Annotated in this window: 68 protein-coding genes (1 of these 68 cut by a window edge); 53 read left to right on the top strand and 15 right to left on the bottom strand. The window is 34.9% G+C overall.

Annotated elements, in window-relative coordinates; genetic code table 11:
- The 26 genes from rplN to CBP76_RS10610 all read left to right on the top strand — a co-directional run.
- Window positions 1-105 carry the 3' end of a 50S ribosomal protein L14 gene (gene rplN / locus CBP76_RS10735; protein WP_025084417.1) on the top strand. 264 nt of this gene lie to the left of the window's left edge, so 105 of the gene's 369 nt are visible here — the last part of the coding sequence; the start codon falls outside the window, past its left edge; the stop codon is at window positions 103-105.
- Between the two features lie 32 nt (window positions 106-137).
- Entirely contained in the window at window positions 138-380 is a 243-nt protein-coding gene (gene rplX, locus CBP76_RS10730; RefSeq protein WP_102196867.1) for a 50S ribosomal protein L24, read from the top strand.
- 16 nt (window positions 381-396) lie between these two features.
- Window positions 397-939 carry a 50S ribosomal protein L5 gene (gene rplE, locus CBP76_RS10725; RefSeq protein ID WP_102196866.1) on the top strand — a complete coding sequence of 181 codons (543 nt, stop codon included), beginning with the start codon at window positions 397-399 and terminating at the stop codon, window positions 937-939.
- Between the two features lie 17 nt (window positions 940-956).
- Window positions 957-1,142: a type Z 30S ribosomal protein S14 gene (locus tag CBP76_RS10720; RefSeq protein ID WP_057881438.1), complete on the top strand. Its 186-nt coding sequence runs from the start codon at window positions 957-959 to the stop codon at window positions 1,140-1,142.
- 30 nt (window positions 1,143-1,172) lie between these two features.
- Complete coding sequence (gene rpsH / locus CBP76_RS10715; protein ID WP_102196865.1) at window positions 1,173-1,571, top strand: 30S ribosomal protein S8; 399 nt, start codon at window positions 1,173-1,175, stop codon at window positions 1,569-1,571.
- Between the two features lie 30 nt (window positions 1,572-1,601).
- Entirely contained in the window at window positions 1,602-2,132 is a 531-nt protein-coding gene (gene rplF, locus CBP76_RS10710) for a 50S ribosomal protein L6 (RefSeq protein ID WP_102196864.1), read from the top strand.
- 19 nt (window positions 2,133-2,151) lie between these two features.
- Window positions 2,152-2,517 (top strand): 50S ribosomal protein L18, encoded by a 366-nt coding sequence (gene rplR / locus CBP76_RS10705; protein ID WP_281258479.1) that lies wholly within the window; start codon window positions 2,152-2,154, stop codon window positions 2,515-2,517.
- A gap of 18 nt (window positions 2,518-2,535) precedes the next feature.
- The gene (gene rpsE, locus CBP76_RS10700; RefSeq protein WP_102196862.1) at window positions 2,536-3,036 is read left to right on the top strand and encodes a 30S ribosomal protein S5; all 501 of its coding nucleotides are present in this window, start codon (window positions 2,536-2,538) and stop codon (window positions 3,034-3,036) included.
- A gap of 17 nt (window positions 3,037-3,053) precedes the next feature.
- Entirely contained in the window at window positions 3,054-3,239 is a 186-nt protein-coding gene (gene rpmD / locus CBP76_RS10695) for a 50S ribosomal protein L30 (RefSeq protein WP_102196861.1), read from the top strand.
- A gap of 30 nt (window positions 3,240-3,269) precedes the next feature.
- The gene (gene rplO / locus CBP76_RS10690; protein ID WP_102196860.1) at window positions 3,270-3,710 is read left to right on the top strand and encodes a 50S ribosomal protein L15; all 441 of its coding nucleotides are present in this window, start codon (window positions 3,270-3,272) and stop codon (window positions 3,708-3,710) included.
- On the top strand, window positions 3,710-5,005 hold the full coding sequence (gene secY / locus CBP76_RS10685; protein WP_102196859.1) for a preprotein translocase subunit SecY: 1,296 nt from the start codon (window positions 3,710-3,712) through the stop codon (window positions 5,003-5,005). The genes rplO and secY overlap by 1 nt, the downstream gene beginning before the upstream one ends.
- A 14-nt stretch (window positions 5,006-5,019) precedes the next feature.
- Window positions 5,020-5,673, top strand: coding sequence for an adenylate kinase (locus CBP76_RS10680; RefSeq protein WP_102196858.1), 654 nt, complete (start codon window positions 5,020-5,022; stop codon window positions 5,671-5,673).
- Window positions 5,674-5,768: 95 nt separating this feature from the next.
- Window positions 5,769-5,987: a translation initiation factor IF-1 gene (gene infA / locus CBP76_RS10675; RefSeq protein ID WP_010018544.1), complete on the top strand. Its 219-nt coding sequence runs from the start codon at window positions 5,769-5,771 to the stop codon at window positions 5,985-5,987.
- 32 nt (window positions 5,988-6,019) lie between these two features.
- Window positions 6,020-6,136: a 50S ribosomal protein L36 gene (gene rpmJ / locus CBP76_RS10670; RefSeq protein ID WP_010018546.1), complete on the top strand. Its 117-nt coding sequence runs from the start codon at window positions 6,020-6,022 to the stop codon at window positions 6,134-6,136.
- Window positions 6,137-6,158: 22 nt separating this feature from the next.
- Window positions 6,159-6,524 (top strand): 30S ribosomal protein S13, encoded by a 366-nt coding sequence (rpsM, locus tag CBP76_RS10665; RefSeq protein ID WP_057891234.1) that lies wholly within the window; start codon window positions 6,159-6,161, stop codon window positions 6,522-6,524.
- Between the two features lie 21 nt (window positions 6,525-6,545).
- Entirely contained in the window at window positions 6,546-6,932 is a 387-nt protein-coding gene (gene rpsK, locus CBP76_RS10660; protein ID WP_041501351.1) for a 30S ribosomal protein S11, read from the top strand.
- Window positions 6,933-6,995: 63 nt separating this feature from the next.
- Window positions 6,996-7,934, top strand: coding sequence for a DNA-directed RNA polymerase subunit alpha (locus CBP76_RS10655; protein ID WP_102196857.1), 939 nt, complete (start codon window positions 6,996-6,998; stop codon window positions 7,932-7,934).
- Window positions 7,935-7,964: 30 nt separating this feature from the next.
- The gene (gene rplQ, locus CBP76_RS10650; RefSeq protein ID WP_102196856.1) at window positions 7,965-8,345 is read left to right on the top strand and encodes a 50S ribosomal protein L17; all 381 of its coding nucleotides are present in this window, start codon (window positions 7,965-7,967) and stop codon (window positions 8,343-8,345) included.
- Between the two features lie 190 nt (window positions 8,346-8,535).
- Window positions 8,536-9,369: an energy-coupling factor ABC transporter ATP-binding protein gene (locus CBP76_RS10645; protein ID WP_102196855.1), complete on the top strand. Its 834-nt coding sequence runs from the start codon at window positions 8,536-8,538 to the stop codon at window positions 9,367-9,369.
- Window positions 9,345-10,199 carry an energy-coupling factor ABC transporter ATP-binding protein gene (locus CBP76_RS10640; protein ID WP_102196854.1) on the top strand — a complete coding sequence of 285 codons (855 nt, stop codon included), beginning with the start codon at window positions 9,345-9,347 and terminating at the stop codon, window positions 10,197-10,199. Before CBP76_RS10645 ends, CBP76_RS10640 begins: the two co-directional genes overlap by 25 nt.
- Complete coding sequence (locus CBP76_RS10635; RefSeq protein WP_102196853.1) at window positions 10,200-10,997, top strand: energy-coupling factor transporter transmembrane component T family protein; 798 nt, start codon at window positions 10,200-10,202, stop codon at window positions 10,995-10,997.
- Between the two features lie 3 nt (window positions 10,998-11,000).
- Entirely contained in the window at window positions 11,001-11,747 is a 747-nt protein-coding gene (gene truA / locus CBP76_RS10630; RefSeq protein WP_102196852.1) for a tRNA pseudouridine(38-40) synthase TruA, read from the top strand.
- Window positions 11,748-11,873: 126 nt separating this feature from the next.
- Entirely contained in the window at window positions 11,874-12,317 is a 444-nt protein-coding gene (gene rplM / locus CBP76_RS10625) for a 50S ribosomal protein L13 (RefSeq protein WP_102196851.1), read from the top strand.
- A 13-nt stretch (window positions 12,318-12,330) separates the two neighbouring features.
- On the top strand, window positions 12,331-12,723 hold the full coding sequence (gene rpsI / locus CBP76_RS10620) for a 30S ribosomal protein S9 (RefSeq protein ID WP_102196850.1): 393 nt from the start codon (window positions 12,331-12,333) through the stop codon (window positions 12,721-12,723).
- Between the two features lie 91 nt (window positions 12,724-12,814).
- Window positions 12,815-13,318, top strand: coding sequence for a GNAT family N-acetyltransferase (locus tag CBP76_RS10615; RefSeq protein WP_102196849.1), 504 nt, complete (start codon window positions 12,815-12,817; stop codon window positions 13,316-13,318).
- 60 nt (window positions 13,319-13,378) lie between these two features.
- A complete protein-coding gene (locus tag CBP76_RS10610) occupies window positions 13,379-13,840 on the top strand; it encodes a phage tail protein (protein WP_102196848.1) in 462 nt (153 codons plus the stop codon).
- A gap of 47 nt (window positions 13,841-13,887) precedes the next feature.
- On the opposite strand, the gene CBP76_RS10605 is transcribed toward CBP76_RS10610, so the two are convergent.
- Window positions 13,888-14,991 carry a YdcF family protein gene (locus CBP76_RS10605; protein ID WP_102196847.1) on the bottom strand — a complete coding sequence of 368 codons (1,104 nt, stop codon included), beginning with the start codon at window positions 14,989-14,991 and terminating at the stop codon, window positions 13,888-13,890.
- Window positions 14,992-15,172: 181 nt separating this feature from the next.
- Here CBP76_RS10605 and CBP76_RS10600 point away from each other — a divergent pair, with 181 nt between their 5' ends.
- The 6 genes from CBP76_RS10600 to lplA all read left to right on the top strand — a co-directional run bounded on the left by CBP76_RS10600 (window position 15,173) and on the right by lplA (window position 20,090).
- On the top strand, window positions 15,173-15,928 hold the full coding sequence (locus tag CBP76_RS10600; RefSeq protein WP_102196846.1) for a DeoR/GlpR family DNA-binding transcription regulator: 756 nt from the start codon (window positions 15,173-15,175) through the stop codon (window positions 15,926-15,928).
- Window positions 15,912-16,733: a Cof-type HAD-IIB family hydrolase gene (locus CBP76_RS10595; protein WP_102196845.1), complete on the top strand. Its 822-nt coding sequence runs from the start codon at window positions 15,912-15,914 to the stop codon at window positions 16,731-16,733. Before CBP76_RS10600 ends, CBP76_RS10595 begins: the two co-directional genes overlap by 17 nt.
- Window positions 16,734-16,744: 11 nt before the next feature.
- Window positions 16,745-17,236, top strand: a complete 492-nt coding sequence (locus tag CBP76_RS10590; protein WP_102196844.1) for a macro domain-containing protein — start codon at window positions 16,745-16,747, stop codon at window positions 17,234-17,236.
- A 98-nt stretch (window positions 17,237-17,334) separates the two neighbouring features.
- Window positions 17,335-18,174: an aldo/keto reductase gene (locus CBP76_RS10585; RefSeq protein WP_102196843.1), complete on the top strand. Its 840-nt coding sequence runs from the start codon at window positions 17,335-17,337 to the stop codon at window positions 18,172-18,174.
- Window positions 18,175-18,186: 12 nt separating this feature from the next.
- Window positions 18,187-18,981 (top strand): SDR family NAD(P)-dependent oxidoreductase, encoded by a 795-nt coding sequence (locus tag CBP76_RS10580; RefSeq protein ID WP_102196842.1) that lies wholly within the window; start codon window positions 18,187-18,189, stop codon window positions 18,979-18,981.
- Window positions 18,982-19,061: 80 nt separating this feature from the next.
- Complete coding sequence (gene lplA, locus CBP76_RS10575) at window positions 19,062-20,090, top strand: lipoate--protein ligase (protein WP_102196841.1); 1,029 nt, start codon at window positions 19,062-19,064, stop codon at window positions 20,088-20,090.
- A gap of 65 nt (window positions 20,091-20,155) precedes the next feature.
- On the opposite strand, the gene CBP76_RS10570 is transcribed toward lplA, so the two are convergent.
- Both CBP76_RS10570 and CBP76_RS10565 read right to left on the bottom strand, forming a co-directional pair.
- Complete coding sequence (locus CBP76_RS10570; RefSeq protein WP_102196840.1) at window positions 20,156-21,922, bottom strand: ABC transporter ATP-binding protein; 1,767 nt, start codon at window positions 21,920-21,922, stop codon at window positions 20,156-20,158.
- 22 nt (window positions 21,923-21,944) lie between these two features.
- On the bottom strand, window positions 21,945-22,619 hold the full coding sequence (locus CBP76_RS10565; protein ID WP_102196839.1) for a MarR family winged helix-turn-helix transcriptional regulator: 675 nt from the start codon (window positions 22,617-22,619) through the stop codon (window positions 21,945-21,947).
- 340 nt (window positions 22,620-22,959) lie between these two features.
- Here CBP76_RS10565 and rpsN point away from each other — a divergent pair, with 340 nt between their 5' ends.
- The 8 genes from rpsN (at window position 22,960) to CBP76_RS10530 (ending at window position 30,463) form a co-directional block, all read left to right on the top strand.
- On the top strand, window positions 22,960-23,229 hold the full coding sequence (rpsN, locus tag CBP76_RS10560) for a 30S ribosomal protein S14 (protein ID WP_102196838.1): 270 nt from the start codon (window positions 22,960-22,962) through the stop codon (window positions 23,227-23,229).
- A gap of 10 nt (window positions 23,230-23,239) precedes the next feature.
- A complete protein-coding gene (locus tag CBP76_RS13240; protein WP_166667257.1) occupies window positions 23,240-23,353 on the top strand; it encodes a putative metal homeostasis protein in 114 nt (37 codons plus the stop codon).
- A gap of 83 nt (window positions 23,354-23,436) precedes the next feature.
- Window positions 23,437-24,966, top strand: a complete 1,530-nt coding sequence (locus CBP76_RS10555; RefSeq protein ID WP_102196837.1) for a YfcC family protein — start codon at window positions 23,437-23,439, stop codon at window positions 24,964-24,966.
- A gap of 103 nt (window positions 24,967-25,069) precedes the next feature.
- Window positions 25,070-26,455, top strand: a complete 1,386-nt coding sequence (locus tag CBP76_RS10550) for a class II fumarate hydratase (RefSeq protein WP_102196836.1) — start codon at window positions 25,070-25,072, stop codon at window positions 26,453-26,455.
- Between the two features lies 1 nt (window position 26,456).
- Window positions 26,457-27,845, top strand: coding sequence for a flavocytochrome c (locus tag CBP76_RS10545; RefSeq protein ID WP_102196835.1), 1,389 nt, complete (start codon window positions 26,457-26,459; stop codon window positions 27,843-27,845).
- A 79-nt stretch (window positions 27,846-27,924) separates the two neighbouring features.
- Window positions 27,925-28,503: a TetR/AcrR family transcriptional regulator gene (locus CBP76_RS10540; RefSeq protein ID WP_102196834.1), complete on the top strand. Its 579-nt coding sequence runs from the start codon at window positions 27,925-27,927 to the stop codon at window positions 28,501-28,503.
- A gap of 57 nt (window positions 28,504-28,560) precedes the next feature.
- Window positions 28,561-29,367 (top strand): SDR family NAD(P)-dependent oxidoreductase, encoded by an 807-nt coding sequence (locus CBP76_RS10535; RefSeq protein ID WP_102196833.1) that lies wholly within the window; start codon window positions 28,561-28,563, stop codon window positions 29,365-29,367.
- 130 nt (window positions 29,368-29,497) lie between these two features.
- Complete coding sequence (locus CBP76_RS10530) at window positions 29,498-30,463, top strand: agmatine deiminase family protein (RefSeq protein ID WP_102196832.1); 966 nt, start codon at window positions 29,498-29,500, stop codon at window positions 30,461-30,463.
- Window positions 30,464-30,976: 513 nt separating this feature from the next.
- Here the strand turns inward: CBP76_RS10530 and CBP76_RS10520 are convergent.
- From CBP76_RS10520 to CBP76_RS10505, 4 genes are all read right to left on the bottom strand, one after another.
- Window positions 30,977-31,177: a hypothetical protein gene (locus CBP76_RS10520; RefSeq protein WP_102196830.1), complete on the bottom strand. Its 201-nt coding sequence runs from the start codon at window positions 31,175-31,177 to the stop codon at window positions 30,977-30,979.
- Window positions 31,178-31,834: 657 nt separating this feature from the next.
- Window positions 31,835-32,461, bottom strand: coding sequence for an HAD family hydrolase (locus CBP76_RS10515; protein ID WP_102196829.1), 627 nt, complete (start codon window positions 32,459-32,461; stop codon window positions 31,835-31,837).
- Window positions 32,462-32,471: 10 nt separating this feature from the next.
- Window positions 32,472-33,224: a DeoR/GlpR family DNA-binding transcription regulator gene (locus CBP76_RS10510; protein ID WP_102196828.1), complete on the bottom strand. Its 753-nt coding sequence runs from the start codon at window positions 33,222-33,224 to the stop codon at window positions 32,472-32,474.
- Between the two features lie 126 nt (window positions 33,225-33,350).
- Window positions 33,351-34,226: an aldo/keto reductase gene (locus CBP76_RS10505; protein ID WP_102196827.1), complete on the bottom strand. Its 876-nt coding sequence runs from the start codon at window positions 34,224-34,226 to the stop codon at window positions 33,351-33,353.
- A gap of 175 nt (window positions 34,227-34,401) precedes the next feature.
- Here CBP76_RS10505 and CBP76_RS10500 point away from each other — a divergent pair, with 175 nt between their 5' ends.
- The 6 genes from CBP76_RS10500 to phnW are packed head-to-tail and all read left to right on the top strand — an operon-like array spanning window position 34,402 to window position 39,746.
- The gene (locus CBP76_RS10500) at window positions 34,402-35,445 is read left to right on the top strand and encodes a phosphate/phosphite/phosphonate ABC transporter substrate-binding protein (RefSeq protein ID WP_102196826.1); all 1,044 of its coding nucleotides are present in this window, start codon (window positions 34,402-34,404) and stop codon (window positions 35,443-35,445) included.
- Between the two features lie 12 nt (window positions 35,446-35,457).
- Window positions 35,458-36,213, top strand: coding sequence for a phosphonate ABC transporter ATP-binding protein (gene phnC / locus CBP76_RS10495; protein ID WP_102196825.1), 756 nt, complete (start codon window positions 35,458-35,460; stop codon window positions 36,211-36,213).
- Entirely contained in the window at window positions 36,213-37,004 is a 792-nt protein-coding gene (locus tag CBP76_RS10490; RefSeq protein WP_102196824.1) for an ABC transporter permease subunit, read from the top strand. Before phnC ends, CBP76_RS10490 begins: the two co-directional genes overlap by 1 nt.
- Window positions 37,001-37,852: a PhnE/PtxC family ABC transporter permease gene (locus CBP76_RS10485; RefSeq protein WP_102196823.1), complete on the top strand. Its 852-nt coding sequence runs from the start codon at window positions 37,001-37,003 to the stop codon at window positions 37,850-37,852. Before CBP76_RS10490 ends, CBP76_RS10485 begins: the two co-directional genes overlap by 4 nt.
- A gap of 17 nt (window positions 37,853-37,869) precedes the next feature.
- Complete coding sequence (gene phnX / locus CBP76_RS10480) at window positions 37,870-38,664, top strand: phosphonoacetaldehyde hydrolase (RefSeq protein ID WP_102196822.1); 795 nt, start codon at window positions 37,870-37,872, stop codon at window positions 38,662-38,664.
- On the top strand, window positions 38,658-39,746 hold the full coding sequence (phnW, locus tag CBP76_RS10475; protein ID WP_102196821.1) for a 2-aminoethylphosphonate--pyruvate transaminase: 1,089 nt from the start codon (window positions 38,658-38,660) through the stop codon (window positions 39,744-39,746). The genes phnX and phnW overlap by 7 nt, the downstream gene beginning before the upstream one ends.
- A gap of 34 nt (window positions 39,747-39,780) precedes the next feature.
- Here phnW and CBP76_RS10470 read toward each other — a convergent pair whose 3' ends face one another.
- Window positions 39,781-40,434 (bottom strand): phosphatase PAP2 family protein, encoded by a 654-nt coding sequence (locus CBP76_RS10470; RefSeq protein ID WP_102196820.1) that lies wholly within the window; start codon window positions 40,432-40,434, stop codon window positions 39,781-39,783.
- Window positions 40,435-40,604: 170 nt separating this feature from the next.
- Between CBP76_RS10470 and CBP76_RS10465 the strand changes: the two genes are divergently transcribed.
- From CBP76_RS10465 to CBP76_RS10450, 4 genes are all read left to right on the top strand, one after another.
- The gene (locus tag CBP76_RS10465; protein WP_102196819.1) at window positions 40,605-40,850 is read left to right on the top strand and encodes a hypothetical protein; all 246 of its coding nucleotides are present in this window, start codon (window positions 40,605-40,607) and stop codon (window positions 40,848-40,850) included.
- Window positions 40,851-41,033: 183 nt separating this feature from the next.
- Window positions 41,034-42,794, top strand: coding sequence for a thiamine pyrophosphate-binding protein (locus CBP76_RS10460; protein WP_102196818.1), 1,761 nt, complete (start codon window positions 41,034-41,036; stop codon window positions 42,792-42,794).
- Entirely contained in the window at window positions 42,794-43,009 is a 216-nt protein-coding gene (locus CBP76_RS10455) for a hypothetical protein (RefSeq protein WP_102196817.1), read from the top strand. The genes CBP76_RS10460 and CBP76_RS10455 overlap by 1 nt, the downstream gene beginning before the upstream one ends.
- Before the next feature lie 58 nt (window positions 43,010-43,067).
- Complete coding sequence (locus tag CBP76_RS10450; protein WP_102196816.1) at window positions 43,068-43,313, top strand: hypothetical protein; 246 nt, start codon at window positions 43,068-43,070, stop codon at window positions 43,311-43,313.
- 182 nt (window positions 43,314-43,495) lie between these two features.
- Here CBP76_RS10450 and pstB read toward each other — a convergent pair whose 3' ends face one another.
- The 4 genes from pstB to CBP76_RS10430 all read right to left on the bottom strand — a co-directional run bounded on the left by pstB (window position 43,496) and on the right by CBP76_RS10430 (window position 47,084).
- Entirely contained in the window at window positions 43,496-44,290 is a 795-nt protein-coding gene (gene pstB, locus CBP76_RS10445) for a phosphate ABC transporter ATP-binding protein PstB (RefSeq protein ID WP_102196815.1), read from the bottom strand.
- Between the two features lie 11 nt (window positions 44,291-44,301).
- On the bottom strand, window positions 44,302-45,189 hold the full coding sequence (gene pstA / locus CBP76_RS10440; protein WP_102196814.1) for a phosphate ABC transporter permease PstA: 888 nt from the start codon (window positions 45,187-45,189) through the stop codon (window positions 44,302-44,304).
- Entirely contained in the window at window positions 45,190-46,107 is a 918-nt protein-coding gene (pstC, locus tag CBP76_RS10435) for a phosphate ABC transporter permease subunit PstC (protein ID WP_102196813.1), read from the bottom strand.
- A gap of 71 nt (window positions 46,108-46,178) precedes the next feature.
- Window positions 46,179-47,084 carry a phosphate ABC transporter substrate-binding protein gene (locus CBP76_RS10430; protein ID WP_102196812.1) on the bottom strand — a complete coding sequence of 302 codons (906 nt, stop codon included), beginning with the start codon at window positions 47,082-47,084 and terminating at the stop codon, window positions 46,179-46,181.
- Window positions 47,085-47,464: 380 nt separating this feature from the next.
- Between CBP76_RS10430 and CBP76_RS10425 the strand changes: the two genes are divergently transcribed.
- Window positions 47,465-48,205, top strand: a complete 741-nt coding sequence (locus tag CBP76_RS10425) for a winged helix-turn-helix transcriptional regulator (RefSeq protein ID WP_102196811.1) — start codon at window positions 47,465-47,467, stop codon at window positions 48,203-48,205.
- Between the two features lie 110 nt (window positions 48,206-48,315).
- Here CBP76_RS10425 and CBP76_RS10420 read toward each other — a convergent pair whose 3' ends face one another.
- Complete coding sequence (locus CBP76_RS10420) at window positions 48,316-50,967, bottom strand: HAD-IC family P-type ATPase (protein ID WP_102196810.1); 2,652 nt, start codon at window positions 50,965-50,967, stop codon at window positions 48,316-48,318.
- 379 nt (window positions 50,968-51,346) lie between these two features.
- On the opposite strand from CBP76_RS10420, the gene nagE reads away from it, so the two are divergent.
- Window positions 51,347-53,323, top strand: a complete 1,977-nt coding sequence (nagE, locus tag CBP76_RS10415; protein WP_102196809.1) for an N-acetylglucosamine-specific PTS transporter subunit IIBC — start codon at window positions 51,347-51,349, stop codon at window positions 53,321-53,323.
- A gap of 140 nt (window positions 53,324-53,463) precedes the next feature.
- On the opposite strand, the gene CBP76_RS10410 is transcribed toward nagE, so the two are convergent.
- Window positions 53,464-54,501: a PTS sugar transporter subunit IIC gene (locus CBP76_RS10410; RefSeq protein WP_102196808.1), complete on the bottom strand. Its 1,038-nt coding sequence runs from the start codon at window positions 54,499-54,501 to the stop codon at window positions 53,464-53,466.
- Window positions 54,502-54,518: 17 nt separating this feature from the next.
- Entirely contained in the window at window positions 54,519-55,457 is a 939-nt protein-coding gene (locus CBP76_RS10405; RefSeq protein ID WP_102196807.1) for a 2-dehydropantoate 2-reductase, read from the bottom strand.
- 145 nt (window positions 55,458-55,602) lie between these two features.
- On the opposite strand from CBP76_RS10405, the gene CBP76_RS10400 reads away from it, so the two are divergent.
- Entirely contained in the window at window positions 55,603-56,283 is a 681-nt protein-coding gene (locus CBP76_RS10400) for a DUF4867 family protein (protein WP_102196806.1), read from the top strand.
- Window positions 56,284-56,464 lie beyond the last annotated feature (181 nt).

The following is a 56,464-nucleotide window of genomic DNA, read 5'->3' as shown; positions in this document are numbered from 1 at the left end:
GCTGATAAAACACCTAGAGGAACACGTATCTTCGGACCCGTTGCTCGTGAACTACGTGATAACGATTTTATGAAGATCGTATCCCTAGCACCAGAAGTGCTATAAAAAGAACAATTAAATTCAGGAGGTGCTGAATAGTGTTTGTAAAAACTGGAGACAATGTCAAAGTTATTGCTGGTGAAGCTAAAGGCAAGACAGGTGTAGTTAAAAAAGCTATTCCTTCTGCTAACAAAGTTATCGTCGAAGGCGTTAACGTTGTAAAGAAACACTCTAAGCCAAGCAATTCTCAACCCCAAGGTGGAATTGTTGATGTTGAAAGAGCTATTAGCGCAACTAACGTTAAAGTTGTAAGTAAGACAACTGATAAAGAAGATAAATAAGAAAGGAGAAAACTAAATGGTTAACGCATTAAAAGAAAAGTACGTTAGCGAAATTACACCATCAATGATGAAGAAATTTAACTATTCATCAATTATGGAAACACCTAAGGTCGACAAGATCGTTCTTAACATGGGTGTTGGTGATGCTATTGCTAACTCAAAGAATCTTGACGAAGCTGTTGAAGAATTAGGTTTGATTGCTGGTCAAAAACCTTTGATCACAAAAGCTAAGAAATCAATCGCTGGTTTCAGACTTCGTGAAGGTATGTCAATCGGTGCTAAGGTTACACTACGTGGTGATCGTATGTATGACTTCCTTGACAAACTAATCAACATTGCTCTACCACGTGTTCGTGATTTCCGTGGTGTAAGTACACGTTCATTCGATGGTCGTGGTAACTATACACTAGGTGTTAAAGAACAATTGGTTTTCCCAGAAATTGACTACGATAAGGTTAACAAAATTCGTGGATTGGACATCGTTATTGTTACAACAGCTAACTCAGATGAAGAATCACGTGAATTGTTATCACAAATCGGTATGCCATTCGCTAAATAAATTAGGAGGTAAATTCATTGGCTAAGAAATCTCAAATCGTACGTAATCATAGACCCGCAAAGTATTCTTCACAAGCTTATACACGTTGCGAACGCTGTGGTCGTCCACATTCTGTATATCGTAAATTCAAGCTTTGCCGACTTTGCCTTCGTCAATTGGCTCATGAAGGTCAAATCCCTGGTATGAAAAAAGCTAGCTGGTAAGATTTTTAATAAAAAAAGGAGGCAAATCAAATGGTCATGACAGATCCTATTGCAGATTACCTAACACGTATTCGTAATGCAAACATGGTTAAACATGAATCTCTAGAAATTCCTGCTTCAAACATCAAGAAGAGCATGACAGAGATTCTTAAGAATGAAGGATTTATCAAGGATTACGAAGTTATCGAAGATAACAAACAAAACGTGCTTCGTATTTTCTTAAAGTATGGTAAAGATCAACAACGCGTTATCTCAGGCTTGAAACGTATTTCAAGACCAGGTTTACGTAGTTATGTTGACTCAGATAACGTACCAAAGGTTCTTAACGGATTAGGTATCGCTATTTTATCAACTTCAAAAGGTGTTATTACTGACAAAGAAGCCCGCGCTCAACACGTAGGTGGAGAAGTAATCGCTTATATCTGGTAATAAACTTATAAAGTAAGGAGGTGCACTAATTTGAGTCGTATCGGTTATAAAGTAATTGAAATACCTGCAGGTGTTGAAGTTACTCAAAAAGATGAAAACATTACTGTTAAAGGCCCTAAGGGTGAATTAACAAGAGAATTCAATTCAAAAATCAAGTTGACTATCGAAGGTAACGAAGCTAAGTTCACACGTGAAAGTGATAACGACAAAGCTCTTCACGGAACAATGCGTTCAAACCTTAACAACATGATTATTGGTGTTACAGAAGGTTACGAAAAGAAACTTGAACTACGTGGTGTTGGTTACCGTGCACAAGTTAAAGGTGACACACTAACTCTTTCAGTTGGTTACTCACATCCAGTTGTTATGGACGCACCAGAAGGTATCAAGATCGAATCACCTTCAAATACAGAAATCAACGTTTTAGGTATTTCAAAGCAAAAAGTTGGTCAATTTGCTGCTGAAATCCGCGATGTACGTTCTCCAGAACCTTATAAAGGTAAAGGTATTCGTTATGTTGGCGAATATGTACGTCGTAAGGAAGGTAAGACTGGTAAATAGTTTTAAATAAATCTATGAGGTGAAAATTGTGATTACAAAACCAGACAAAAACAAAGCACGTCAAAAGCGTCAAAAACGTATCCGTGCCAAAATCTCTGGTACTGCTGAGCGCCCACGCTTAAACGTATTCCGTTCGAATAAAAACATTTACGCTCAAATTATTGATGACGTAAAGGGTGTAACGCTAGCAAGTGCCTCAACTCTTGATAAAGAAGTTAAAGACGGTTCAAAAGTTGAACAAGCTGAAGCTGTTGGTGCATTGATTGCACAAAGAGCTCAAGAAGCAAAAATTAGCAATGTAATCTTTGATCGTGGTGGTTATCTATATCACGGACGTATTCAAAGTCTTGCTGAAGCAGCTCGTGAAAATGGGCTACAATTCTAGAAGGAGGAAACCAAATTTATGACATATATCGATCCATCTCAATTAGAATTAGAAGATCGCGTTGTCTCAATCAACCGTGTTACTAAGGTTGTTAAAGGTGGACGCCGTCTACGTTTTGCTGCTATCGTAATCGTTGGTGACAAGAATGGTCACGTAGGTTTCGGTACTGGTAAAGCTCAAGAAGTTCCTGAAGCTATTCGTAAAGCTGTTGAAGATGCTAAGAAGAACCTTATTGCCGTTCCTATGGTTGGCTCAACAATTCCTCATGAAGTTATTGGTAACTTTGGTGCCGGTAAGATCATGTTGAAACCTGCTGAAGAAGGTTCTGGTATTGCTGCTGGTGGTGCTGTTCGTGCCGTTATTGAATTATCAGGTGTTGGTGATGTTACAAGTAAATCACTTGGAAGAAACACTCCAATCAACGTAATTCGTGCAACAATCGAAGGACTAAAACAACTTAAGACTGCCGAAAGCGTTTCTGAAATGCGCGGAATCTCAGCCCAAGAATTGCTTAACTAGAAGAAAGGTGTGTAATTATGGCTAAACTTAGAATTACCCTAACTAGAAGTGCAGCTCACCGCCTTCCTGCTCAACGTAAAGTCGTAAAAGAACTTGGTCTTGGAAGAGTTTCAAGTTCAGTTGTTAAGCCGGATGATCCTGCTATTCGTGGTGCTGTATTGAAAATCGCTCATTTAGTTAGCGTTGAAGAAGTTAAAGATTAATAAAATTATAAAAGATTAGGAGGTGCAATAATGGAACTAAACGAACTTAAGCCAAGTGCAGGCTCAAGACACTCAAGAAAGCGTCTAGGTCGTGGTACTTCAAGTGGTACAGGTAAAACTGCTGGTCGTGGTCAAAAAGGTCAATTGGCTAGATCAGGTGGTAAGACACGTATTGGTTTTGAAGGTGGACAAATGCCTTTGTTCCGTCGTATGCCAAAACGTGGATTCAATAACATCAACCGCAAGGAATATGCTATTGTAAACCTAAGTGATTTAAGTAAGTTTAATGACGGTGCTGAAGTTAATGTTGAAACATTGAAAGCAGCAGGCGTTATCAAGAAAGAATATAATGGTGTTAAGTTGCTTGCTAACGGTGAGGTTAGTGCTAAGTTAACTGTTAAAGTTGCTAAGAGTTCAGCTGCAGCTGTTAAAGCAATCGAAGCCGCTGGTGGCACTGTAGAGGTGATCTAATGCTTAGAACTATCAGAGATGCTCTAAAGGTAAAAGAAATTCGTAAGAAGATTCTATTTACCTTGATGTTACTTGTTATATATCGTTTGGGATCCCAAATTACCGTGCCCGGTGTTAATGCTGCGGCAATGGATAAGGTTGGTTCTACCGGCTTGGTTCCTTTATTGGATACTGTAACTGGTGGTGGTCTTTCAAACTACTCTATTTTCTCAATGGGTGTTTCACCATTCATCACGGCCCAAATTGTCGTTCAACTTCTACAAATGGACATTGTTCCTAAGTTTGTAGAGTGGAGTAAACAAGGTGAAGTTGGTCGTAGAAAGTTAAATCAAGTAACGAGATATTTGACGATTGTTTTAGGTTTTGTTCAGTCAATCGGTATTACTGCCGGTTTTAACCAATTAAGTGGTTTAGGATTAGTTAAATCTCCTAATATGCGAGCTTTCGTTACCATTGGTATCATTTTAACGGGTGGTACAATGCTTCTTACTTGGATCGGTGAACAAATCACTGATAAAGGTTTGGGTAATGGAGTTTCAGTAATTATTTTCGCTGGTATTATTGCTAGGTTCCCTAACGGACTACAACAAATTTACCGTGATTATATTACTAATGCTAGTTCTGCAGATCTTGCTAAGAATATTGGATTCCTTGTGGGTCTGGTAATTCTTGTTTTGATTGTTGTCCAGTTTGTTACATACGTTCAACAAGCCAATAGAAGGATTCCTATTCAATATACAAGACGTGCAGCTGGTAGTGGTAGTGAAAGTTTTCTACCATTGAAGGTTAACGTTGCTGGTGTTATTCCTGTTATCTTCGCAAGTTCATTTATTGTTACACCTCAAACTATTTTGATGGCGTTCCAAGCAAATCACAGTGGAGATCAATGGTATCAAGTATTAACAGAAATATTCAGTATGCAGACTACAACAGGTTCTATTATTTATACATTGTTGATTGTATTATTTACATTCTTCTATGCATTTGTTCAAGTAAATCCTGAGAAGCTTGCAGAAAACCTACAAAAACAAGGGGCTTATATCCCTGGAGTTTGGCCTGGTAATGAAACAATCAAGTTCATGTCAGGTGTGTTAATGAGACTATCAACCGTCGGAGCTGCGTTCCTAGGTTTGGTTTCATTACTTCCATTGTTGGCAGCTAACCTATTCAATTTACCTCAATCTATCGGATTAGGTGGTACGAGTTTATTGATTATCGTTGGTGTTGCTTTGGAAATGGATCGTCAATTACGTGGTCTTTTGATGAAGCGTGAATACGTTGGATTTATTAGATAATTGGAGATGTGACAATGAATATTGTATTGATGGGATTGCCTGGTGCTGGTAAAGGTACTCAAGCAGAAAAGATTGTTGAAGATTTTAAAGTTGTTCATATTTCAACTGGTGACATGTTTAGAGCAGCCATGGCTAACAAGACAGAAGTTGGTCTAAAGGCTAAAGGGTTCATTGATAAAGGTGAACTTGTTCCGGATGATGTTACCGAAGCTATCGTCGAAGAACGTTTAGCTGAAGATGATGTTCAAAAAGATGGATATATGTTAGATGGATTTCCGAGAACTCTTGAACAGGCTAACGCTTTACAGACAATTGCAAAGAATGTAAACAAACCGATAGATGCTGTCATCTATATCGATGTAAAGCCTGAAACATTAGTTGATCGTTTATCTGGAAGATATATTTGTTCTAATTGTGGAGCAACTTATCATAAAATTTACAATCCTACTAAGGTAGAAGGAACATGTGACGTCTGTGGCGGACATGAGTTCTATCAACGTGAGGACGATAAACCTGAAACTGTTAAGAATAGATTGAAAGTTAATATTGAAATGAATACACCACTAATTGACTTCTATGACAAGTTAAACTTGTTACATAAGATCAATGGTGAACAGGAAATAGATGAAGTTTATAACGAAGTAAAGAAAGTTTTACAAAGTCTGTAAGACTTTTTGCTTTGAATGTTTACATGTACGGAAAATTATTGTATAATTCGCCAGTATATGCAGAATAATTTCATCCCGTATGGAGGTTAATATCTTTGGCAAAAGAAGATGTCATTGAAGTAGAAGGTACAATTTCAGAAACATTGCCTAATGCGATGTTTAAGGTAAAGCTTGAAAATGGAGCTACAGTTCTAGCCCATGTATCAGGTAAAATCCGTATGCACTACATTAGAATTTTACCCGGTGACAAGGTTACCGTGGAATTATCCCCTTATGATTTAACCAAGGGAAGAATTACATATAGATATAGATAATAAGTTTTTTAATGGAATGGAGGTTCCACAATATGAAAGTAAGACCATCCGTTAAACCTATGTGCGAACACTGTAAGGTAATTAAGAGACGCGGTCGCGTCATGGTTATTTGCTCTGCAGATCCAAAGCACAAACAAAGACAAGGATAATTAATAGGAGGTGTATTGATTAATGGCTCGTATAGCAGGTGTAGATTTACCTCGTGATAAGAGAATCGTTATCGCCCTAACATACATTTTTGGTATTGGCGAAACAACAGCTCAAAAAGTACTTAAAGATGCTGGCGTATCAGAGGATATTCGTACAAGAGACTTAACTCCTGATCAAGAAGATAAAATTCGTGCAGAAGTTGATAAAGTTCGTGTCGAAGGTGACTTACGTCGTGAAGTAAGTATGAACATCAAGAGACTACAAGAAATTGGCTCATATCGTGGTATGAGACATCGTCGTGGGTTGCCAGTTCGTGGACAAAACACAAAGAATAACGCAAGAACTCGTAAGGGTAAGAAGACTACCATTGCAGGTAAGAAGAAGTAATAATAAGATAGGAGGTTAATCATGGCACAAAGTAAAGGTCGTAAGCGCCGTACTAAGAAGCATATTGAAGCTGGTGTTGCACATATCCACTCAACTTTCAATAACACACTTGTTATGATCACTGATGTTAACGGTAATGCCGTTTCATGGTCATCAGCAGGTGCACTAGGATTCAAGGGTAGTCGTAAATCAACACCATTTGCCGCACAAATGGCTGGAGAAGCAGCTGCTAAAGAATCAATGGAACATGGTATGAAAACAGTCGAAGTAGCTGTTAAAGGTCCAGGATCTGGTCGTGAAGCTGCAATCCGTTCACTACAAGCTACTGGTTTGGAAATTACTGCTATTCGTGATGTTACACCAGTTCCTCATAATGGTTCTCGTCCTCCAAAGCGTCGTCGTGTATAGAATGGTTGTATACCCATATGAACTAAGCTACACACATTTCGTTTTGAAAGGGGAACTAACCGAATGATCGAATTTGAAAAGCCAGCTATTACTTCTGTTGAAGAAAATAGTAGTTATGGTAAATATATTATCGAACCGCTTGAAAGAGGTTATGGTACAACTTTAGGTAATTCATTACGTAGAGTTTTATTAGCATCATTGCCAGGTACAGCGGTATCTGATATTCAAATAGACGGTGTATTGCATGAATTTTCAGCTGTTGATGGCGTAATTGAAGATGTTACACAAATTGTGCTTAACGTCAAAAAATTAAAGCTTAAGTCTTATGCTGAAGACAGTTTAAAAGCTGAGATCGATATTGTTGGTCCCGCAACTGTTACAGCTAAAGATATCAAGGCTGATGATGACTTGGAAATCCTCGATCCAGAACAATTTATTTGTACTGTTGCTGAGGGTGGACACTTCCACATGCAAATGACAATAAAAAATGGTCGTGGATATACTCCTGCAGAACAAAATAAGACGGACGAAACACCTATTGGTGTTCTTCCAGTTGACTCAATTTTTACACCTGTAGAAAAAGTTAACTATCAAGTTGAAAACACTCGTGTGGGTAAGAGAAACGACTTCGACAAATTAACAATCGATATCTGGACAAATGGTTCAATTGGACCACGCGAAGCTATTAGTTTGTCAGCTAAGATTCTTACAGAACATCTAAACAGTTTTGTAAATCTTACTGAAGAAGCTAAGAGTGCTGATATGATGATCGAAAAAGAGGAAACTCAAAAAGAAAAGAAACTTGAAATGACTATTGAAGAACTTGATTTGTCAGTTCGTTCATATAATTGTTTGAAGCGTGCCGGTATTAATACTGTGCAAGAGCTTACTGAAAAATCCGAAGCAGATATGATGCGTGTCCGTAATCTTGGACGTAAATCACTTGTTGAGGTAAAAGAAAAGCTTGCTGATCTTGGATTATCATTGAAGCAAGAAGACTAATAATATCAAATTCAAACAGGAGGTATAGACATGGGCTACCGCAAATTAGGACGTAACAGTTCACAAAGAAAAGCAATGTTACGCGATTTAACTACTGATTTACTCATTAATGAACATATTGTTACAACTGAAACTCGTGCTAAAGAAATCAGTCGTACAACAGAAAAAATGATAACCTTAGGTAAACGCGGAGATTTGCATGCTCGTCGCCAAGCTGCTGCTTATGTTAGAAACGAAGTTGCTAACATTACAGAAGAAGATGACGCAGTTGTTGTTCAATCAGCTCTTCAAAAACTTTTCAGTGATATTGCACCTCGTTACAAAGAACGTAATGGTGGATACACACGTATTTTGAAGACAACTCCACGCCGTGGAGATGCTGCTCCAATGGTTATTATTGAATTAGTTTAATAATAATTGTTTATTAATAAATAAAAAATCAGTCATTCTGATGAATTAGTGAGTGTTAAGATGATGGTTGTATTATACAGCTAAGTCTATCTCTGAGATTCCCATGATTTGGGAACACTAATTTGTCGAATGATTTTTTTTTGCTCAAATTTGTTATTATATAGATAACACAGTTTTGAGGAGACAACTTTTGGAAAAAATCATTTCAATCAAAAATTTAAATTACACTTATCCGGAAGCTAAAACTCCAGCAATAAATGACCTTTCGCTAGATATCTATAAAAATGAATGGTTGTCTATTGTTGGTAAGAATGGTAGTGGAAAATCTACTTTGACAAAGTTGATCGATGGGTTAATAGAAGCAAGCTCTGGAACCATTGCAGTTGATGGTCAGGAAATAAATGAAGATAATATTTGGGATGCACGGAAAAAAATTGGTATTATTTTCCAGAACCCGGATCATCAATTTGTTGGTGCCACTGTTGAGGACGATGTAGCCTTTGGGTTAGAGAATCAAGGCATGCCCCGAGAACAGATGATTATAGCAGTTGATCATGCGCTTGAATTAGTAAAAATGTCAGAATTTAAAAAGCGTGATCCACAGTCATTGTCAGGTGGTCAGAAACAGCGAGTGGCTATTGCAGGAGTTTTGGCAACTAGACCTCAAATTATCATTATGGATGAGTCAACCAGTATGTTAGACCCTGATGGCCGCAAGACGGTGTTGAATCTAGTTGAACAATTGCGAGAACAACAAGATTTAACCATTATCTCAATAACGCATGATATTGAAGAGACAGAATTATCACAAAGAATTGTTGTTTTGAATGATGGTCAGATTGTTAAAGATGGCAAACCAGAAGAGATATATGATTTGGGGCCTGAATTAACTAATTATGGGCTTGAGGAGCCATTTTCAAGTAAATTAATGTCAACACTAAGAGAGTCTGTAAAATTGCCTGAAGGCTATCTTAGTGGGAGAGAACTGAAGGAACAATTATGGAAATTACATTCGAACATGTAACACACTCATATAATGCCGATGGTCCTACTGCTAGTTTGGGATTAGATGATGTTTCCTTGACTATTAAGGATGGATTATTTACGGCTATTGTTGGTCAAACTGGATCTGGGAAGTCAACTTTAGTTCGCCACATCAATGCTTTATTAAAACCTACATCAGGAATCGTTAAAATTGGTAGTCGTGTTATTGACTCAGAGACCAGTAATAAGAATTTGAAATCATTGCGTAAACAAGTAGGGATGGTTTTTCAGTTTCCTGAGAGCCAGTTATTTGAAGAGACTGTGGAAAAAGATATTATGTTTGGACCAATTAATTTTGGCGCTACAGAAGATCAAGCTAAAGAGTCCGCTCAAAAGATGATTCAAATGGTCGGATTGGATGAATCCTATTTGAGCAAGTCACCATTTGACTTGTCAGGTGGTCAGATGCGTCGAGTAGCTATTGCAGGAGTTTTGGCTAGTGATCCGGAAACTATTATTTTAGATGAACCAACTGCAGGGTTAGATCCGGTGGGTCGTCAAGAAATTATGGATATGTTTAAAGGATTGCAGAAAAATGGAAAAACAATTGTCTTGATAACGCATAACATGGATGATGTAGCAAATTATGCGGATGATGTAGCAGTTATCCACAGTGGAAAACTAATTGCCAATGGTTTACCTAAAGACATTTTTAACAACAATGACTTATTAAAGAATGACTTGTTAACCTTGCCAAAGAGTGCAGAATTTGCTAAAAAGTTATCGCAAAAGGGATTTAGTTTTTCTAAATTACCGATTACAATTGATGAATTAGGAACTGAAATTAAACAACAGTTAAATGGTGATTAAATGGATAAAATAATTTTGGGAAGATATTTACCTGGGGATTCACTGATTTATCATTTGGACCCTCGTGGCAAATTCTTATTAACATTTTACTTTGTAGGAATAGTTTTCTTTGCTAATAATGTGGCTTCTTATGCGCTTTTGTTGGCTTTCGTTTTATTTGCGGTCTATCTATCAAAGATTAACTTTGGGTTCTTTATTAAGGGATTAAAGCCCGTCTTTTGGTTAATTTTATTTACAGTTATTTTACAGCTATTATTTACGCCTAGTAATAATCCTATTTGGCATTGGGGAATATTCACTTTGTCTAAAGAAGGAATGGTTATTTCAGCATATATCTTTATGAGATTCATTTTGATTATTTTTATTTCGACGTTATTAACGTTGACGACGACCCCAATTGAGATTTCCGATTCAATCGAGAGCATTTTGAAGCCGTTAAAAAGAATTAATTTCCCAGTTACACAGGTAGCTTTGATGTTGTCGATTGCGTTAAGATTTGTTCCTTTATTAGTTGATGAGACTACCAAAATTATGGATGCACAACGTGCTCGTGGGGTTGATTTTGGAGAAGGCGGATTGATTAAGCGAATTAAATCATTTGTACCAATTCTAATTCCCTTATTTGTTAGTAGCTTTTCGATTGCTTATGATCTGGCAATTGCGATGGAATCTCGTGGCTATAAAGATGGTGAAGGAAGAAGTAAATATCGTGTGTTGAGTTGGGCTAGACGAGATAATTTAACGATTATTTTTATGATAGGTTTGACGATTATTCTATTATTTTTACGGAGTTATTAATTTATGACAAGATACAAGTTAACCATCGCCTATGATGGAACAAAGTTTCACGGATTTCAGCGTCAAAATGAACTACGAACTGTTCAGGGGGTTTTAGAAAAGGCTCTTTCTAAAATGACCAAAGGGAAACAAATCGATGTAGTCGGTTCTGGAAGAACTGATGCGGGTGTACATGCTTTTGGTCAAGTTATCCACTTTGATTATCCCGGAGAAATGTCGGCCGAGAATATGTTAAGAGCTGTTAATTCATTAATGCCTTTGGATGTCATTGTGAAGGATTCTGTCATAGTTGATGAAGCTTTTCATGCTCGATTCGGTGTGAAGAAAAAAACTTATCAGTATCGGGTAGATTGTGGACATTATACTGATCCATTCAAAAGGTTTTACACAGGTCATTATCCTTATGCATTGGTTGTGGATAAAATTCAAATTGCTTTGAAGGATTTAGTAGGAGAGCATGATTTTACTAGTTTTGCTGCCTCAGGTGGTGTGATTGAAAATAAAGTTAGGACTATCTATTCTGCTACATGTGTGTATAATAAAAACAATGACGAATTAGTTTTCGAATTTACAGGCAATGGCTTCCTATATAATATGGTTAGAATTTTGGTTGCTACTCTGTTAGAGATTGGAAATGGGCGCAGGGATGTACATGATTTCTTGAGATTATTTGAGGTAAAAGACCGACAAGAGGCAAGAGGAACCGCTCCTGCAAGTGGGCTATATTTAAAAGAAGTTTTTTATGAATAATCTGTGGATAAATATTGACTTACAATGTAAATCACAGTATTATTGTAACTGGTATTGTTTGCCCCACGATAAGCCCCGGAAACTTATTAGGTTGTCAAACAGACGTAGAAACTGGAGGAAATTAAAGTGCGTACAACACCATTAGCAAAAGCAAGTGAAGTTGAACGTAAATGGTATGTTATAGATGGTGAAGATGTTGTCTTAGGTAGACTTTCATCAGTTGTTGCTTCTATTCTTAGAGGTAAGAACAAACCAACTTACACACCTAACGTTGATACAGGTGATAATGTTATTGTCATCAATGCAGATAAAGTTAGATTAACAGGTAAAAAAGCAAAGAATAAGATTTACTATTCTCATTCAGATCACCCAGGTGGGTTGAAGAGTATTAGTGCTGGCGAAAAACAAGCTACAAAGCCTGAAAGATTCGTTGAAGATTCTATTCGCGGTATGTTACCTAAGAACACTCTTGGTCGTCAAGAAATCAAAAAGTTGCATGTATATGCAGGTTCTGATCACAAACACCAAGCACAAAATCCAGAAATGTTGGATATCAACAAACTAATTTAAGGAGGAAAAGAATTTGGCACAAGTATCATACGCCGGAACAGGTCGTCGCAAGGACTCAGTTGCTCGTGTACGCCTAGTACCCGGAAACGGAAAGATTACTATCAACAAACGTGATGTCAAAGATTACATTCCTTTTGACAATTTGATTGCTGATATGAAACAACCTCTAGATGTTACTGAAACAGCAGAAAACTATGACGTTATTGCTAACGTTAACGGTGGTGGCTTCTCAGGACAAGCTGGAGCAATTAGACATGGTATTGCAAGAGCCCTACTTGATGTAGACCCTGATTTCAGACCTACACTTAAGTCAGCCGGCTTCTTAACACGTGACCCTCGTATGAAGGAACGTAAGAAACCAGGTCTTAAGAAAGCCCGTAAGGCTTCACAATTCTCAAAACGTTAATATTTATATTTCCAGTTTTGATTCAAAAACATCTCTCTGTGTGAGAGATGTTTTTTTGTTATCATATTTTATCAACAAAGGGTGTGTATAAATGTTAAAAATAAAAAACTTATCAACAAATTATCAAGTAAGAAAGTTAACAACTAGTGATGTTAATAGGGCTTTTGAGTTAGTTCAAAGCAATCCTACGTATTTTGCCTATTGTCCACCTCAAGCAACTAGACATTCGATTTTGGAAGATATGAAAGTTGTTCCCGCCAATAAGAGTTTGGATGATAAATATTATCTAGGTTTCTTTGATGATACTAAGTTAATTGCCATTTTAGATTTAATTATGGGATATCCAGATGATGAAAGTGCCTGGATTGGTTTCTTTATGGTGGATGCAACGTCTCAAGGCAAAGGAATCGGGTCTGATATTATTAATGATATTTCGGATGGAATTAAGGTTGCTGGATTTAAACGAATCGAATTGGCTTATGCTAAAGGAAATTCGCAGAGTGAACGCTTCTTATTGAAGAATGGTTTTATTAAAGATGGCCGCGAGGTTGCAGTGCCAGGTTATACTGTTGTTGTAATGGAAAAGAAACTTTAAAACTAAATGACATATGGTATATTAGAAATGAATCTTAAGGAGAGAGAATTTTTAATAAATATGGCATATAAAGTAGACTTTAAAAAGGTTTCAACGATTGGTTTGGAGAGTTCGCCAGTTGCTGATAAGTTAGCTGGATTGAGAGCTAATGAAGCACGTTATTTTCGTAATAAGTATCGGCATGAATTCGTAACTATGCCTGCAGATGAAAATCCAGAGATCTTGAATCGAATTGAAACAATACTAAAGGAACGTGATATGGAGTTTCCCTATAAACCATTAGAGGTTAGTGATTTTGTTGTGGAAAACACCCGTTGGTCACATGTATTTTATGAGAACGGTCTTGAGGTCAATATTCTATATAGTTTAGATCCTAATGGGAAAAGAGCAGTTGGTTTCAAGTTGACTGAAGGGATGGATGTTCCTGAAGAGTTTGAAGGCAAGTTTAAATTTGTTCGTCAACGATCAAGTTTAGCCGGTATAATTCGAGGTACTTATTTTGTTATTAAGGGTAATTACTAAAAAAATAACTTCACAGAGTGGAATTTCTTCCATTTGTGAAGTTATTTTTATTTTGCCATGATATCGGTATAAACCGTAACAGCAACTAATAATAAAGTCATTAGTATAATTAATCCGATGAAGATCATATGACGTTTTTTATTCATTAATAATACTGCTACAAATTCACGAATAAGTGCATTTGGTAGAAAGTACAATCTAGTAGATGCACCGATTCCGTTGGCAGTAATTCCGGCCATACGGGCATATAAACCAGCTCGAAAGATATGATAGTTATTACTAAAGAACTTAATGTAGGCACCTTTATTACCATAATCTGCTTGAATCATGTCTTTTGAAAATTGCATATTCTGTAAGGTGTTGCGAGATTTATCTTCTAAAATAACTAGATTCTTATCCCAACCATGTGCGATTGCATAGTCTGCCATTGCTTTGGCTTCCGAAAGTTTTTCGTCAGGTCCTTGACCACCAGAGAAAATAATTTTTGGCGCAGGACGTCCCTTTTTGATTTGTTTATTGGCAAATCTAAGGGCTGCTTCAATTCGATTACCTAGTAATTTTGAAACTGTATCACCATTGATTAAACCAGCGCCTAAAACTATTAAGTAATTAGCTTTGTATCGTTTTGGCACAAATTGATAAAGAAAAACGTTAACTAAAAAATTGTAAGAACAAATACCTAGGTATATTCCAATAAATGGTAATCCAGAGATCAGAGTATTAAACCAATTAGGTAAAAATTTGGCTTTATCTGCCATGAAGATATTGATAAACCATAAGGCAATTAAAAAGATAGCTAGAAATAATGTCAACATATTGGAAAGTGTATGACTTTCCCGTTTCCAAACTAAGAAGGCATTCCAGAGTAATAAAGCCCACATAAAGATCATTATTAAGGCAATAATGACCATAATTAATATAAATAGCATTCCCATTATAAAAATAAAGTGTGGATTGCCAGTACTGAAAATTAGAACAGCTAGTTCAGTCAAAAAGAAAATGAAGAAGATAGTAAAAGTAATACCATTTATTAATCTTCGAGGTTCTTTAAGCCAAGTAAATAAAAATATTCCTAACAGTGCGACAGTAATTAATCCCAAATAAAGTGAAACATGCTGTGCATCATGCATATAAGGAGTAATTTCATTCATAAAATCACCTCTCTTTAACAAAATATAATATTATTTCCCTCAAAAAATAATCATATTAATTTTATCATAGCCAAGGGGATCGTTTTACTAAAATGGTTATAAAAAATTAATGCATTACTAATACTTATGTTTACTTACAAAAGCTTAAAAAATGTTACAATCTTTCTAGGAGGTGGAAAGATTGTATCAAGAGCAAAGATTAGAGGAAATATTGAAGTTGTTGCAGGAGAACGAGGTTCTAACAACTGAAAAGATGATAGAACATTTCGGTGTCTCTAGAGATACAGTAAGACGTGATTTTAGTAAATTATCCAATGAAGGCAAAGTCAAACGAATTCACGGAGGAGTTATGCAATTGGAGACAGATAAAAAAATCTCGTCTTTCAATGATAGATTAGATTCCTTTACGATTTCTAAAAAACAAATTGCGGAAATTGCTAACAATTATATTCAAACTGATGGAACTTATTTTTTTGATGTTTCAACAATTGTCTTAAAATTAGCTCAAATATTGGATGCTAAAGCTACTATTTATACTCACTCTTTAGATAACTCTATTATGCTAAGTAGTAAAGATAATATTTCCTTACATTTGTTAGGTGGCAAGTTTTTTATAAAAAATCGTTTCTTTTATTCTTTAAATGAAGCTGAGATTTTGAATAATATTAAATTTGATGTTGCATTTATTGGGGCAGCAGGTTTGAAAAATGGACAAGTTAGTTTTGAAGATCAAACAGATGCATATCTTAAACAATTAGTTTTAAAGAACGCTAAAAGGAAAATCATTTTGGCTGAAGAATCTAAATTTTCAAAAGAAGCTACTTATACTATAGGGAATCTAAATGATTTTGATTTATTGATAACAGATCAAAAGCCTGGTTCAAGAATTCTTTCCATGATTGATGTTAAATACGGGAGTGATGATAATGGTTATTAAATTAATTTTGAGTGATATTGATGGAACAATTTTAAATGATAATAATGAAGTTGACAGTGATTTAAAACAGACTGTAAAGGAATTAAAAAATAAGGATATCCCTTTTGTCTTGGCTTCTGCAAGATCCCCTAAGGGCATGTTACCAATAGCTAAAGAATTAGGTGTATTGAATAATCCGATTGCATGTTATAACGGCGCTTTGGTTATTAAGGATCTACAAAATGATGAATATTCGAAAATCTTGAGTCATGAATTAAATGTAGAAGAGGTCAAACGTATTATAAAAACAGTTCATGATAAATATAATAATGTTTCGATAAATCTATATTCAGGTTCTGATTGGTATGCTGAAAATCTTGATAAATGGGTCAAAATTGAATCAGAGATAACTAATTTGACACCAATATTAACTGATTTTGATAAATTGATCGAAAATAATCCAGTCCACAAGATTCTTTTAGTAAGTGAACCAGACGAAATCTCGGTGTTGTTAAATGATTTAGAGAGATCAAACTATGATGATAGTTCATTTTATTTGTCGAAACCAAACTATTTAGAAATTACCAATAGTCAGGTTTCAAAAGAAAAGGCTTTGCGAGAATTGACTAGTACTTATAATTTATCACTCGACCAAACGATGACCTTGGGCGACAATTATAACGATATTCCAATGTTAAAAATTGCTGGACTGGGTGTTGCAATGGAGAATGCGCCTACTGATGTTAAAGACTTTGCGGATGCTATTACAGAGGATAATAATAAGAATGGTGTATCTAAAGCGATTAAAAAGTATGTTTTGAGATAAAGAAGGATAATATGAAAAAGATTTCCATTATTAAAGATGATATTTCAAATTTATCATTTCATGTTGATGTAATTGTAAATGCCGCTAACAGCAGTTTGATTCCTGGTGGTGGAGTTGATGGTGCTTTGAATCGACAAGCTGGTCCAAAGTTAAAACAAGCTATGCTCAAAATAGGCGGAACAAGAACCGGGACGGCAGTTTATACTTCGGCTTATAATCTTAATGCTGATTATGTTATCCATGCTGTTGGACCGAGATATAACGATGGAAAGCATGATGAAAAAGAGCTTTTACAATCAACTTATAAGAATAGTTTATTAATAGCTAAAAATTTAAATGTTAAATCAATTGCTATGCCTTTCATAAGCTCGGGAATTTATGGATATCCTTTGAAAGAGGCCATAGATATTGTAATTGATGTTATTAAAGAAATGAATTTAGATATGATCATCTACTTAGTAGTTTTGATTCTAATACTAAACAAATTGCTGAGGATGTTATAGGTACAAAAAAGTACCTATAACACTAAAAAGTACATACTATTCAAATCAATCAATTCGAATTATATTAGTTATACGAATTAATTAATAAGGAGAAAATAATGATTAACTCACTTAGTGATCGAATTGAATTGAATAATGGAACTAAGATTCCTGGTTTAGGTTTGGGAGTTTTCCAAATTCCTGATGAGAAGACAGCTGAGGTTGTAGCAAATGGTATTAAACAAGGATATCGTTTAATTGATACGGCCCAAGTTTATGGCAACGAAGCAGGGACAGGTGAAGGAATTCGCCGTGGATTGAAAGAAAATAATTTAAAACGTGAAGATTTATTTATTACTTCAAAAGTTTGGAATAATCATTTAACGTATGACGAAACAATTGCTGAATTCAACGACAGTCTTTATAAATTGGGCCTTGATTACCTAGATCTATATCTAATTCACTGGCCTGGCGATAACTCATTTAAGGATTCATATTTGGCTTTGGAGCATCTCTATGAAACTGGCAAAATAAAAGCTATTGGCGTATCCAATTTCCAAATTCACCATTTAGAAGAATTGGCTAGTTTTGCTAAAGTAATACCAGTTTTAAATCAGGTTGAATCACATCCAAAATTAAATCAAACACAATTACGCGACTATGGCGCTAAACACGGTATTAAAATTCAGGCGTGGTCTCCATTGATGCAAGGTAAGATTTTGAAAAATACTACGTTACAAAAAATTGCTGATAAGTATCATAAGTCAGTTGCACAAGTGATTTTGCGTTGGGATATTCAAAGAGACGTTTTATTAGTTGTTAAGTCTGTACATCCCGACCATATGCAAAGTAATGCTGATGTATTCGACTTTAATTTAGATCAGATTGATATGACTACAATCGATAATATGAATGAGGATTTACGTGTGGGACCAAACCCAGATGAATTTGATTTTTAGGAGGATTGTCTAATGGATCTACATTTAAAAAATAAGCTAGCCTTAATTACCGGATCAACTAAGGGAATTGGTAAGGCCATTGCGATTGAAATGGCTCGTGAAGGTACTAATGTAATTATTAATGGTAGAAAACAGGATGATGTTGACCGTGTGGTCGCAGAAATAAGCCAAAAGTTTCCTCAAACAAATCCTCAAGGCGTTGCTGCTGATTTAGCAAAAACAACTGATCGAAAAAGGTTGTTTGAAACAATTTCTAAGATAGATATTTTGGTTAACAATATGGGAATTTTTCAACCAATGGATTACTACGAAATTAGTGATGACATTTGGGAAAATTTCTTTAGAGTTAATGTCCTAGCTGGTAATGCATTAGCCAAATTTTATCTACCTAAAATGTTAGAACAAGATTTTGGAAGAATAATTTTTATTGCTAGTGAAGAGGCTGTGATGCCTTCTGGGGAAATGCCTCAATATAGCATGACTAAATCAATGAATTTATCATTGGCTAAGAGTTTATCCAAACTAACGGTGGCAAGTCACGTGACTGTTAATACGATCATGCCAGGTTCAACTTTGACCGAAGGCGTGCAAAAAATGTTGAATGATATGTATAGAGATAGTGAGTTACCTAAAGAAAAATGGGAAAGTGATTTCATGAAAAATCATCGGTCACGGTCACAAATCCAGCGTTTGATCAGACCTGAGGAGATTGGACGATTTACAGCTTTTGTAGCTAGTCCTGATTCATCATCTTTTTCTGGGGAAGCCTTAAGAGTTGATGGTGGTTTGGTACCAACAATTTTTTAGAAAAATCGTTAAATAATTGTTTTTAGATTTATTGAAAGAGCTTACAATGGAGACATAGTTGAGAAAAGGGAGTGGATTCTATGTTCTTTATTGATACATCTAAAAACAAAAAGCCAGTTTATAACGCAATCGTTAATCAATCATTGGATAATTATTTAGTTAATGATTTACGCCTGCCAGGTCATGGATTGATTCTGTATATTAACAATCCTTCAGTAATCGTAGGTGTCCACCAGAATGCTTACGCTGAAGTTAATTTTCCATATTTGAAAGAGAAGAATATTCACTTGGTTCGTAGAACCTCAGGTGGGGGTGCTGTCTACCATGATTATGGTAATTTGATCTTTGAAAATATTGTTATCGGTGACGATGGACATTTTGGTGACTATGCATATTTTGCCCAACCTATTATTGATGCATTGCATGATATGGGGGCTAAGGGTGTCGAGATGCGTGGTAGAAACGACATTGTTGTTGATGGTAAGAAATTCTCTGGTATGACGATGTTTAAAGTTGGTGATTCATACGCCGCTGGTGGAACATTGATGTTTGATTTGGATATGGATACTGCAAGTAAGGTTTTGACACCTGAAAAAGATAAATTGGAATCTAAGGGTGTTAAGTCGGTCAATAAACGAATTACTAATATTAAACCTTATTTGGATGAACCTTATAGAAGTATGAATGCCAATGAATTTAAAGATGAACTACTCAAAAGGATTTATCATGTAGAGAAACTTTCTGATATTGAGACATATACTTTAAATGATCATGATTGGGATGTTATTGAATCACGCCTGAAAGATAAATATGATACTGATGAATGGAATTATGGTAAGAATCCTGGCTTTACTAACTATGTTTCAAAGCATTTTGATATTGGAACAGTAGCCTTTAATTTTTCATTGAAGAATCAAAAGATTTCTGATATCCGAATTTATGGTGATTTTATTACTGGTGGAGATATTCATTTAATTGAACAGTCGCTCTTGGGAGCAGATTTTACTAAAGCTGGTTTGGAAGAAGCATTTTCAAAAGTTGACCTTGCTGCTAACTTGGGAAAAATTGATCCTAGTTTGTTAATTGAACTGTTATTGTCTAAAAAATAAAAGATACCCTATAATCGTTAGAATTTTGAGTTAACGGTTATAGGGTATCTTTTTAAATTTTATTATTAATTAACCATTTGTTCGTTGACATATTGGGCATATAATTCATGTTCTTTCATCAATTGTTTATGTGTACCATGTCCAGTTACAGATCCATGTTCAATAAAGTAAATTTGATCTGCGTCAACAATAGTTGAAAGACGGTGAGCGATAACTAAAGTTGTTCTACCAACCATCAGTTGATCTAGCGCACGTTGAACTTTTTCTTCAGATTCTGAATCGAGGCTGGCCGTGGCTTCATCAAGCATTAGAATTTTAGGATCACGCAAGAAAGCACGAGCAATAGCAATTCTTTGTTTTTGTCCACCAGATAATTTGACACCACGTTCACCAATTTGGGTATCTAATTGTTCTGGAAAAGCCTTAACAAATTCGTCAGCATAAGCTAGTTCTAGTCCATGCCATAATTGTTCATCAGTTAGTTTTGTGTCCAAACCATATTGCAAATTGTCACGAATACTACCAGCAAAAACAGCACTATCTTGGGATACATATCCAATTTGTGAGCGCCAGTTGGATAAATCAATATCTTTAATATTGTGATTGCCAATAAGTATAGAACCGTTATCAGGTTGATAAAATCTCTCTAAAAGTGAGAAGATCGTTGATTTACCACCACCAGAAGGACCAGCAAAAGCGATTACGGTGTTAGGCTTTGCTTCGAAGGAAACATCATGAAGAATCTGATTATCTGCATCATAACTAAAGTTCAAATGAGCGGCAGTTATGGTTTGGCCTTCGACATTAACTTCTTGATTAGAAGTGGTAGTTTCTGGCTCAGTATTCAAGATTTCTTGAATTCTTTCAGTTGATCCCATAGCCTTTTGAACTTGAGAAAAGAATGTGGCAAAACTAGCTATAGGTGTGATGATATTGAATAAATATAGTAGGAAAGCAACTAATGAACCACTAGAGAGAGTTCCTTGTTGAATTCTAACGGCACCGTATCCAAGAATTCCAACGAAGATTCCCAACATTGCTGTTGTCATGATAGGTTGAAGAACAGCTTCAATACGGGCGTCCTTGATACCAACATTAAAAATTTTGTTGATATAGTTTCCACCAGTTGTTTTTTCAAATTCCTCACCATTACTGGATTTGATTAAACGAACTTCTGACAGTTTTTCACTGGCATCAGCGTTGAAATCTGCAGTGGCAGCTTGTAGTCTTCTGCCAAGTTTTGACATTATTCGACCGATAGGTAAAAGAATCAAAACAAATACGGGTATGATGGCGAACATTAATGATGCCATCTTCCAATCCATGAAGAAAAGTATAAACATAGATCCAACTAATTGAATAGCACCAGTAACAAAATTAGGAAATTGGGATGTAATTAAATCCTTGATGACACTAGTGTCGTTAACTAATCGCGAACTGCTCTCACCAGATTTATGATCATCAAAATAATCTACTGGTAATTTTAACAAGTGGGCCCACAGTTTTTCACGCAAAGTTTTAACTGAACTCTCACCGACGTATCTTAAAATATAGCCACCAATCGTTCCAAAGCCTAATTGAATCAAGAAAGCTAGTACTAAAACAGCTACCATTTTTCCATCTATTTTGGAAAGACCACTAGTATCGACCAATCCTTTTGTCAATTGCGGTACTACCAAACTGGCCCCACTAGTTACTAGACTTAACAACATACTTAGAACAAAAAGTGATTTTTTAGGATTGACACTATTAATTAGATGCATAAAATCTTTAAATTTGAACGTACCATTACTCTTTGGTAACTCCCGTCCCATCATAGCTCCATCGCGCATTATAATTTATCCTCACTAAAAATTAATATTTTTCGCCATTCCAGAAATTATTATGAAAATCTGGTCGTTGTCCATGTCCCTCATGTCCTCTGCCAAATCCAGGCATGCAATTATTATCAAATGGCATATTACGCATATTTTTACGCATTTCGTGACGCATATGTTCGATATCTTTAGGAGTCATATCTTCACGCATACCCATCATTTGATCACGCATATTTAACATGGCCTTAAACTTATCGGTTGGATCAACAAATTTTGTAGAATTCTTTTTAAAATCTTCGTCCCAACCATCAGAAATTTTTTGAAGATAGGTGCTAAATTGTTGTTGATCTTCTTCGCTTAATCCGGCAAAGAAGGTGTCACTGTAATCGTTGTTCTTGAAAGCAGCATTTTCTTCAGCCTTTTTTCTACCTGCATCAGTTAAATAGATATGTTTGCTGCGTTTATCATTCTCGTCTTCCTTACGTGAGATATCACCGTTGGTTTCCATTTTCTTCATTAATTCGGCAATAGAGCTAGGACGTAAATCCAAAACTTGTGCAAGATAGTTTTGAGTCAAGCCGTCTTCTAACTTTAGAATTGCTAAAACACGCTGTTGACCAGTTAATTTTTGTTTCTTTTGACTCATGAAGTAGTTTCCAGCTTCACTGATAAATCTTAGTTGTTTCATTAAATCATCTGTAAGTGTACTCATATATAAATTCCTCATTTCGTTTAATTATTAAATTAATTCGGTACCGAACTTTATTATGGATTGAATTATAGTTCGGTGCCGAATTAATGTCAACCAATTAAAAGAAATAATTATTAACTGGAAAGATATGAAGTGATTTTTAAATAAAATGAAAAAGGTTACATTATTGGTAAATAAGGAAAATAATTATTGAAATTTTAAAAACTAATATTATAAAAATTTACAAATAATATTAAGCTTGATACTTGAAATTCCTAAAGAAGTTAAATTAATTGACACGTAGAAGAAAAGCAAGTATGATTACAAATGGTAAAAATTATCATTTATATTAGGAGAAATAATGGCAAAAAAATCAAAAATAGAAAAAAATAAAAAACAAATAGAATTAATAGAGCGTTACGCCCAAATTCGCAAAGAATTAAAGGCAAATGGTGACTACATTGCTTTATCAAAGTTGCCTAGAAACTCTAGTCCAGTAAGATTAAAAAATCGTGATAGCTTGGATGGTCGTCCACATGCGTATATGCGCAAATTTGGAATGTCACGTTTGAATTTTAGAAAGTTGACACATGAAGGTCAGATACCTGGTGTTAAGAAAGCCAGTTGGTGAGGAGAGTATTATGGAAAAAATGAATACAGCAACAGCATATAGAAACTTAAAAAGTCCTAACATTAAAACTAGAAAAAGAGCATTGCGAGCAATTAAGGATAGTAAAAGAAAAATTGTTAAATAATTAACTAACTAATGGAAACGTTCTCTATTCCTGCTATAATTAAATTGTGATTATTTAATTAATGTAGAAAGAGGAGAATAACTATGACTACTGCTAAAAAAAAGAAGCATAGCTTCCCGTCCGCGTATACTGTTATTATCATTGTTTTGATTTTAGTTCAGGCTTTAACATTTTTCATTCCATCGGGTAAATACAGTACGTTGGAATATGATTCAGGAATCAACAAATTTGTTATTACTGAATCGTCAGGAAAAAAGATTAAGGAAAGTGCTACTCAAAAAACACTTGATAAATATAAAATTAAAATCAAAGTTTCAAAATTTAAAGATGGAACTATTTACCGTCCAGCTGCTATTCCCAATACGTATCACGAAATTAAGAAACCAAAGCGTGGCGTTTTTGGAACAATAAATCAGTTTCTAACCTCTCAGGTTCAAGGAATTGTTGATAGTGTTGATATTATCGTCTTCATCCTTATTTTAGGTGGAGTTATTGGAGTGGTTAATGCCACTGGAGCAATGGATTCAGGTATGATGCGTTTATCTGAAAAATTAAAGGGTAAACAGAAGTGGTTGATTGTTATCGTTACATCATTAATCGCGCTTGGTGGAACAACTTTTGGATTAGCAGAAGAAACAATCGCCTTCTATCCGATCCTTATTCCAATTTTTCTTTTGGCTGGGTATGATACGCTAACCGCAGTCGCGGCAGTTTATTTAGGAACAGCAATTGGTTCGATGAGTTCAACTATTAATCCATTCTCAACTGTTATTGCATCTAATGCTGCAGGAATCAATTTTACTGATGGTTTACCAATGCGTGTATTGATGTGGTTTGCGGCAGTTGGGATTTCCATTATATACACGATTCGTTATGCGGAAAAAGTTCGTAAGAATCCGGCTAAATCACTCGTAGCTGATCAGGCACAAAGTGATAAAGATAAATTCTTAGGCAATATGGATCTAACGACTAAGAGTGATTTTACAATGAGACAAAAGATTTCATTAATTGTATTCGCCTTAGGCTTCGTGGTAATGATTTATGGGGTCCAACAATTAGGGTGGTATTTTACTGAGATTGCAGTTGTTTTCTTGGCTGTAACTTATATTTTGATTTTTACAGCAGGTCTAAAGGAATCCAAGTTCGTCAGCAGTTTTATTTCCGGGGCGGGAGATTTACTTGGAGTTGCTCTAACAGTTGGTTTAGCTAGATCCGTTGGTATCGTGATGGAAAAAAGTTTTGTCAGCGATACGATCATGAATTACTTTAGCAATAAAATCAGTGGAATGAATAGTGTTCTATTCATCTGCGTTTTGTTCTTTGTCTATATTATCTTAGGCTTCTTTATTCAATCATCATCAGGATTGGCCGTATTATCAATGCCTATTATGGCGCCATTGGCTGATGTTGTTGGGATTGATCGTTCAATGATTATCAATGCTTATAATTGGGGACAAGGTCTAATTGGCTTAATTGCCCCAACTGGTTTGATTCTAGTGTCGTTGTCGATGGTTAATGTTGGTTTTGATAAATGGATTAAATTCGTTATGAAACTACTGGTAATGATTGTTATATTAATTCTATTATTTTTGAGTATCGGTGTATTAATATAGAAAAATAAGAGTGATCTAAAACAGTTTTGTTTTGGATCACTCTTTTGTTGAGGGGAATATTTTCAGCTATAATTGAGATAATTATTTGTTTTGGAGGAAAATCATGTCAGATTATAGAATCGAAGAGGATACCCTAGGTGCGGTTAAGATCCCAATTAATGCGCTTTGGGGCGCACAAACTGAACGTAGTCGTAATAATTTTTCCACAGGTGCTAAGATGCCATTAGCAATTATTAAAGCTTTGTTGCAGATTAAAAGATCTGCTGCGATTGCTAATAAAAATGTAGGTGCTATTGAAGAATCAAAGGCTGATTTGATTGTTGAAGCAATTGATCAATTGCTGGGTTTAGATGATGAAGATTTGAGAAAAGATTTTCCGCTGGTGATTTATCAAACTGGTTCTGGAACTCAAACTAATATGAATGTTAATGAGGTCGTGTCTCATGTAGCCCAAAAAATCAATTCTAAAATTGAGATTTTACCTAATGATGATGTTAATCACGGTCAAAGTTCAAATGATATTTTTCCAACGGCAATGAACATAACGGCCGCGATCGCTGTTGATGAATTAGAAGAATCCGCTCAACATTTGATTGATGAGTTGAAAAAGAAACAGATTAGATATTGGAAAACAGTCAAAATTGGTCGGACTCACTTACAAGATGCTACACCATTGACTTTTGGACAGGAAGTTAGTGGCTGGATCAGTGCATTGGAACATGATTTATCCTATCTGAAACTTTTAAATACGACACTCGGTGAGTTAGCTATTGGTGGTACGGCAGTTGGAACGGGACTAAATGCCGCTGATGGATTTGCTAATGAAATTGCCGAGCAAATGAGCTTGGTTTATGAACATAAATTTACTGCAGATACTAATAAATTTTATGGCTTGGCTGCACACTCAGGATTAAATGTTGTTCATGGAGCTATTAAAACACTTGCTAGTGATTTAATGAAAATTGCTAATGACGTTCGTTTTTTGGCTAGTGGTCCACGATCAGGTTATGGTGAATTGAACATACCGGCTAATGAACCGGGATCATCAATTATGCCTGGAAAAGTTAATCCGACTCAAGCTGAGGCTATTACAATGGCTGCTGTCCGGGTGATGGGAAATGATGTGACGGTAAATGTCGCTGCTAGTCAAGGAAACTTTGAAATGAATGTTTATAAACCGGTATTGATAAGTGCTTTTTTAGAGTCAGCTGAATTATTAACTGGAACAGTATATGGCTTTGCAGATAAAATGATTGCTGGATTAACCGTAAATCAAACCCGAATGAAGGAACTGGTTGATAAGTCACTGATGACCGTTACCGCTCTTTCTCCACATATTGGCTATCATGAAAGTGCCCAAATCGCTCAACAGGCTCAAAAAGATGACACTACATTGAAGGTTGCGGCAATTAAATCGGGACTAGTAACTGAAGAACAATTTGATAAATGGGTTGTGCCAATAGATATGACGAATATTGAGGAGAAATAAGATGGCTGAAAAATTTATTTTTGAATCAACTAAAATTGAACAAATCAAAGATCATTATGATGTTGTTATCATAGGTTCTGGTGGAGCTGGTTTAACAAGTGCCATTCAAGCTTATGAATTAGGTTTAAAGCCAGTTATCTTAGAAAAAATGGATAAAATTGGTGGAAATACGACTAGAGCTTCCTCAGGAATGAACGCTGCTGAAACATCCATCCAATTAGATCATAAGATCGTAGACAGTTTTGAAGATTTTTATGATGAAACTTTTGTGGGTGGTGGAAAGAAAAATAATCCTGAACTATTAAAGTTTTTCACAGAGCATAGTGTTTTAGCGATAGATTGGTTAAGTCATCATGGTATTAAATTGGATGATTTAACAATTACTGGTGGCATGAAAACAATGAGAACGCACCGTCCTAGTTCTTTAGCGCCTATTGGTGGGTATCTAGTGACTGAATTGTTAAAATATATTGCTAAGTACCGAATTCCACTATTTTCTGGTATTAAAGTATCCGAATTGTTGACTGAAAAGGGACATATTATTGGAATCAAAGCTGACGCTCAAAAAGAATACGTTATTAAAACAAAGGCCGTGGTCCTAGCGACTGGAGGATTTGGAGCAGGAAAAGACTTATTAGCAAAATATCGTTCTGATTTGTTAAATTTGAGAACGACTAATCAACCTGGTGCAACTGGTGATGGAATTAGTTTAGCTCAAAGTGTTGGAGCTAAACTGGTTGATATGGATCAGGTACAAGTTCATCCAACCGTGCAACAAGATACTCCACATGCTTTCTTGATCGGTGAAGCAGTTCGTGGTGAGGGAGCTATTTTGGTTAATAATTCTGGTTTAAGGTTTGTTAATGAATTAGATACTAGAAAGAACGTAACTAAGGCGATTGATGATTTAGGTGGAACCGGGGCGTACTTGATTTTTGACAGTAATATTAGAAAACGAGTAAAGGCAATTGAGTTTTATGATCATGTTGGGCTAGTAGAAACTGGTCAAACAATTACAGAATTATCTGATAGGATCAACATTGATCCGAAGGTTTTGGATAATACGGTTAAAAATTGGAATATTATAGTGAGAAATCATGATGATAATGATTTTGGAAGAACGACTGGTATGGAAAGAGATGTTTCTAACGGACCATTTTATGCAATTCATATTGCTCCTGCAGTTCACTATACGATGGGAGGAGTAGTAATTAATCATAAAACTCAAGTGTTGAATAAAGATGAACAAATTATTAAGGGTCTGTTTGCTGCCGGAGAGGTAGCAGGAGGATTACATGGTAATAATAGAATTGGCGGTAATTCTATTGCAGAAACAATCGTCTTTGGACGTCAAGCGGGACAACAGGTATTTAAATATATTCAAGGTTAAAAAGTAAGTGCAAAAAATAAATTAATAATTTTTGCATTTTTTTATTGATTATAACTGAACGATGGTTTAGTATTAACTCATGCGAAAAATAGATGAAACAAAACGAGATGCAATAGTTAAAGCCGTTTTTCAAATTACTTTTGATGAGAGTATTACTAATCTATCGATTGCTAAGATAGCTAAAAAAGTTGGTGTTAGTAAGGCAACAATGTATGTCTATTACGATGATAAGACAGATATGTTGAGTAAAATATTTTTGAACGTTAAGCAATTAATGGATGATGGATTGGATAAAAAATTATCAGTTGATGCTACTTTTAAACAAAGAGTACGTTTGGCGGTGGAACATTTTGCTAATAAATTTATAGAATATCCTTACGAAGCTAATTTTATGTGGGCAATTCTTGCTAATCCTAAGTTAGTTAATGATGGAGTAGTTGAAAAATCGCAACAGATGGTTAAATCATTATATGATTTATTTGCTGAAGGTGTGGAAAATGATTATTGGATTACCAATGATATGGAAATATTAGTTTCAATTATGTTTTCGCCAATTAAACAAATTACTGAAACATATTTTAGAAAAGAACAATCGGTTCCTCAAGACAAAATGAAAGAATTAATTGATATTTTAATAAAAACAGATGTGGTCGAGTAAAATCGACTTTTTGTTTAAAAAATAACTGAACGATTGTTTTTTAAAAGGAGAAAAATTATGACAAAAGTAGCAATTATTACAGGAATTTCAGCAGGTATGGGACACGCAGCAGCTCTGTATTTTAAAGAAAAAGGATACGAGGTTTATGGTGGAGCTAGAAGGATGGATCGAATGCAGGATTTAGCTGAACAAGGTGTTCATGTTCAAGAATTAGATTTAACTGATAAGATATCTATTCGCCAGCTAGTTGATAGAACTATTAAAGAACAAGGAAAAATTGATGTATTGATCAATAATGCTGGTTATGGCGAATATGGTCCTTTGGAAGAAGTTCCTACTGAAACAGCCAAACGTCAATTTGAAGTTAATCTTTTTGGAGCTAATGAAATAACTCAGTTTGTTTTACCAACTATGAGAAATCAAGGTTATGGTCGAATCGTTAATGTCTCTTCAATTGGTGGGGACCTTTATACTCCACTTGGTGGTTGGTATCATGCTACCAAGGCTGGTGTCAATATGTGGAGTGATGTTTTGGATATGGAAGTTAAACCATTTGGTATTCGTTCAGTAGTCGTTCAACCTGGTGGTACTGCAACTGAGTGGCAAAAAGTTGCTTTAGAAAATGCTCATAAGAATTTACAAGATAATTCACCTTATGAAGCATTAGTTGATCGAGAAGAAGAAATATCAGGCAAGTTTAGTTTCAGTGCTACAGCGGAGGATTTAGCTAAGGTGTTCTATAAAGCTGCAACTGATGCAAAACCAAAGCGTAGATATTTCAATTCGATTGGAGATCATGCAGCAGTAATTTTTGCTAGAACAATGCCTAATGCTTATCGTGCAATTGTTTCAAAAATAGTATAAGAATAAAATATATATTTTATTAAACGAAAGCTGTCAAGAGGCAATTTTTCCTAGTAGATCGGCTTTATATATTATATATATTTAATAAGAAAAACTACTGGTATACTTTCCCTTAAAAGAAGGGACTAATATGAAAAAGATAATTATAGCAACGTTAATGTCACTTTTATCAATTGTAGAAACTAGTAATATTAATGTATATGCTGAAACTATTTATACAAGTATGCCAACTAAGGATGATAATTATTATCGATCATATCGAGATGATTTGGAAAAGTTTAATCTTGACCTTCAAACATTTTCCACGAGAAAAAATAGGTTTATTACTTTAGATACTGAAAATGAAAAATTTCAAACTGAAGGATTTAATTATCCTGACATTTGGATTCGAGATGTGGCTCCAGTCATTACGACTAAGATGGTAAAGTTTCGATATAGTCCCAATTATTTAAAAAAGTCTGATAGCAATTATTTGAATGCCAGATTCAATAAGTTTCTAAAAGAAAAGTATAAATATAGAAAATCTGAATTGATTTTGGATGGTGGTAACCTACAATGGAATGGTGCTAAAACTGTTGTTCTAACAGATCAAGTTTATAATGATAATCGCAATTGGAGTAAACAAGAAATAATATCTGAATTGAAATACCGATTAAAAATCGACAAAGTAATTATTATTTCCAAAGAGCCAGGTGACGTATTAGGTCACAGTGATGGTATGATTAAGTTTATTGAAAGAAATAAGATGTTCATTAATGATTTTAGTTATGAACCAGGATTTTTAAAGAAGATTGAAAATCAAATTTTAAGACAAGATCCACATATGAAATTTATCGTTTTACCATCTTCTTATACTAGTAGTGGTCAATATGATTCTAAAATAGCTTCAGCCAAAGGACTTTATATTAATATGTTGGAGACTGAAGATGCTGTATATTTTCCAATGTATGGATTGAAAAAAGATCATCAAGTTTTGAATCTTGTTAAAAAGGAATATGATAAGAAAGTAATTCCAATTTCAGTTGGAAGATTGTCTACTTTAGGTGGATCTATTCATTGTCTTACTTGGGATGTTCCTGATAGATTTAGAAAATAAACTAATTAAAAGTACGAAAAAAAAACTTCAACAGTTGAGCCTGTTGAGGTTTAATAAAAAAATATAATTTTTTACATTATGAAGCATTATCTAGTAGCCTGATCAGGCCATTAGATAATGCTTTTATAAATTTATCGAAGGTTTTATCTAATATGCTAGAATCGATATTTATATTTTCAACTAGACCATTAATAGTTATTATCAAACAATTAAGGGCTTCCGTTATATCAATATCTGGTAAGTCTTTACTATTAATCAAAGAAAGATATTTCCTAGAATTTTTTCGTTGATTCAGAACAAGAATATCATAGGCAAGTACAACGATGGCTAAATGACCACGTAGTCCATCATAACTTTGGATTTATTGTCTTAATTATACTGATGTGAGTAAAGTTATGTCTATTTTTGTACAATAAAACCCCGGCATGCCGGGGTTATTGTAAGATATTCAACTTTTAGTTAAGAACGTGTTTGGAATCTACAAGGTTCCAAGATATCCTGTCCCAATTCAAACTATTTTTTCAAGAAAGCAAGCACGTTTTTCTTATTGGGTTTCATGCTTCCTGCTAAGAATGCAATTATGACTGCAACAACAGCAAACAAAAATTCCCATACCGACCATTTAAAAATGAGTGTTAAAACCAACATAATAAAAACTGAAATCAACAAGATTCCATCTATAGGACCTAATTTCAAATACGGAAACATCATCAGATGTCACTCCTTCCACTATTTGATATATATATTGAATAAATTCAATCAGGATTCATTGTGGATGTATAATTTTTTAGGTAGCTTTTCGTTTCCTTCTCATCGCAGTTTTATTGGAGTATTGAGAATATTAAGACAATCTTTCAGAAGTTCTGTCGAAGCCAATCGAGACTTATACACCGAATTACTTACGAAATTAAGGATACCCTTCGAGAGGTAGCAAGTGGAACGGGCAGATTCCGTAAAATCTTGGCAACTGTGGATCTATCTCTGGTAGGAAGGAGTCTAAGAATAGTTCAAACATCCATTTAAATCCTAAGAATATTATAACACCGCTTTCATTCTTGTAAAAATTCTTTTATAAAGACGTTTAGTCAAGGTACAAGTTGAACCCGAACAAACCTAGAAACTTTCAATGACATTCTAGGAAACTGTTTGAGGTCTTTGAAAGACACTTGAATTTTAAGTAAAATTTTTGAAAAAAGGACTTACTGATGACTGATTATCCAAGCAATGTCGTCCGTGAATAATTTGAATTACTTTGCTGGTAGTTGTTGCTACGGAGGCAGTAGAGATGATGGTTAGGAAGTACCATGTGAAAAAGAGCATAACTAAAGGCTGTAAGATATTCAACTTTCAAAAATAAAATAAAAAACTAGTTTAAATTATTTTTACTAATTCAGAGGGCTGTTTAAGAAAATAATCAACTTTAGAAAATTCGGGATTATCTTTAGCTCCCCAACCTGCTAGGGCAAAATCTACTTTAGCATTACGAGCGCATTGAAAATCGTAAATAGAATCGCCAACGTATAGTGTATTTTGAGGAGAAATATTTAAGGTATCGATTGCTTTAAGAATAGGTTCAGGATTTGGTTTATGGAGTTTCGTTTTGGAGGCCGTGATGAAAGTATCAAAGTATTCTTGGATGGGAAAGTTATCTAGAACTAATTGCATTTCTTTATCAGTTCTAGATGTAACTATTCCTAGTTGAATATTCTTAGATTTTAATTTTTTTAATATTTGTTCAATATTTTTAAATAATTCTGAATAGTGAAACATTTCGTGATCATTTTCTTCCCAAAGATCCAAGAGAAGTTGATCCTGTTTAGAGCTAGTGGAGTATTTTTTTACCGCTTTAGTTCCAGGAATGCCTAGGACATAGAATAGATCCTCAGCTGGTGGAGTAATATTAAAAACCGTTTTGAGTGTTTTTTGCCATGATTTAATAATAGTTTTTTCAGTATCAATAAGCGTACCATCAACATCAAATAGAATTGTTTTTCCCATAATTCTCTCCTTAAATATAAATCATCTGTGTTTTTGATTTTAATAGTGTATTTTCTAATTTTTGGGGTAAATTGTCATTCGTGATAATGAAATCAATTTGATTCAAATCTAGTACTTTAAAATTATGCTTAACATTTACTTTGCTACTATCTAACAATAGAACCAGTTTTTTTGATTGTTTTCTAATCTTTGCTTTATAGTCAATATCATCCTCATAGGCATAATAGATACCGTCTTGATCGATACCGACACCACTTAAAAAAGCATAGTCAAAAGTATAATTCTCCAAATCTAAACAAGGTTTAGTGCCTACTACACAGCGCTTTTCAGCATCTAAGTTTCCACCGAGAATTCTAGTTTTCCCCGGAGAATGTCGAATCAGTTGATCGGCAATATCCAATGAATTCGTCACAGAAAATAGATTAGGATTGGTAAGATATTTAGGCATGAATTCGACAGTAGTAGAAACATCTAAATAGATCTGTGTCGCTTGGTTAGTAAAAGCAGCAGCTCGTTTAGCCAATTCTTTCTTGGCATTAACAAAATCATCACTACGTTGTAGATAATTGTCGAGCTTTTTGAATGTGTTAGGTAGACTGATGCCACCATAATTACGCTCTACCAAATTACTTTCTGCTAGTTTTACTACGTCACGCCGGGCGGTGTCACGAGAGGATTTGGTTAGATCAATGATTTCTTTTAATGTTAAGGTCTGTTTCTCTTGAAGAGTTTTTAAAATTAGATCTAAACGTTCTTTTTGCATGAACTTCATCTCTTTTTAAGTAATTTTAAGTCAATTTATATAGTAGCTTAATTAAGCTTAAAAAGCAATGATGATAATTCAAACAAAAAAAGTCTCCTAAAAAGGAGGCTTTTTTTATTCGAATCATTATTTCTCATTATTTTGATTTGTATAAGTTTTTGAATGTTCCAAGAAGGACTCGTCATCAGGATCAGGCCCGACACGTTTGTCGTTATCTAGTTTGGAGATACTTTGCATTTCTTCTGGTGTTAAGTCGAAATGATAATCGAAGATATCAATATTTTCCTTAATACGATTTTCGTGAGTTGATTTTGGAATAACTACCTCGCCACGTTGAACATGCCAACGAATAATCACTTGAGCAGGAGTTTTTCCATATTTTTCAGCAATTTTTGTAATGATTGGATCGTCAATTACTTTGTTAACTCCACCACCTAGGGGACTCCAAGCTTCATGAACAATATTCTTTTCTTGAAGATATTCATGTAAATCAGTTTCTTGAAGATATGGATGAGTTTCAATTTGATCGATCATTGGTGCGATGGTTGCTGTTTTCATTAATTGCTCAATATGATGTGCCTTGAAGTTGGATACACCGATTGCCCTAATTTTTCCTTCTTTATAAAGATCTTCCATGGCACGCCAGTTTTCTTCAAAACCAGCAGCGGGCCAGTGAATTAAATATAGATCCAAGTAATCCAAACTCAATTTTTGTAATGATGTATTGAATTGTTCAATTGTTTCATCATATCCACGAACGTTATTCCAAATCTTAGTTGTAATAAAAAGATATTTACGATCGATTCCAGATTCTTTGATAGCCTGTCCAACAGCTTCCTCATTATCGTAAAAACTAGCAGTGTCAATATGTCTGTAACCACTTTCGAGAGCCCATTTAACACTATTTAGAACCTCTTCATTACTCATTTGGAAAACGCCTAAACCGACTTGTGGAATCAATACGCCGTTTGATAACTCGATATAGGGAATATTTGTAGCCATAAATTTACCTCCTAAGTATTTTCAATTTCATTATAGCCCAGTTGAATGTATATAAAATGTATAAATAATGTAAAAATCGATAATTGATTATTTTACAGAAAATTAACTATTAATTTACATTGCTTTGTTAATCTAAGAATGTTCTAAAAAAGACAAAGAAAGTTGGGAATTATTTATGAAAAAAGGGCGATTATTAACCGCTTTTCTGGGGGTATTTTTATTATTAACTGGTGTGTTGGCAGGGTGTTCATCAAACAGCTCAGCCTCTGAAAAAAATGGTAGTAAAGATAATAAGGAAATTACTATGGTTTTCTACCCAAATGAATCGGCAAAGAATTTTACGGCTTCACGTAAAGCCTTACAAGAAGAATTACACAAAGTTACTGGTAAGAAAATCAATATTCAAACAACAACTGATTATAATGTGGCAATTGAGGCCATTTCATCAGGTAAGGCACAACTTGCTTTCATGGGTGCTGATGGATACATTCAAGCACATGCTCAAAATAAAAAAGTTGAACCATTACTTATTCAATCTGGTGAAGATGGTACAACAAAAGGTGCAAGTTATCGTTCATACCTAATGGTTCCAAAGGATAAGGCCGATGGATATAAGAAAGACGGTAAGTACAATATCGATAAGATCAAGGGCGAAAAGATCTCATTTGTTTCAGCTAGTTCAACATCAGGATTTGCAGTACCTACTGATGAGATTCAAAAGCATTTTAAATTGAAGAATAAGGATGATCTGTCAGAAGGTGGTAAATTCTTCAGTAAAGTTTTATATGGTAGTTCACATCCTGGCTCAGCAATCAACTTGCTAAAAGGCGATGTTGATGTTGCAGCATTTGATGATATTGATCTAGCTCCATTCTTGAAGGTTTCTGAAGGTGACTATGATAAGGAAGGTTCAACATTCCAAGTTAAGGAAGATGCCGATGCACCATTTACAGAATTTAAAGGCAAAGAGTTAGTTAACCTTTCAGTATTGCCAGTTCAAAATGGACCTTTTGTAGTTAACACTGAAGCATTAAGTGACAAAGATAAAGCAGCAATTACAAAACGCTTCACATCTAAAGAGTTTACTGAAAACAAAAACTTATTTGCTAAAGAAGGAAGTAAGAACCCAACACTATGGCAAAAGAAGAGTGATAAAACTATTCTTCTAAAAGTTAACGATGAATGGTACAAACCAACTCACGAATTAATTGGTAAATAAGAAAGGTAGCCTATGTTAGAGGTTAAAAAGTTACGAAAAAGTTATGAGAAAGATAGGCCAGCTCTGACCGATATTTCTTTTAATATTAAACCAGGTACTTTTGTTGCTATTATTGGTCCATCTGGTGCTGGTAAAACCACTATTTTGAGAAGTTTAAATCAATTGATTAAAGATGATGGTGGTCAAATTTTATTAGATGGTAACGATATTAGAACGGCTAATAAAATGGAATTGAGAAAATACCGTCGGCAAATTGGAATGGTTTTTCAAAATTATAATTTAGTAGAACGTTTGACTGTTATTGAGAATGTTTTACATGGAAGATTAGGCTATAAATCGACAATAGCTGGTGTTTTTGGAAGATATACGCAGCAAGAGAAGGAAGAAGCGGTCTCTTTGTTAAAAAAGGTTGGACTAGAGAACTTTGCCCTACAAAGATGTTCAGAACTTAGTGGTGGTCAAAAACAACGTGTGGGGATTGCTCGTTCTTTGATTCAACATCCCAAAGTTATTTTATGTGATGAACCAATTGCTTCTCTCGATCCGGCATCTGCTCAGAATGTGATGGAGTTATTAAAGGAATTGACTGAAGAGTACAACTTGATTTGTATTGCTAATTTACATCAGATAAATATGGCAAAGAAGTACGCTGACCAGATTATCGGTATTCGCAAAGGTCAATTGGTTTTTGATGAGGATGCTGATTCTTTGTCAGAAGATGTTTTGAGAACCCTTTATGATCAAGAAATTACAAAGGAGCTTAAATAATGCAATCTTCTGTAAAATTTTTGAAACATAAGGGATGGCATCAGACTGGAATAATTGCTTTAATCGGGGGAATTTATTTTATAGGAAGTATGATATTAAGCTTTGATAATGCGAAAGGTTTATTGTCTGTTCCTAAGGCTTTTAACTGGTTATTCGTTAACTTTCGACCAACGGCTAGTTCAGTAGAATATTTACCTAGAATTTGGCAAAAATTAATTCAAACGGTATTGTTAGCCATTTCATCAACTGTGGTGGCTGCAATTGTTTCTATGTTTGTCGCTTTGATAGGCTCCAAGGTTACTGGGGTTAATGGGTATGTACAAGTAATTGTTCGTGGAATAGCATCTTTCTTTAGAAATATTCCATTAGTTGCTTGGTCAATGATTTTATTGTTTTCGTTTAAACAAAGTGATTTCACAGGTTTCTTAGCACTTTTGTTGATGTCTATTGGATATTTAATTCGCGCATTTATGGAGATTATTGAGGATGAAGCAAGTGAAACAATGATGGCGCTTAAGGCAACTGGTGCTAGTTATTTTCAAGTTATCTTTCAAGCTGTTTTACCTCAGATTTTGCCAAGCGTTTTAAGTTGGATTCTTTATATGGTTGAAAATAATGTTCGTGATGCAACCTTAGTGGGTATTTTGACAGGTACAGGAATTGGATTCATTTTCGATGTATATTACAAAAGTTTTAGATTTGATGCTGCCGGGATGACAGTTTTAGCGATTATATTTGTGGTTATTGTTTTGGAAACAATTTCTAATCAGATCAGGAGGATAATCCTATGACCGACAGTGAAGAAAATATTATTCAAAAGCCAAAGATTCCTCGTTCTCCAGAGATAAAACTACATGAAACCAGCTTATCAAGGGTAATGGTAATTATAGTATTCTCAGCATTGATTTTGATTACGGGATATACCTTAACTCATCTTGATACAGCCGGAGTACAAATAAATACTGCATTTAAAGAATTGGCAATGACACTGAATCAAATGTTTTTACAACCTAATGCCGGCAGCGATGGGGTTGTATTACTGATACAGGCCTTGGGTGTAAGCATTCTACTTTCTATTATGACGACGGTTATTGGTGCAGTGTTTGGTTTTTTCTTTGCCGTATTAGCATCTAAGAATCTAACGAATGCATATTTAGGAGCAACCATTAGGATAATCATGGCAATTGTTAGAGCAATTCCTACTATTATCTGGGCTTTGATTTTTTCAATTGTCTGTGGATTGGGAACTACAGCCGCAATTTTGGGACTGAGTTTTCATAGTGTGGCCTATCTAACCAAGGCATATTCAGAAAGTATTGAAGGTATTGATAAGTCGACAATAGAATCTTTGAAAGTAACGGGAGCAAAGTTTTGGGTAATAGTATTTCAAGCTATCTGGCCAACGATTATTGCTTCGTTGGTATCTTGGACATTTATTCGATTGGAAATTAATTTTGCCAATGCGATTGCTGTTGGTGCTGCTGCTGGTGCCGGGGGAATTGGTTATCAATTGTTTGTAGCTAGTGGGATGAGCTTTGATTTTCACGAGACTGGATTTATTGTTTATTTAATTATTTTAGTAACGTTTATGCTTGAATTTATTGCAGTTAAGATTAGGCAATATTATTTAAGCCGTTAATTTTAGGAGAAGATTTTATGATTGAAGCAGTTATATTTGATTGGGCTGGTACAACTGTCGATTATGGTAGTTTAGCGCCAGTAATTGCATTTAAAAAAGCGTTTGAAAATGCCGGTATAGAGTTGAGTGATGGTGATATTCGTAGGGATATGGGCATGGCAAAATGGGACCATATTGGTAAGATATTAAAACTTGATGATGTTAAGCAACAATGGGAACAAAAATATTCGGCGTTACCTAATAATAATGATCGAAAAAAGCTTTATGAAGATTTTCAAATATCGCTATTGCATTATTTGAAAGAGTACACAGAATTAAAATCCGGGGTATTAAAAACTTTTAAATATCTTAATGATTATGAAATTAAAGTTGCTACAACTACTGGATATACTGCTGAAATGATGAAAATCGTTCAAGATAAAGCTGCTAAAGATGGATACGTTCCAGAACTTGTGGTCACATCAGAAGATGTAAATGGTCATGGTCGTCCATTTCCTGACATGATTCATTACATCATGGAAGAATTTAAAATTGATGATCCTAAAAATATTGTCAAAGTAGGAGATACTTTGGTTGATATTGAAGAGGGACAAAATGCAGGAGTTAGGACTGTTGGAATAGTTGAAGGTAGCAGTTTGATGGGATTGTCCAAGATTGAGTTCGACGAATTAAGTAGTGAAGAACAACTTGCTAAGCGTAACCAAGTGAAAAGAAAATTTGAATCAGTTAATACTGATTTTGTGATTGATAGTATTTTTGATCTAGTTCAAATTATTGAATATTTAAATGAATCGATGGATAAAAAATGGTAGAAGAATATTTACTTTTAACACCGGGACCTTTAACAACAAGCAAACAAGTTAAAGAAGCAATGAACTTTGATTATTGCACTTGGGATGATGATTATAAAAGAATAACTCAGTCCTTTCGTCAGTCTTTGTTAAATTTGGCTCAAGTTAATAAGGAAGAATATACAGCAGTTCCAATACAAGGTAGTGGAACTTATGGCGTAGAGTCAGTGATAAGTTCAACAATATCAAGCAATGAAAAATTGTTGATTGGAATTAATGGAGCTTATGGGCAGCGTATCAGCGAGATGGCCGATGTTTATGGGATTAATCACGTAGATTTAGTGGTGGATGAGAGAGAACCAATTACGTTAGAATTAGTAACTGAGTATTTAGATAAGAATCCTGATATTACTCATTTTGCAATGATCCATTGTGAAACTACGACGGGAATATTGAATCCTATTGAGGATATTATCCCTTACGTCAGTAGACGTGGCATTATTACAATTGTTGATGCGATGAGTAGTTTTGGGGGAATTCCAATTAATGTACAAGAAAATCAAATTGATTATTTGATTAGTAGTTCAAATAAATGTATTCAAGGTGTACCAGGATTTTCTTTTGTAATTGTTAAGAAGGATATCTTGGAAACAACTAAAGGATTAGCCAGAACATTATCACTTGACTTGTATGGTCAATATTACGAGATGGAACATAATGATGGCAAATGGAGATTCACATCTCCAACTCATGTAGTACATGCTTTTTATGAGGCATTAAAAGAGTTGGATGAAGAAGGCGGAGTAAAAGCTCGCCATCAACGATATAGTAATAGTCAAAAACATCTTGCAAAGGGAATGGAAGAATTGGGATTTAAAGTATTGATTAATGAAAAATATCAATCCCCAATCATTACATCCTTCATTTACCCAGAAGAAGATTTTGATTTCAATATATTTTATCAGGAACTTAAGAAACAAGGTTTTGTTATTTATCCGGGAAAGATTTCTCAAGTACCAACCTTTAGGATTGGTAATATTGGAGAGGTTTATATCGAAGATATTACTAAATTACTTTCAGTAATCAAAGATATTCGAGAATAAAAAAAATTCAACCGATTTTATCGGTTGAATTTTTTTACTTCATCAATTTCAAGCCCTTCAAATTATTATAGTACCTTAGATATAACAACTCGCTAAACTCCCACCAAGTACTTGCAAGTAATATACTACCCAAGACATCACTGGGGAAGTGACCATGAAGATATACTCGGGAAACTGCTACTAATATTAACCAGATTACCAAGATAATCTTCAATAAAGATCTAATTGTTTGATTCTTTAAGTAAGGTAGAACTAAGATGATCAGGGTTAAAATGACCAATGTTGTTCCAAAAACATGTCCGCTGGGAAAACTGTAACCTGAAGCAGGAATAATTTTCCCAATTGGGCGCTGACGTTTGACGGTTATTTTAACTAAAAAGGAAATTATATTTCCACCGATTAGAACAAGAGCAATCCAAAAACTAGTTATTCTTTTTTTCTTAAAAAATAGAATTAACATTATAACGATTAGGTAAAGTGAATCCATAATTGGGCTGCCCAAAAAAGTAATAGCGGAAAATATTTTGGTGTTAATTGGGGAAACCATTGTACCTAATATGTTCTGAATTGAATGATCTATGCCAATAGTTGAAGAATTATTGGTTACAATCATTATTTCTAACAAGAAGAAAAATACTAGAAATATGATGGCTAACCATTTTCTATGATTATTTTGTTTGAATATCAAAAGTAAGCTCCTTGATTTAAAAGTGATTTATTTAAGCCTCAATTGTAATAGTATTTTCATTTAATTTACAGTAAATATCATAGAAATTTAAAAGATATTTAATTATATAAAATAATGTCACTTGAGATTGCTTTAATGATATAATCTAAGCTACAAAAAGGAGGCTTAAAATGCTCACATTAATGGCAGCTAGTTCCAATAGCTCGGCGCCTTTGTTGATTGCTATTGGAGTGGCTATTCTCGTTATTATTTGGTTGTTCATTAAAACGGGAATCGCATTATTGCATCATCCAATTATCGGAATTATTTTAATTCTTTTGGGAGTCTTAGGACTTTGGAATTATTTGATTATTGGTATTGGGGTGATTGTAGGTGGAATAGTTTTCTTAGTTATATCACAATTTTTCAATAATTAATGAAAGTAAAAGTGAGGCATATGCCTTGCTTTTTTTAATTGGAAAATAAATAAATTATTAATGAAGTTATTAACAAGATTAATTATTTGATTTTTAGCTGATAATATCCGATGATAACGATTGCAAGTAACTCTTATAGTTATGCAGATTGTTAATTAATGTTTTCGGAAGGAAAGTGTAGATATGACAAAAATGATAGCTGGACAAGCATTGGTTAAAGTTCTTGAGGATTGGGGAGTGGACCATGTTTATGGTGTACCAGGTGGTTCCATCAACCATACTGTTGAGGGATTATATCTTGAAAAGGATAAGGTTAAATATATTCAAGTACGTCATGAAGAGGTAGGTGCTATCTCAGCTTCTGCTGATGCTAAGTTCACTGGTAAAATTGGGGTTGCCTTTGGATCAGCTGGTCCTGGAGCTACTCATTTATTTAATGGACTCTATGATGCCAAAATGGATCATGTTCCTGTGCTGGCTTTAGTTGGTCAAGTTCCACAAGAAAATATGAATACTAATTATTTCCAGGAAATGGATGAGGGTCCAATGTTTTCTGATGTTGCTGTTTATAATCGGACAGTTACAACAGCCGAACAGATTCCATATGTTATTAATCAAGCTATTCGCGAAGCTTATAGGCAGAGTGGTGTGGCGGTTGTTATTTTACCTGAAAACTTAACTTCAGATGAAATAGATTATGTTCCTGCTAAAACTCCAAAGATTGTAAAGAGTGATGTTTCTCAAACAGTTAATCCAGAAGATATTAAAAATACTTTGAAAATGTTAAAAGAGGCTAAACATCCACTGGTTTATGCTGGTCGTGGTTTGCTAGGTGCTAGAGATGTTTTAACCAAATTTTCTGAACAATTCAATATTCCAGTTATGAATACAGTTCCCGCTACTGGTGTTATTAGTACGGATCACCATAACTTTATTGGTACTTTTGGACGCTTAGGTAGTAAATCAGGTTTTGAGGCTTTACAACATACTGATTTGATTCTTTTTATTGGTTCTGAATTTCCATTTGCAAGATTTTGGCCTGAAGATGTCAAAATAATTGATGTTAATAATAATCCCTATGATATAGGTAAGACCGTTGATGTAGATTATGCGATTATTGCTGATGCTAAAAGTTATTTACAATCTTTAATCGATACTAAGGAAACCTTGCCAGCTGGTACTTGGTTGAAAGCTAATCAAGAAAACAAAGCTAATTGGGATAGATGGTTAGATGATCGAGCAAAGGATGATAGTAGTGGTTTGAATCCTGAAACTGTAATGGCGAAGATTGCCGAAATGGCAGGACCTAATGATACGTATGGCGTTGATACAGGAAATGTTTCAGAATTTGGTGTTAGAGGTTTGCCAATGAATAAGAATCAGAGGTTTGCCTTATCAGGATTATTTGCCACAATGGGCTTTGGTTTACCAGCCGGAATTGCTGGTGCTTTGAGCGTACCTGAAGGACAGGCTTGGACACTTTCTGGTGATGGGGGCTTTTCAATGGTTGCTCCAGATATTATTACTGAGGCTAGGTACGGATTGCCAGTTATTAATGTCGTTCTTTCAAATGAACGTTTAGGATTCATTTATTATGAACAAGTAGCCTCAAAGCAACATTTGTATGGTGTTGATTTGACTGGTGCTGATTGGGCCAAAGTTGCTGAAGGTCTTGGTGGTATTGGATTTACTGTACAATCAATTAAGGATGTTGATGAGGTCTTTAATAAGATTAAGGACTTGCAAGCTAATGGTAATAAGAAACCAATTGTAGTAAATGCGATTATTAAACAGGAAGACCCTATTGCAACAGCCTTTATGCCATTGGATGCTAAATTATATGGACAAGATGCAGTTGATGCTTATGCTAAAAAGTATCAAATTGATCCAAAGGATCAACCATCACTTGGGGAAATTTTGAGAGCTCAAGGAGATAATGATTAATGTTAAAAATTACTTATATTGGTGGCGGCATCGAAAAAGGTGTCAGAAAAGTTGCCGAGTACGATAACAGTGCCCAATTTGTTGCCAATCAACAATTAGAGGTACCTGATTTTGAAGATTATTTGAAAATTGTTGAAGTAACAGATGATGGGAAGAAAATAGATTTATCTGAATCGACTATGCATGGACTATATAATTACTTAATAAACAAGTAAAATAAAAGACGAGGCCAATTAGGTCCCGTCTTTTATTCTTTAATAATGAGGAAATCGTATGTTGATTAATAAGATTGAGGATTTGAAAAAAGCAAGTTCTGAAAGTAAACCAAACTTTGAGGTAATTGGCGAGGCTTTTGACTTTTGTCAGCAAGTATTGCAGGCACAAGTATCAGGTAGCGGAACTGATTGGTCGATTGCTGCAACAGGTGGGTGGCTGGCCTTGGTAACGGGTCTTAACCATAAAATCCATCGAATCTTTATGAGCAAAGAGAAAAGGACCAAGAAGACTTGCGACATATAATATTTAAAGATTATATAATTAAAAAAACTACAGTTAATAATAAATATGAATTGGTTTTAAAAAATTAAGAAAAATAGCATTAGTAATCGATTTGATTACTAATGCTATTTTTTATAAGAATTGATTTTTTGACTGTTTATATTATCTTCGAGCAATGTTTTAGATCAGTTTAATTTATATTTCTAACCAAAGTTTCCAGAAACGTAGTCTTCAGTTGGACGCATTTTGGGATGCGTAAAGACATTGACTGTCGAATTATATTCGATAATATGGCCCAAGTGTAAGAATGCAGTGTAATCACTGATTCGTGAAGCCTGCTGTAGATTATGTGTCACTATGATAATTGAGTAATCTTTTTTTAGAGTTTGTAAAGTTTCTTCAATTTTTGAAGTTGAAATTGGATCTAATGCACTTGCAGGTTCATCAAGTAGTAGAATATCGGGCTTCATAGCGATAGAACGAGCGATACAGAGACGTTGTTGCTGACCACCAGAAAGAGCCAAAGCACTTTTGTTTAAATTATCTTTGACCTCATCCCATAATGCTGCGCTCTTTAAGCTTTGCTCCAAGCGCTCTTCTAATTCGTCTTTTTGGTTGATACCGGCGTTTTTTAAAGCGAAAATAATATTCTCTTTAATTGATTTTGCAAAAGGATTAGGTCGTTGGAATACCATTCCAATATGCTTTCTAACTTCGTAAACATTAATTTTTGAGGAATTAATGTCAGTATTGCGATACATAATTTCTCCGTCAACTCGTGCCACTTTATCATTCATTCTATTAAGACATCTTAAGAAAGTTGATTTGCCACAGCCAGAGGCACCAATCAAAGCAGTTATCTTGTAACGAGGAAAGTTCAAATTAGCATCGAAGATAGCATGATTGTCACCATAATAAACTTGAAGATTATCAGTCGACAAGGCTTTTTTTTCGGTAATATCTGTTATGTAAGAATCTGTTAAATTGTATTCTTTCATTGGTAAGTTCCTCATTTCGATGCGGTAATTTTGTTGTATAGTTTGTTTCCTAGGAAACGAGCTCCTAGGTTAAAGATTAGAATAACGATAATCAATACAGCGGAAGAAGCACTAGAAATCAAATGAGCATCTGGAGTGACACTTTCTGTGTTAACCTTCCAGATATGAACAGCTAGAGTTTCAGCTGGACGCATTGGGTTCAGAAAACTGGTCGTTGAAAATATGTTCCAATTAGTATAATCGACGGTTGGTGCACTTTGACCAGCAGTGTAAATCAATGCCGCTGCTTCGCCAAAGATTCTACCGGCACTTAGAATTAAACCAGTTAAAATACCGGGCAATGCTGCGGGTAAAACAATCTTGGTAGTTGTTTTCCAGCTAGAGAGGCCCAGTGACATTCCGGCTTCTCGTTGTAAGTCAGGAACTCCACGAAGTGATTCTTCAATATTTCTTGTTAGAAGTGGGAGATTGAAAAAAGTTAAAGCAATCGCACCAGAAAGAATTGAAAAACCAAGATTTAATTTGATTACAAATAATAAATAACCAAAGAGTCCTACAACAACTGAAGGCAATGAACTCAAAACTTCGACGCTAGTTCTAATTAATTCAGTTGTCCAATTATTAGGTGCATATTCAGAAAGGTAAATTCCTGCCCCAAGGCCGATCGGAAGAGACACAATAATTGTTAGAATTAATAGATATAAAGAGTTGAATAGTTGATCACGGATACCACCTCCAGCACTAAATGATTGTGCAGCTGATGTTAGAAAGTGCCAGGAGATATCAGGAACACCATTAAAGAGAATATAGCCAAGGATGGCAATTAAAATAACGATAACTGAAATTACTAGTGTATAAATAACTCCAGTAGCTAAGTGGTCTATTTTTTTTGCATTCATTTAGAAACGACCTCGTTTTCCAATAAATTTAACAAGCATATTAAGAATTAAAGACATTAATAATAAGATTAAGGCCAATGACCAAAGCGCATTATTTGGTAAAGTTCCCATAACGGTATTACCAATATCAGTTGTTAATTTGCTAGTTAAAGTTGAAGCTGGAGAAATTAAGTTTTTAGGCATCAATGTGGCATTACCAATAACCATCTGAACGGCCAAAGCTTCTCCAAATGCACGAGCCATTCCAAAGATTATTGCAGTTAAAATTCCAGGGATAGCAGATCTTAAAACAACTTTGTATATAGTCTGCCATCTAGTTGCACCTAAGGCTAATGATGCCTGTCGGTAATACATTGGAACAGACTTTAAGCTGTCAACTGATAGGGAGGTAATTGTTGGTAAGATCATTACGAAAAGCACTAAAGTTCCGGATAGAATACCAAAACCAGTTCCACCAAAAACATTACGGATAAAAGGTACGATAACTGATAAACCGATAAACCCATAGACAACTGAAGGAATACCTACTAGTAATTCGATAACAGGCTGCAGGATCTTGGTACCTCGTTTACTAGAGAATTCAGCCATAAAAATTGCAACACCTAATGCAAAGGGAGTAGCTATGATAGCGGCTAGTAAGGTAACGCTGAATGAGGTTACAATCATTGGCAAGGCACCAATATCAGGATGTCCTTTTGCATCGATTGCTCCTGGATTCCAATTAGTTTTTGTTAAAAAGTCTAAGACTCTTACATGATTTTTTGTGAAGGTTGCGAGTCCTTTTGAGGCAATAAAGTAGAGGATACAAGTAACAAGGAGAATAATTAATCCAATACATAAGTAACAAATCCCTTTGCCAAAATAGTCTTGGAAAGTAGCTTTGGATTTTGTTTGTAATTTTTTTTGAATATCATCCATAGGAATACTCCTGAGTATTAAAAAAGAACCACAACCAAGATTGAACAAGGTTGAAGTTCTTTTCAAATTATTTATTTTGAACTAACTGTTCCTTTAGAATCTTTTTGAACTTTCATATTATGAATACTGATGTAACCCATATCTTTAACTAGTGAGTCTTGGACATCTTTAGAATTCATATAGTCAAGGAACTTAGCTGTAGCACCATCAGCCTTACCATTAGTGTACATATGTTCATATGACCAAATCTTCCATTTTCCACTTTCAACGTTTTCATCAGTAGGTTTGACGTCATCGATTGAAACGGCTTGAATCTTGTTATTAATGTATGAGAATGCTAGGTAACTAATAGCACCTGGTGTACTCTCTACAATTTTTTGAACAGTACCGTTTGAATCTTGTTCTTGTGATTTAACAGCTTTTTCGCCTTTAAGAACTGCTGCCTCGAAAGTTGCACGAGTACCGCTACCTTCGGCACGGTTAACAACAGTTATTTCTTCATCTTTACCACCAACATCTTTCCAGTTAGTAATTTTACCTGTAAAGATTTGTTTTACTTGATCCATAGTTAGGTTTTTAACGTTTACATCTTTGTTAATTACTGGAGCCATACCGACAACGGCAACTTTATGGTCAACCAATTTCTTAGAATCGATTCCATCTTTTTCTTCAGCAAAGATATCTGAGTTACCAATTGTTACCGACTTGTCTTGAACTTGGCTTAATCCTGTACCAGATCCACCACCTTGAACGGTAATATTAACTTTGCTATTTTCTTTTTGGAAATTAGCGGCTGCCTTTTCAACAAGTGGTTGTAAAGCAGTGGAACCAACGGCTGTGATTTTACCTGATGCTTCACCAGATGAACTCTTTGAAGAGCTACTATCCTTGCCGGAATCGCTATTTCCGCATCCAGTTAAAACAAGCATTAAAGCTGCAAAGCCTAGAACTAATGAAATAATAGTTTTCTTTTTCATTTTTTAAACCCCTATTCAATTTCAGATTGATAAGTTAAATTACCTAACACCTATAAAGATAAAGGGTACGTGTATAAATAATGTTTATTTAATGTAAAAGTTTTGTAAAGTTGTTAAAAAAATATACATTTGCTCTGTAGACTAAAAATGCAAGGGAATATCAGACAGCAAAATATTACAGGAATTGTATTTGTATATATTGAAATACAATGGTTGAATCAGGCAATGTAAATGACCACGTGTATTTACATTGCTATAATCAAAATGTGATGTGGCTGTGAGAGTTTTGTTTCAGGAAATCAATAAAATTTTCTTGAATTTTTAATATTGTAATAGTTTCAGCCCTTGCAATATTAGATGACTGGAAGGAAGTAGGATGCATGCAACCGCTAGTATTGCTTAGCAATAAGCTGCCATTATTTATTGAAATCAATGGGCACTTTAATAACCAAGGTTGGTTTATTCGTAATATAACTGATCCAAATGAGGTAGTTAAATTGGCTGAAAGAGAAGATATAGCTGGCTTACTTTGGGATTACTCCATAACAGATATGAATCAATCTCTAAAAATTCTAAAAACTTTACGTAGTAGTATTTCTGGTCCAATAATTGTATTAGCACCGGCCAAAGAAAAGAAGAAACGCTCACTTTTCTACAATATTAATATTGATAGCTTTATTACAAAGCCGTTTGATTATTCTGAACTTGTAGCTAAGGTAAAACAGCTATTTTGGGTTTATGATAAATTTTCTATTACAAAAGATTTGTCTAAAAAGACTCAAAAAGATTCGAAGCATGACACAGTTGAATTTAATGACATTGTGATAGATTTTAAACATTATCGTGTTACTCATAATGGTCATGATTTAGGATTAACGCCCAAGGAATTCAGTTTGTTCTGGTATTTGGTTCAACATCGGGGAAAGGTAATGAGTCGAGACCAATTGTTGGAAGGAGTTTGGGGATACGATTCCAATGGTTCCAGTCGAACAGTTGATATTCATATTAGTCATTTGCGAGATAAGTTGGCTGAGAGGTCCCAAGCTCAAGATTGTATTAAAACAGTTCGTGGTTTTGGTTATGTTTTAGATAATGATTATCCGTTAGTTTCAGAACAATGAGAGAAAAAGATATACTGCTTTTACGAACATAAAAAGACACTAGCAATCAAAATTAATTGCTAGTGTCTTTTTCCATATTTTTGCTACAAGTTATATTTCAAAAATCTTTATTATCTGGATTTTTTTAGGCGAATCAGTTTGTCAATTTCAGTTACTACCAATACTAATGCGCCGGCAATGATTGCCAGACCCCATTCGTGTAAACCGATGGCTCCAGTTGAGAAGACGTCCTGCATGAATGGAACATAAGTTAGGATCAATTGTAAAACAATCATCAGTCCAACGAAGATAAAGAGTTTTGAATTGGAGAATAACTCTTTTGATAAAGCTAATTTTGGTGTTCTGATATTGAATAAATAGAAGATTTTTCCAATAATCAAAGTATTAACCATAGTGGTGCTTGAAATAACTTCACCGACACCTTGATTATTCAGGTAAATATCAATGATTAAACTGACAGCAGCTATTAAAATCGCAACGTATGTCATTTGGAAAACATCATGACGATTCATTAATTTACTTCCGGTTTTTCTAGGCTTTCGGTCCATGATACCATCTTCGGCAGGTTCAAAAATCAAGGCAAATTGGATGGTTATGGCTGAAACCATGTTGATCCAGAGCAATTGGGTTGGTTGTAAAGGAATTTCTTGTTTAGTCAAAATAGCATAGGCTACAATCAGGCCTTCGGAGAAGGAAATTGGTAATAAATAAAGAATACTCTTTTTGATATTATCAAAAATTCTTCGACCTTCTCTAATAGCTGATGACATGGTTGCAAAATTATCATCCGTTAGAATCATGTCAGCCGAATCTTTAGCAACATCAGTTCCTTTAATACCCATGGCAACACCAATATCAGCTCGTTTTAAGGCTGGAGCATCATTGACACCATCACCAGTCATAGCGGTAACCTTATTATTTTTTTGTAGTGCTTTGATAATTTCTAGTTTATTGCTAGGAGTTGTTCTGGCGAAAACTTGGTTCTTGTCGGCAGCGATTATTTTTTCATCCTCAGATAATTCATCCCATTGAGCACCAGTGATTGCATGAATTTCATCAGCCAGACCAAGTTTTTCACCAATTGCTTTGGCAGTGATGGCATTATCACCAGTAATCATTTTCACTTCTACACCAGCATTACGCATAACACGTAGTGACTCGATGACCTCTTCTCTTGGAGGATCGATGATTGCCACCAATCCTAAGAAATTAAGACCATCGGTAATCATATCATGGGTCACTTCGGTGGCGTTTTGAGGGGCTTCTTCATAACCTAGGGCAATAACACGCTTACCCTCAGCTGAGAATTGTTGAACCTTTTCTAACCAATAATCATAATCGAAGTTTTTGTCTTGTTTTTGAGCTGTTTCTAATAATTTATCAGGTGATCCTTTAACAAACAAAAGACGATTATCTTGATCATCCTTGACTATTTTACCAATGTAACGATAGTCAGAGTCAAATGGTAGGATGTCGACTTCTTTATATTTGCTTTCATGTCCGTAAGGATAGACCTTATGGTAAAGTGTTAAAAAGGCACCATCAGTTGGTTCACCATTAATGATCCATTGATCGTTTTCTTTTAATAAAGTTGTATCGTTAGCTTGATAACCGGCTTCTAGCAACAATTTTAATTTAGAAGAAATTTCGGCAGGCTCTTTGCCATCCATGATTTTTCCGACAGGTTGGTAACCACTACCAGTCACTTGATATTCTTTATCATCCATTAAAATATCAGTGATTGTCATTTCGTTTTTAGTAAGGGTCCCGGTTTTATCAGTAGCTACAACGTCAACAGATCCAAGTGTTTCTACAGCAGGTAAAGTTTTAACGATAGTATGTTGCTTTTTGGCCATATCACTAACACCTTTAGCCAAAATAACTGATGTTGTAGCGGGCATACCTTCTGGAATAGCACCAACCATCATTGCTACTACAGCTAAGGAAAGAACGGGTAGAGAATAAGTATCAAAAATCAAACCAACAATAAAGATGACAATTGATGCAGCAACGATAAAGTAAGAAACATTTGTACCTAGACTATCAATAATTTGCATCAATGGAGTTTTACGTTGTTTTACTGAACTAACTTCATCAGAAATTTTACCAATTTCAGTGTCTGAAGCTGTAGCAACAACAATACCACTACCGCTACCATTAGTTACAGCCGTTGAAGCAAAGGCCATATTGATTTGTTCTGCCAAGGGAATATTTTCACCAAGTTGATCAGAGATCTTGGCAACAGAGTTGGATTCACCAGTAAGGGCCGATTCCTGAATACGAAGGTTGTCAGAGTCAATGATTCTTAAATCGGCCGGAACATTATCTCCGGCTTCCAAGAAGACCGTATCTCCAACTACTAGGTCTTCGGCAGGTATATCTTTTCTTTGTCCGTCACGATATACGGTAGCCTCAATCGATAACATCTGTTTGATCTTGTCCAAAGCATCTGAAGCATTAGATTCTTGGTAGTAACCGATGATCGCATTAATGATAACTACTAAGAAAATAATAATCGCATCAGAGTAATGACGCATCAATAGCGTTATGATAGTTGCCGCAATCAAAACGTAAATCACCATATTATTGAATTGACGGAAAAAGATTTTCCATTTTGGTGTTTTTTGAGTTTCTATTTTGTTAGGACCATTTTCACTCAAACGTTTTTGAGCTTCTTTAGTGGAAAGTCCCTCTTTAAAATTATTTGTATTATATGTTTCTTTTAAATTTTCAAATCCTATCTGATAAGGTTTAGGTTTCAAATTACATCTCCCATTTCGTTTTTAGAGTATAAAAAAAGCGCATCGCTAAAAAGTAATGTGCAAACTCAGCTCAAGATTCGATGTAAGAAATATATAAGATTCGTTTTCAGTTATATTTCACTCCTTCAAATATCTGTATAAATAAGATTATCAGGTATTTAATATTATGTCAATATTAATAAAATGATTAGTTTTTTATAATAAGTGACATTCTTTTGGAGTAGACCAGTTGTTGAAATGTCTAGCCCATTTCCAATTGTAAACGTTTAACTTGTTTCCATGATAATGCTTTTATAAAAATATATTGCAATTACTAATGTAGACCAGTATTCTTATTTTCGTTAGAGTTTTTTTTCATAGAGGGAAGGAAAATATAAAAATGAAAACCTATCTACAACGAATGGGTCGATCGCTTCAATTACCAGTTGCTGTTTTGCCAGCGGCTGCTCTTCTTGAGGGTATTGGTCATTGGTTACCGCAAAGTTGGGGATTGTCACAGTTTCTTCAAGTAGGTGGTACGGCAATTTTAAGTCAATTAGCATTATTATTTGCTATTGGACTATCAATAGGAATGTCAAAATCTAAAGACGGTGCAGCAGCTATGGCCGGAATTGTAGCCTATATTGTACCTACTTATGTTTTGGCACCTAAGCAAGTAGCATTGTTGTTGGGTATTAAAGTTAGTACTGTTAACCCGGCATTTAATGCTATTGCTGGAAATGTTTTTATTGGAATTATTGCAGGATTGATTGCGGCTGCTTTATTTGATCGTTTTCATGAAACAAAATTGCCTATGGCTTTGTCATTTTTTAGTGGTAAAAGATTAGTTCCTATTTTATCTACTATTGTTATGTTAGTAGTTTCAGTTATTTTATTATTCATTTGGCCAGTTTTATATGATGCTTTAATAAGCTTTGGTAAATTTATTGTCAATTTGGGATGGATTGGAGCTGGATTGTTTGGATTCTTCAATCGTCTTTTGATTCCAACTGGATTACATCAAGCTTTAAACCAGGTCTTTGAATTTAATATTGCTGGTATTAATGACATTGGTAATTTCTGGGCTAACAAAGGTACTAAAGGGGTAACTGGTATGTATTTAGCTGGCTATTTCCCAGTTATGATGTTTGGGTTGCCAGCCGGTGCTTTAGCTATTTATAGAAATGCTTTGCCAGAACGTAAGAAAACTACTGCTGGTTTGATGTTGGCTGGTGCCTTTGCTTCGTTCTTTACCGGTGTTACAGAACCCTTGGAGTTCTCATTTATGTTCGTAGCATGGCCATTATATGTTATTCATGCTATTTTTACTGGAATTTCAATGGCTTTTGCTGCCGCAATGCATTGGACTGCAGGTTTTACATTTAGTGCTGGATTAGTTGATTATATTTTGAGTTTTCATATGCCTATTGCTAATAAACCATATATGCTATTAGTGCAAGGATTAGTGATGGCGGTTATTTATTATTTTGGTTTTGATTTTGCTATTAAGAAGTTCAATTTGATGACTCCGGGACGTGAATCAATAGAAGAAAATTCATCCGCTCCAGTAGAAGAGGTAGCAACATCTGAATCAGATGATAAATATATGGTGATGGCTAAAAAAGTTTATGCAGGTATTGGTGGTCACGATAATATTAATGTGATCGATAATTGTACGACTCGTTTACGTCTACAGCTAAAGGATACTGGAAAAATTAATAAATCTCAGATCATGGATGCTGGAGTAGCTGGCGTCAACGTTTTAGATAAGGTAAATATTCATATTGTTGTTGGTACAGAAGTACAGTTTGTGGCTGATGCATTGAAAAAACTATATTCTGAAAATGCTGATGTAACGGTAAGTAAAACTACTCAAGTTGAAAAAGCAGCACCTAAGAGTGATGTGAGATCTGGTGAAACCGATATTTTTTATAGTGTAGCTAATGGACGCTTAGAAGATATCGAACAAGTATCTGATGCTACTTTTGCCCAGAAAATGTTAGGTGATGGTTACGCAGTTGTTCCTACAGATGGAAAGATAGTTTCACCTGTTGATGGTAAAATTGAAAGTATTTTCCCAACTAAACATGCTTTAGGCATTAAAACTCACAATGGCTTAGAAGTTTTGGTCCATATGGGAATTGATACCGTTCAATTAAAGGGTGAACCTTTTGAAATTAAAGTTGAATCTGGTCAAGAGGTACATCATGGTGATCAATTGGCACGGGTTGATTTGGATAAGATTAAGCAAGCTGGCAAACAAACCGACATGATGGTTATTGTTACAAATATGCCAAGCGTTTCTTATATGAAATACAATGTTTTAGATAAAGATGTTAAATTAGATACAAAAGTTGTTAAAGTTACTACTAAATAGATACACCCTTCATAATCAATTAGATCGTTATTATACGACAATAAAAAAACGTTCTAACAGCAACTAATTAATGAAATTCACTCCAATTATTGGGGTTCATTTCATAGTTGTTTTGTTAGAACGTTTTTTGTTTATGACTTTTAACCTAGAAATTCGAAGACATCTTTGCGGTTATATAAATGTAAAACTTTTTCGAGTAAGAATTGTAAAACGATAGCAACAACGGCTGGAATAACAAGCCAACTAAGTAGTAATAAAATAACGTTCAATCCTGCCTCTAAAGAAGCTAATGGTCCGACTAATCCAACCAAACCGAAACCAGCTGAAGCGGGTGTTCCAGAAATACTGAAAAGAGCAACTGGGATTGAAGAAATTGCCGCCGTAATTAAACAAGGTACTAAGATAATTGGTTTACGGAATAGATTAGGCATCATCATCTTCATAGCACCTAAAGCGATGGCAATTGTAACTCCTGGTTTATTTACTTTCCATGAATTGACTACTAATACCAATGTTGTAGCAGCCACACCCATGGCAGCGGCACCAGCGGAGATACCATTTAATTGAATGGCCATACCGATCGCAACTGTAGAGATTGGTGAAATTATCAAAGTTGCAAAGGCACAACTAATTAGAATGCACATGATAATTGGCTGCAAATTGGTAAATGAATTAATTCCATCGCCAATGGCCTTTGTAATATCGGTTACAAATGGATAGAGATAAAATCCAATTAATCCAGCACCAACACCAACAACAATTGGCGTCAATACAATAGCGACTGAACCAAATTTTTCACCTATCAAGAGAATCATAAAAACAGCGATTGAAGCTGTCAACATGGTATTGATGATATCTCCTGTACCAGCACCGATATAGGCTTGCGCTTTTTCGTTGAATTTAATAACTCCTGATCCAACAAAAGATGCTCCACCAACGACCATCATAGGCATTGGCTTAAATCCGAACTGTAATGCAATAAGTGCTCCAATTAATAAAGGTGTTCCTAGTTGAAAGATGATAGCCATCTGTCCAATGGCTATGGCAAAGGGATTGTTACCAAACAATTTTAAAATAGCAGCTAAAACAGCATTGGGAATTAATCCAATGATAATACCTGTGGCAGTTCCTGATAGTACTTTGTTGAGAAAAACTTTGGCTGTTAATTTTTTATTCATAATAATCCTCCTGTAATTTAACTAGCACCAAGAATATCTTCTTTACAGTGAATTAATTGGGTTAATAAATCACAGTATGGGGTAGGGATGTTATATTTTTTACCTTTGCGAGAAACGGCGCCATTAATATAATCAATTTCAGTGAGACGATGGTTAGTAATTAGATCCTGATGCATTGAAGGATAGTGTTTGCCAATTGTTTCAGGATCAAAACATGATTCAACATGTGAAACAACCTCTTCAATATCGAGATCAACGCCTTCGTGTTTTGCTACAGCCGCAAATTCATTAACGACAGTTACAACTATATCATGAGCTGGTTTAGTGGCACCAAATTCAGCCATATTAACATCAAGAATGGAACATAGACAATTCATCGTACCGTTGACGCAGGCCTTACGATAAATTGAGTAATGGATATTATCTGAATATTTGGCATTTAAACCTGACTCTGATAAGAAAGTGGCTAGTTCTTTAGCAGAATCTTCTTGATTCTCACCAAGGTTTTCTAATTCTACCGAACCATTACCAAACAACTTAACTTGACCAGGGCCAACTAGTCCGGCTGTCCACATTGTGTTTCCAATAAAGATATTTTTCATTGGAATGTATTTTTCGATTGTATCTTCGTGACCAATACCGTTAAGCAAACAAAGAATCTTTGTGTTCTTGGCAATTAATGGTTTGATATCTTGCAACATTTTATTTAGTTGCATAGATTTAGTGAACAAAATAATTAAGTCGGCCTTTTTGTCAGTATTTATTTCTGATTGAAGCATAACTGGGACGTTGACTGTGATGTCTTCACCGTTGAAGTTTGCCTTTAGACCATTCTCCTTGATAGCATTGACGTGATCTGGCCAACTATCGACTAGAGTAACATCATTGCCACCTTTATGAAGCATGATTCCAAAGCGACTGCCCATAGCACCCGCACCTGCGATAATAACTTTCATAGCTAATCTCCTTTATATGTTTGTTTCTACATTATACTAAGATTATTGTGAAAAAAGCTACAAAAATATAATAAGTATTGACTAAAACGTTTTCAAATGTTAGATTATGTTTGAAATGAACATAAATAAACACGGGGGGAAAAGCATGAGCTCATTAGAAGAATTCCAAAAGCTAAATCCAGAATATAAGATACTATCAATTGATGATCCAGATTTTAAGAAATACGGTAAGGTCTATACGAACTACAATATTAGTGAAGTTACTGATTATATGGATAAGAATGTTAAGATATCTAGTCCGGCTAACTTTTATACACCTTCAAATAAGGGATTAGAGTCAATCCCTGTTATTCAAGAAATGGGTAAAGATATTTATGCTAATATGCCAATTGAGGCTGGTGAATGTACAGGTCAATCGACCAACTTCTCAGCAATCGAATATCACCAAGGCAGTGAAACAAACATTATGTTGACAGACGTTATTATGGTACTCGGTCAACGTTCAACACTTGATACAAAGGGTGAATATAGCCCAAGAGATGACGGTCAAACATTCTTTGTACCAGCGGGAACAGTGGTTGAATTTTACAGTTCAACTTTACATTATGCACCTATTAAAGTACACGATTCAGGATTCTCAATTATTGTAATGTTGATCAAGGGAACAAATGAAGAGTTACCAGCTGATTTTAAGAGTACAAACAAGAGAATTGTTAAACAGAATAAATTTCAATTAGTTGATCCTAGTCGGAAGGATAAAATTGCGATTGGAGTTCAAGTCGGTTTGACAGGTAAAATGATAGAAATGAAGCCTTTGGCAGAATAAAAGAATATTTATTTTTAAGTACCAATCTAATGACCATTTTTCAATGGTCATTAGATTGGTACTTTTTTTATCCACATAACGTTAAAGTACTTTTGTTTTCAAATGACTTCCTATAATAAGAAGTTAAAAATTAATTATCATACAAGATTAATAAACAAATTTTCAAGTCAAGTATATTAAC

The sequence above is a fragment of the Companilactobacillus nuruki genome (assembly GCF_002872255.1).
In the GTDB taxonomy this organism is placed as follows: Bacteria; Bacillota; Bacilli; order Lactobacillales; family Lactobacillaceae; genus Companilactobacillus; species Companilactobacillus nuruki.
Note: the sequence above shows the minus strand (reverse complement) of the source record. Positions and strands in the feature narration are given on the sequence as shown.

Bases quoted from the DNA above. Each gene is read 5' to 3' on its own strand.
- rplE (WP_102196866.1), top strand. From the start codon at position 397: ATGGTTAACGCATTAAAAGAAAAGTACGTTAGCGAAATTACACCATCA.
- rpsH (WP_102196865.1), top strand. From the start codon at position 1,173: ATGGTCATGACAGATCCTATTGCAGATTACCTAACACGTATTCGTAAT.
- rpsE (WP_102196862.1), top strand. From the start codon at position 2,536: ATGACATATATCGATCCATCTCAATTAGAATTAGAAGATCGCGTTGTC.
- rpmD (WP_102196861.1), top strand. From the start codon at position 3,054: ATGGCTAAACTTAGAATTACCCTAACTAGAAGTGCAGCTCACCGCCTT.
- rplO (WP_102196860.1), top strand. From the start codon at position 3,270: ATGGAACTAAACGAACTTAAGCCAAGTGCAGGCTCAAGACACTCAAGA.
- secY (WP_102196859.1), top strand. From the start codon at position 3,710: ATGCTTAGAACTATCAGAGATGCTCTAAAGGTAAAAGAAATTCGTAAG.
- CBP76_RS10680 (WP_102196858.1), top strand. From the start codon at position 5,020: ATGAATATTGTATTGATGGGATTGCCTGGTGCTGGTAAAGGTACTCAA.
- rpmJ (WP_010018546.1), top strand. From the start codon at position 6,020: ATGAAAGTAAGACCATCCGTTAAACCTATGTGCGAACACTGTAAGGTA.
- rpsM (WP_057891234.1), top strand. From the start codon at position 6,159: ATGGCTCGTATAGCAGGTGTAGATTTACCTCGTGATAAGAGAATCGTT.
- rpsK (WP_041501351.1), top strand. From the start codon at position 6,546: ATGGCACAAAGTAAAGGTCGTAAGCGCCGTACTAAGAAGCATATTGAA.
- CBP76_RS10655 (WP_102196857.1), top strand. From the start codon at position 6,996: ATGATCGAATTTGAAAAGCCAGCTATTACTTCTGTTGAAGAAAATAGT.
- rplQ (WP_102196856.1), top strand. From the start codon at position 7,965: ATGGGCTACCGCAAATTAGGACGTAACAGTTCACAAAGAAAAGCAATG.
- CBP76_RS10640 (WP_102196854.1), top strand. From the start codon at position 9,345: ATGGAAATTACATTCGAACATGTAACACACTCATATAATGCCGATGGT.
- CBP76_RS10635 (WP_102196853.1), top strand. From the start codon at position 10,200: ATGGATAAAATAATTTTGGGAAGATATTTACCTGGGGATTCACTGATT.
- truA (WP_102196852.1), top strand. From the start codon at position 11,001: ATGACAAGATACAAGTTAACCATCGCCTATGATGGAACAAAGTTTCAC.
- CBP76_RS10615 (WP_102196849.1), top strand. From the start codon at position 12,815: ATGTTAAAAATAAAAAACTTATCAACAAATTATCAAGTAAGAAAGTTA.
- CBP76_RS10610 (WP_102196848.1), top strand. From the start codon at position 13,379: ATGGCATATAAAGTAGACTTTAAAAAGGTTTCAACGATTGGTTTGGAG.
- CBP76_RS10605 (WP_102196847.1), bottom strand. From the start codon at position 14,991: ATGAATGAAATTACTCCTTATATGCATGATGCACAGCATGTTTCACTT.
- CBP76_RS10595 (WP_102196845.1), top strand. From the start codon at position 15,912: ATGATAATGGTTATTAAATTAATTTTGAGTGATATTGATGGAACAATT.
- CBP76_RS10590 (WP_102196844.1), top strand. From the start codon at position 16,745: ATGAAAAAGATTTCCATTATTAAAGATGATATTTCAAATTTATCATTT.
- CBP76_RS10585 (WP_102196843.1), top strand. From the start codon at position 17,335: ATGATTAACTCACTTAGTGATCGAATTGAATTGAATAATGGAACTAAG.
- CBP76_RS10580 (WP_102196842.1), top strand. From the start codon at position 18,187: ATGGATCTACATTTAAAAAATAAGCTAGCCTTAATTACCGGATCAACT.
- lplA (WP_102196841.1), top strand. From the start codon at position 19,062: ATGTTCTTTATTGATACATCTAAAAACAAAAAGCCAGTTTATAACGCA.
- CBP76_RS10570 (WP_102196840.1), bottom strand. From the start codon at position 21,922: ATGCGCGATGGAGCTATGATGGGACGGGAGTTACCAAAGAGTAATGGT.
- CBP76_RS10565 (WP_102196839.1), bottom strand. From the start codon at position 22,619: ATGAGTACACTTACAGATGATTTAATGAAACAACTAAGATTTATCAGT.
- rpsN (WP_102196838.1), top strand. From the start codon at position 22,960: ATGGCAAAAAAATCAAAAATAGAAAAAAATAAAAAACAAATAGAATTA.
- CBP76_RS13240 (WP_166667257.1), top strand. From the start codon at position 23,240: ATGGAAAAAATGAATACAGCAACAGCATATAGAAACTTAAAAAGTCCT.
- CBP76_RS10555 (WP_102196837.1), top strand. From the start codon at position 23,437: ATGACTACTGCTAAAAAAAAGAAGCATAGCTTCCCGTCCGCGTATACT.
- CBP76_RS10550 (WP_102196836.1), top strand. From the start codon at position 25,070: ATGTCAGATTATAGAATCGAAGAGGATACCCTAGGTGCGGTTAAGATC.
- CBP76_RS10545 (WP_102196835.1), top strand. From the start codon at position 26,457: ATGGCTGAAAAATTTATTTTTGAATCAACTAAAATTGAACAAATCAAA.
- CBP76_RS10540 (WP_102196834.1), top strand. From the start codon at position 27,925: ATGCGAAAAATAGATGAAACAAAACGAGATGCAATAGTTAAAGCCGTT.
- CBP76_RS10535 (WP_102196833.1), top strand. From the start codon at position 28,561: ATGACAAAAGTAGCAATTATTACAGGAATTTCAGCAGGTATGGGACAC.
- CBP76_RS10530 (WP_102196832.1), top strand. From the start codon at position 29,498: ATGAAAAAGATAATTATAGCAACGTTAATGTCACTTTTATCAATTGTA.
- CBP76_RS10515 (WP_102196829.1), bottom strand. From the start codon at position 32,461: ATGGGAAAAACAATTCTATTTGATGTTGATGGTACGCTTATTGATACT.
- CBP76_RS10510 (WP_102196828.1), bottom strand. From the start codon at position 33,224: ATGCAAAAAGAACGTTTAGATCTAATTTTAAAAACTCTTCAAGAGAAA.
- CBP76_RS10505 (WP_102196827.1), bottom strand. From the start codon at position 34,226: ATGGCTACAAATATTCCCTATATCGAGTTATCAAACGGCGTATTGATT.
- CBP76_RS10500 (WP_102196826.1), top strand. From the start codon at position 34,402: ATGAAAAAAGGGCGATTATTAACCGCTTTTCTGGGGGTATTTTTATTA.
- phnC (WP_102196825.1), top strand. From the start codon at position 35,458: ATGTTAGAGGTTAAAAAGTTACGAAAAAGTTATGAGAAAGATAGGCCA.
- CBP76_RS10490 (WP_102196824.1), top strand. From the start codon at position 36,213: ATGCAATCTTCTGTAAAATTTTTGAAACATAAGGGATGGCATCAGACT.
- CBP76_RS10485 (WP_102196823.1), top strand. From the start codon at position 37,001: ATGACCGACAGTGAAGAAAATATTATTCAAAAGCCAAAGATTCCTCGT.
- phnX (WP_102196822.1), top strand. From the start codon at position 37,870: ATGATTGAAGCAGTTATATTTGATTGGGCTGGTACAACTGTCGATTAT.
- phnW (WP_102196821.1), top strand. From the start codon at position 38,658: ATGGTAGAAGAATATTTACTTTTAACACCGGGACCTTTAACAACAAGC.
- CBP76_RS10465 (WP_102196819.1), top strand. From the start codon at position 40,605: ATGCTCACATTAATGGCAGCTAGTTCCAATAGCTCGGCGCCTTTGTTG.
- CBP76_RS10460 (WP_102196818.1), top strand. From the start codon at position 41,034: ATGACAAAAATGATAGCTGGACAAGCATTGGTTAAAGTTCTTGAGGAT.
- CBP76_RS10455 (WP_102196817.1), top strand. From the start codon at position 42,794: ATGTTAAAAATTACTTATATTGGTGGCGGCATCGAAAAAGGTGTCAGA.
- CBP76_RS10450 (WP_102196816.1), top strand. From the start codon at position 43,068: ATGTTGATTAATAAGATTGAGGATTTGAAAAAAGCAAGTTCTGAAAGT.
- pstB (WP_102196815.1), bottom strand. From the start codon at position 44,290: ATGAAAGAATACAATTTAACAGATTCTTACATAACAGATATTACCGAA.
- pstA (WP_102196814.1), bottom strand. From the start codon at position 45,189: ATGAATGCAAAAAAAATAGACCACTTAGCTACTGGAGTTATTTATACA.
- pstC (WP_102196813.1), bottom strand. From the start codon at position 46,107: ATGGATGATATTCAAAAAAAATTACAAACAAAATCCAAAGCTACTTTC.
- CBP76_RS10430 (WP_102196812.1), bottom strand. From the start codon at position 47,084: ATGAAAAAGAAAACTATTATTTCATTAGTTCTAGGCTTTGCAGCTTTA.
- CBP76_RS10425 (WP_102196811.1), top strand. From the start codon at position 47,465: ATGCAACCGCTAGTATTGCTTAGCAATAAGCTGCCATTATTTATTGAA.
- nagE (WP_102196809.1), top strand. From the start codon at position 51,347: ATGAAAACCTATCTACAACGAATGGGTCGATCGCTTCAATTACCAGTT.
- CBP76_RS10410 (WP_102196808.1), bottom strand. From the start codon at position 54,501: ATGAATAAAAAATTAACAGCCAAAGTTTTTCTCAACAAAGTACTATCA.
- CBP76_RS10405 (WP_102196807.1), bottom strand. From the start codon at position 55,457: ATGAAAGTTATTATCGCAGGTGCGGGTGCTATGGGCAGTCGCTTTGGA.
- CBP76_RS10400 (WP_102196806.1), top strand. From the start codon at position 55,603: ATGAGCTCATTAGAAGAATTCCAAAAGCTAAATCCAGAATATAAGATA.